Here is a 57,671-nt window from a genome sequence, read left to right as displayed (position 1 = left end):
TTGCTTTCGTTTGCAGTGCCGTACCGATCCCCAACATTGTTGGAAACGATGCTGATGTCGTCCGACGGCACGCCGCGATCTTCAAGGGCTGACACAGCGGCGCGGGCGTCCGAATAGTCGTCAAAAAGTCCACTAACGGTTTTCATGGGGATTTCCTCGTTCTGGAGTTAGTTGGCAACAATGTTGCCCTGGTAGTCGAGCGCGACCTGCATGGATTTGCCGTCCTTCGAGGCAGTTGCACGCCAGACGCCCTTGTCGTCGAGCTTTAGACCGGTCACATCGGTGTAGCCGGCATCAGTAAGGCGATCCTTGGCCTGTTCTTCAGTGAAACTGTTGGCACCGGCGACGGGCGCTGTTGGATTGGTGGTGTCTGGTGTTGCCACGGCAGGCGTATCACCATCTGCCGTAGCGGGAGGTGTGGCGGTCTGCGCGAGCGCGCCCAAACTCGATACGCCGAGGAAGACCGCGGCTAGCAGGATATTTTTCATGATTTTGTTCCTCGTTTCGATCCTCGAGATGCGGGCATCCGGAGGAAAAATTTGAGATCATAAGAGCCACATCTCCGTTCGTTTCGACCCGGTGAGCAGCATGATGGATTATATGCAGCAGACTGAGGGAACACTGCGCTTCAGCATCAATGCTCCCTTCGGACGGACTCTACATGGCGTCCATGCCCTTGATGGCATTGTCGAGATGCGACGTGCATTTCTCCATGTCGTTCGCCATCATGGCATCTCTCGCCATGGTGAGTTCCTTGGTGGACTCGATCTTTTTTGCGCCGTCGGAGATTTGCGCGACTTGCTGTTCGGCCTTAGCGATTGAAGCTTCATCGCAAACGACCTTTTGCTGTGCCAGAGCGGGGCTGGCAAATGCCGCGATGAGGGCGAAAGTAGCAATCCGTTTCAGCATTTGTATGTTCTCCATTGGGCCGATACGACACCGGCGTTCACCGCGATTGAACGGCAAAACGGGTCGTTCTGTTCCGTTGATAGCGGGCCGAAAAGCGAAGTTTTTTCAAGGAACATCCAAGCGTTTGGTGCGTTAGGAGCGCGTGCAACTGTGGGTCTAGATGTGCGCTTTTTATGGGCTTTTGGCCGCCTTGAGAGTGAACAGCGAGCGCGGGTGCCGGTGCATAGGACGGAGGGCTTTGCGCGCTAGTCTTGTGGGTGGTCGTCAGGGGCGAAGATGCTCCCCGTCTCATCGCCATCCCAGTAGGTGACTTTCGACGCGTGAACCTTGATCATTAAAAGACCGGGTGTGTCCACGCCTTGGGGAAACCATCTTTCAAGCTCGCTCATCCAATGCTCGGCAAACGTCTGCTTGTCACCCACGAGCGAAGCATTCCCTTGGATTGCAATGAAAATACCGGGTTTGCCGAGAAGGCTCGGACGAGCGGTGTAAGTCAGGGCTACCTTCGGATCTGCCTTGATCTCGGTGATTTTTTGTGACTGCTCAAAGCAAAAGAACCAGGTGTCCCCCCTATAGTCCACGTCGCCATTGTTGCTCATTGGTCGACTGGAGATGGTTCCGTCTGCCTTCTTTGTCGAAAGCATGCCGAAGTCGATATTCTTCAGTTCGTTGGAGATGTCGTTGAGCGTCAAAGTCATCGTGCACTCCCGTTGGCGTTCAGGTCCTAACCGCGAGAGCACAAACAGGTTCCTTGACACCGCCCTGGCGCACGTCGTCGGTCACGGTTCGCTGAAACCGGTCGCGGAAACACGGGAGCGACCTGCAGGATCGTTGCGAAAGATCAGTCCACCCCGCGCCTTCGATCGCGCAGGCACGTAGTCAAGCGTGATCTCCGCGGTCTCTATGACATTATCGTTGTCGGTGATTTCGCCACGTACGACGACGGCGGCCGCCGTTCGGTCGGCTGCATTGTTAACATCGAACATGACCAGATATCCGCCAGCACTCCCCGCGCTGCTGACGATCGTCACCGAGAGGTCCGGAGGCCCATCGGCCTGGGTTGCAGCCTGATAGCTGATCCAGCCAATAAGCGCCGTGATCAGGATGGTGGAAACCGCACCGGTCGTCCATTCGATCCAATGCGCTCGACGATTTTCAACGGAGCCTGGTTTCGGGGTCTTTGCCATCACGTTACCTACAGAATGAGGCGCGCTGCGGCTGCGCCGATTGCGCTCGGGAAGGCGAGGACAGCCGTGGCGACAATCGCTTGTGTTGGATCGAGGCCGTCCAGCCGATGAAACGTCCATAGGCAATAGAGGCTGATCGCGAATGCGATGACGTAACCCGGCGTTGTGAAGCGGATAAGGGCATGCCAGCCAGGTGTGTTCTCATCGAGTTCATGGCCGCCTATGAAAGACAGGGCGTAGACGAAGCCATGCATCAGCAGGATCGACGCCAAGATTGCGGCAATGGCGTGCCACAGCGACATCTTAAAGGATATCAGGATCATTTCTTCGGTTGGGGCGACGTTGAGACCGAGAAACAGAGCCCCAACGACCATCATAAAAAGTTCGCCACCGTAACCATCGCCCCGCGTCTCGCCGATCGGATCCTTCTCGTCCTCGCCGCTTTCGGTTCGTGTCCCCAGTTCGCTGCGGCCGAGCAAGGCGCCAATGCTGGCTGGGACCGCCTGAATGGCGATCATTCCAAGCACTTCCGGCAGGGCCTGGCCAATCTTTAGGACGCCAATCATGAAAAGAACAAAGACACTCGCCGCGATACCCAGGCAGTATGCAATGCTTGCGTCTCGCAGCGCTTCGCGCCACGTCGATACATTTTCAAAGCCGATCCGACGCGCAAGGAGGACAAGCAGCGGAATGTTGACCACAAACAAAATAAGCAGCCGGTCGCGGTCGATGTAGAGGCCGAGTTCCCACATTTCCATCGTGAGGAACATAGGCAGCGCAAAAAGCAACGCGCCGGCGAAGCCGCGTGCGAGGCCCTTCGCGAAGCGGCCATGGTCAAAATCGGCCCGCGTCCCGCCCTTGGTCATCTTTCCCTCTCAAGGTTGCTGTCGGCCTCGCAAGGACGCGGCAGCATTTCTCTGACAGAGGTAACGTCGAGAGACAGCGCAAGTTCCTGATGTCCAGCCGGCCGGTCCAGCCCCTCAATGTCGGCGTTTCCTTGCTTGCATCGATCAAGTGCACATCGAACCCGTTCAGCCGTCCGCACTCCGGTGATCGCGACCGGCGCGTAGCGCTCATGCTTTCGTTGCTCAGGGCATTGGAACAATAACAACGTCCACGTCTTTCCACGGGGTTGGTAGCCCTTGGGAAAGGGAATGTTCGTGAAGTTGGAGCAGTAAGCTATGCCCTTGGGTTCTTTCGACAAGGCGGGGAGTGAAGATATCTTGCGAGCGAGGCTTGCGGCCATTGTGGAGTCGTCCTTCGACGCCATCGTCAGCAAGGATCTCGATGGTACCGTGCGAACCTGGAACGGCGCAGCCGAACGCATGTTCGGCTACTCAGCCGAGGAGATGGTCGGGCGATCAATCCTGACGATCATACCCACTCATCTTCACGACGAAGAGCGAGATCTGCTGCAGCGCCTGCGCAAAGGTGAAAGGATTGAACCGTTCGAAACCGTCAGGCAGCGCAAGGACGGCAGCTTTGTAACCGTTTCGCTGACGATCTCCCCGATCCGCAACTCCAAGGGCCGCATCATCGGAGCATCCAAGGTTGCGCGCGACATCACATCCGCAAAGGACCGTGAAAGGCGAATTCGCCTGCTGCTGCGGGAGGTCAACCACCGGGTCAAGAACCACTATGCCATCATTCTTTCGATGATCCGGCAGAGCAGGAGCGAAGAAACGGAACCTGCGGTTTTCCAGAAGGACCTTGAAAACCGCATATGGGCCCTTTCGGCATCCCACGACCTGATTGCGTCGGCAGATTGGCAAGCAACAGATCTAAGAGGCCTGGTCGAAAAGCAGATCGCAGCGTTTCATGCTGAAGCGTTCTGTCAGATTTCTGGCCCGGGCATCGCGCTTGCCCCAGCTGCAATCGAAAATCTTGGGATGGCGATCCACGAGTTAGCCCTTCATTCGTCAAAGGGCGGCGTATTGCGGTCGCGTGCCGGCACGATTTCAATTACCTGGGCGCTGGCCACTTCCCCGGCAGGCCTTGCCTTTTCGATGTCTTGGGATGAGCACCCTGGCCCTGAAGGTCGCGACTATCAGTTGCCGCGCTCGGGTTTTGGCGCGGTCGTTCTAAAGAGGACAGTGCCGCAGGCCCTAAACGCCAAGGTGGAATCCGCCCACGGAGACGGATTTGCCCGGTGGCGGTTGGTCGGGCCCGCGGACCGCTTCCTGGAGTGGCCGCGCTTCTCTCTGTGAAATCACTGCAGTGACCACTGTGCACTGTCACCAAAATGTGACAGGCGGTGCCTGGCGAGAATGAGGTGGCGGCAGGGAGATGGAAAAAGAACGAGGGAGCCATAGTTAGAGCTCGCAAATTCAGCATTCCGCGGTTTAGCGGGAAAGGTTTTGGGGGCAGACGGGTGAACAAACGGCCTGTTATTTCAAAAGTTTGTACGCTTCGGCGGGCAGGTTTGATAATGCAACATAGAATCAGCGCGAATCCGTCAGGGCTGGTCGAATTCCGACTTCGGCAGGAACCGCCGCTGAACCAGAACGTCTTCGCAATCCAGCCACGCACCGTCAGCACACGGTCGCTGTTTCCACTCAATGCTTGCTCTTTCCTCGGAGTCTGAATGTCCGCCACCGCAACCAGAAGATCGAGCTTGAGTTCGCGCTCGTTCCGCGCGCTTTTGGGCCTAGAAGCGGGCGTGGCCCTCGGCCTGGCAGGCACCCTCTTCTTTTTTGTCGCAAGCAGCGTCGTTGCCTATCTCAACCTGGAGGCCCTGCAACGGGGCAATGAGAGGATTGTACAAACCCACGTTGCCATTGTTTCTCTCGACGAACTGCTGTCGCTTGTTCAGGATGCCGAGACCGGTCAGCGTGGGTTTTTGTTGACCAATAGTGGGGGCTACCTTGCCCCCTACAACGCGGCAGTTCGCGCCATTCGGCCAAAACTCGATCAGATCGGTCAACTGACTGCGAGCAATCCGGGCCAAAGTCAGCGGCTGGTGGCTCTCAGGCAACATGTGGACGCCAAGCTCGCGGAACTCGGGGCGACCATCGATCGGAGACGGGCCGACGGTCTTGAGGCGGCGATTGCGATGGTAAACTCCGATCGCGGCAAGATCGAAATGGATGCCGTCCGCGCGCAGATTGCGGCCATGTCGGGCGCTGAGCTGGAAGTGCGCCTTGATCGATTGGCCGAAATGGAGAATGCGCAGAAGACTGCGCGGCTCAGCACTCTCCTTTCTGGTCTTCTCGGAATTGCTTTGACCGCAGCAATCGCCCTCCTCATTCGCAAGGCCACGATCGTCCGCCGAAGGGATGAATGGCTTCAGGCTGGTCAGGTCGGGTTGGCGTCGGCGATGATGGGCGATCAGTCGATCGAGCAGCTGAGCAAAAGTATTCTCGACTTCCTGGCGCCTTACGCAGGCGCCATTGCCGGTGCGATCTTCATTCGCGGTGATGGTTCGTTCCAGCGGGCTTGTAGTCGTGGCGTTCCGCCCGAGGCGAACTTGCCAATGACGGTTCGACCCCGCGAAGGCCTCTTGGGTCAAGCGGTTGCGGAAGGGGGTTCAATCGTCGTCGACGATGTCCCGGATGGTTACCTGGCCTTCGGTTCCGGGCTTGGGATGGACAAACCACGCCATCTCGCGATCCAGACCGGAAAGGTCGATGGTTCAGTGAATTCGGTGATCGAGCTCGGCTTTCTTGGGCCAATCGACGAGACCATCGTCACCTTTCTTGACCGCGCATCGGAGGCTATCGCGATTGCCGTGAAGGCAGCGACCTATCGCGGCCAGCTTCACGACCTGCTGGAGGAAACGCAACGGCAGTCCGAAGAGTTGCAAACGCAAAGCGAGGAGCTGCGCGTTTCAAACGAAGAGCTTGAAGAGCAGGGGCGGGCGCTGAAGGAATCTCAGGCGCACCTCGAGCAGCAGCAAATTGAACTTGAGCAGACCAATGCTCAGCTGGAAACACAAGCCCAGCGGCTTGAGGCTCAGCGCGACGAGCTGGAGCGCGCGAACGTATCGATATCGGCCAAGGCGAAGGAACTAGAGCAGGCAAGCCAATACAAATCCGACTTCCTTGCCAATATGTCCCACGAGTTGCGCACGCCGCTGAACTCTTCCTTGATTTTGGCCAAGCTGCTTGCGGACAATCCCGACGAAAACCTGACTGAGGAGCAGGTGAAGTTTGCCAAGACGATCCAATCCTCGGGCAATGATCTCTTGAACCTGATCAACGATATTCTCGATCTCTCCAAGATCGAGGCCGGGCATGTCGAAATCCGGCCGGAAACCGTTTCGCTCGAGCGACTGGCCGGCAACCTTCGTCAGGTGTTTCTGCCGCTGGCGACCGAGAAGAAACTCGGGTTTTCCGTTGAACTTGCTGAGGAATGTCCGCTCACTATCGAGACCGATCCGTTGCGGCTTGAACAAATTCTCAAGAACTTGCTTTCAAATGCGATCAAGTTCACCGAGACCGGCAAGGTCACCTTGGTGATTGGTTCGGTTGGCGAGGGCAAGGTTAGCTTCTCCGTCAGCGACACCGGAATCGGAATTGCACAGGAACATCAGCGGGCGATCTTCGATGCCTTCCACCAGGCCGATGGCACAATCAGCCGTAAGTATGGCGGCACCGGGCTCGGCCTTTCCATCTCTCGGCAACTGGCGCGGCTTTTGGGCGGAACGATCGTGCTTCAAAGCCAGGCGGGACGGGGTAGTACGTTTACCGTTACCATCGGGGAACGGTTCGATGTGGCCAAGCCGACAGCTCTTGCGCCAAGTCCAGGAACGCTCGCAACGACGGTCACGGCGCAAAAGGCAGGTACGGTTACGCCCAGGCCGATCCGCCGGATCGACGACGACCGAGATGTTCTGACAAATACAAAACGCGTGCTGCTGGTAATCGAAGATGATGACACTTTTGCCGGCATCGTGCGTGATCTGTCGCGGGAAATGGGCTTCCAGGCAATTGTCGCGGCAACCGCCGAAGAGGCGCTTTTGCTTGCGAAGGAATTCATGCCAAGCGCCGTCGTGCTCGATATAGGGTTGCCGGACCAATCGGGCCTCGCCGTCCTCGACCGGCTGAAGCATGATGTCTTGACCCGTCATATCCCGATCCATGTCGTGTCGGGGAGCGATCACGCCGAGAGTGCCTACTCTCTCGGGGCTGCCGGTTATGCCATCAAGCCCGTCAATCGAGAAGAACTGTTGAAGGTTCTGCAAAAGCTCGAGGCGCGGTTTACGAAACAAATGCATCGCGTCCTGGTCGTCGAGGACGATCCGGTGCAGCGCGAAGCGGTGGCAAAACTGATCGGCACCCAGGACGTCGAGACGGTGACCGCCAGCACCGCCGCCGAATGCCTTGACCTCCTGAAGCACCAGACTTTCGACTGCATGGTGCTTGACCTGTCGTTGCCTGACGCGTCGGGATATTCGTTGCTGGAGACGTTGAGCTCACAGAGCGCTTATGCCTTCCCGCCTGTCATCGTCTATACTGGACGCGAACTCTCGGCGGATGACGAGCAGAAGTTGAGGCGCTTCTCGAAGTCGATCATCATCAAGGGGGCAAAATCCCCCGAGCGACTGCTCGATGAAGTGAGCCTGTTCCTGCATCAGGTGATATCGGAACTGCCGGACGAACAGCAAAAGATGATCCGCAAGGCGCGCAACCGCGATGCGCTGTTGGAGGGGCGTCGCATTCTCGTGGTGGAAGATGATATCCGAAACGTCTACGCGCTAACCAACATTCTTGAACCGCGCGGTGCGATCGTCGAGATCGCGCGCAACGGCCGCGAGGCACTGGAGGTTCTCGAAAAAGCTTCATCTGGCCCCGGGCGCCCGATTGAGCTCGTGCTGATGGACGTCATGATGCCTGTGATGGATGGTTTGGTCGCGACCGCTGAAATCCGAAGGAACCCGACTTGGAAGAAGTTGCCGATCATTGCGCTGACCGCCAAGGCAATGCCGGACGATCAGGAGCGCTGCATTGAGGCTGGGGCGAATGATTACATGGCCAAGCCGCTGGACGTCGACAGGCTGCTGTCGCTGGTGCGTGTATGGATGCCCAAATGAGCGAAGCCACCGCCGTTGAAAAGGTAGAAGACATCGAAATCCGGTTGCTGCTGGAAGCACTGTTTCTCAAATACCACTATGACTTTCGCAACTATGCGATGGCCTCGATCAAGCGCCGCCTGAAAAAGGCGCGCGAACAACTGGGGTTCGATACTTTCTCGGCGATGCAGGAGGGACTTCTGCACGATCAGGCAATGCTGCCGCAATTGCTGCGTTTTCTGACCGTCCAAGTGAGCGAGATGTTTCGCGATCCGAGTTACTTCCAGGCGATCCGGGAAAAGGTCGTTCCCCACTTGAGGACCTACCCTTCCTTGAAGGTGTGGATTGCTGGCTGCAGCAGCGGCGAGGAGCTTTATTCGCTGGTTATCCTGTTTCGCGAAGAAGGCCTCGAAGATCGAACGATCTTCTATGCCACTGACATCAGTCATGAAGCGCTGGAGGCGGCCGAGGCCGGCGTCTATGCACTCGACAGGATACAGCTTTTCACCGAGAACCATCGCAAATCGGGTGGAAAATCATCGTTGTCGGACTACTATCAGGCGGCATACGGCAAGGCGCTGTTCGATAAGACCTTGCGCCGCCATGTCGTGTTTTCGGATCACAGCCTGGTGACCGACGCCGTTTTTGCAGAAATGCACCTCATATCGTGCCGAAACGTCATGATTTACTTCGACCGCGCGCTTCAGGACCGCGCGGTGGGTCTTTTCAAGGACTCGCTCGCTCGCAAAGGTTTCCTCGGGCTCGGCGCCAAGGAGAATTTGCGCTTTTCCCTTCATGCCGATGCGTTCACGGATTTCGTGCGTGAGGAGAAGATCTACCAAAGGCGTGTCGAATGACGCCAGCAAAAGCTCAAGCGGTGATCATTGGCGCTTCGGCGGGGGCTGTCGAAGCACTTTCGGCAATCCTGCCGGCGTTGCCGCGAAGCTTCCCGTTGCCCGTGATCGTGGTCGTTCACGTTCCATCCGACAGGCCGAGCCTTATGGTCGACCTGTTTCGTGCAAAGTGCCGGTTGCCTGTCGAGGAGGCCGAGGACAAACAGTCGCTCGAGGCCGGCACGATCTATTTTGCACCGCCGGACTATCATCTGCTCGTTGAAACGGACAGGAACCTGTCCCTTTCCTCTGATGAGCCTGTCCTCTTCTCACGCCCGTCAATCGACATACTTTTCGAAAGTGCTGCCGATGCCTTCGGGCCGGATCTTATCGCGATTGTCCTGACCGGCGCCAACCGAGATGGGGCAGACGGCCTGGCGGCTGTCCACAATGCAGGCGGAACGGTGATCGTGCAAAACCCCGAAGGCGCTCACGCTCGCGCCATGCCGGAAGCTGCAATCCAATCATGCCCGAGCGCCCTCGTCCTGTCGCTCGATGCCATTGCCGAATACTTGAAAGAGGTCTGAGAACAACTATGGAGCCCGTCCCGTTTCTACTGGTCGATGACCTCGAGGAAAATCTCATATCGCTGGAGGCACTGCTCCGCCGAGACGATCGCCTTCTCATGAAGGCGCGGTCCGGCGATCAGGCGCTTGAGATCCTGCTTCGACAAGACGTGGCGCTCGCGCTTGTCGACGTTCAGATGCCGGGTCTGGACGGTTTCGAACTTGCCGAGTTGATGCGCGGCAACGAACGCACGCGACACATTCCCATCATCTTTGTGACGGCGGGTATTGCAGACGGCCGACGCCGTTTTCGCGGCTACGAGGCTGGCGCGGTGGACTTCATCCAAAAGCCGATTGAACCGGACGTTCTGTCAAGCAAAGTCGACGTGTTCTTCGAACTGTACCGGCAAAGGCAGCAACTCGCCGCTCAACGAGATGAACTCGCTGCCCAGGCGCAGGCGCTTAAGCAGGCAGCAGAGCACAAGGATATTCTGCTGCGGGAAATCAATCACCGCATCAAGAACCTGTTCAGCCTCACCGCCGGGTTGATCTCGGTGAGCGCCAGGCAAGCCACAACCGTTTCCGATCTAGAGGCTGATCTACGGTCGCGGCTACACGCACTGTCTCGCGCCCACGAACTTACGCTGCCCGACCTTGTCGGGGAGGACGATCGCGGAGATATTGCGACGACGGTTGTGGCTCTGTTGAAGGCGATCGTTGCGCCACACGACCACGCTCACGGCTCTCGAATCCTGATCTCCGGAACGGACGCTCCCCTCGGCGACAAGGCACTGACGTCAATGGCGCTCCTTCTGCACGAACTGACCACCAACGCTGTCAAGTATGGTGCCCTTTCCGGCCCTGCGGGGCAATTGAGCATCGACCTTTCGACTTTCGACGAAGAACTTCACGTCAAGTGGAGTGAACACGGATCACATCCGTTGTCCCAGAGCTCCGAAAGGACGGGATTTGGAACAACGTTGGAGAAAGCGGCAATCTTGGGATTGAACGGATCGCTGGCGCGAAATTGGCGGACAGATGGGCTTTGTCTGGCGCTCCGCATCCCGCTAGCTAGTTTAAAAAACTGATCGGTCCCCGCAAGGACGCTTGACGCACTTTTGTTTGTGGTGTGCTGGCATAAAGCTGCTAATCGAGCAGTTTACCGGGGTTAGTGCCCATTCCCGGTTGCTCCTAAAATCGGTACTCGCCGACGTCCCATTTAATAGGTTAATCGCTCATTCTATAAGGGCGCGCGACCAGAGATATTCATTCGCCCTGCGGACAGGACTCGACGCTGCTCGGGCTTGAATTCCGGTCTGCCTGCCACACCTAAACTTTACCCGGGCCTGCGGAAATATAAACGCTCATTGTCGCAGTCCCTATCGAAACCGAGCCCGTACGGGCTCGTCCCAGCGGGGCGCATATGAGCCAACGTGAACCTGCCGACGACACGCCCTGGATTAAGAAGGCCGACGAGTTGGAGGCGCTGTTCCAATTGACGGACGGACTATACGGGGCTCCGTGGGAATCTCTGCAATAGCACCCGTTAAGGGAATTGGAAGTTCTTTGGATTGAAGCGGTTGGTTCGAATTGGCCTGAAGCGTTCAAGGGGTCTGTCAATTTCGTTCCAGAGATAGTCGCCGGTGAGCGCGATATGCGCCCATGGAAGCGGTGCGACCTGGGAGAGAAGATCGTCTGGAATGGCGATGCCTTGGCCGCGCACGTAATCGACGGCTCGGCTGAGATAAACCGTGTTCCACAGGATGATCGCGTTGACGACGAGGTTGAGGCCGGAAGCCCGGTAGGCCATGGTTTCAGCGACGCGATTGCGCAGCTCACCAAGCTGGTGGAGAAAGACGGCGCGGGCAAGGGCATGACGGCTTTCCCCTTTGTTGAGGATGGCGTGCGATCTGCGTCGCAGCTTCGTGTCGAGCAACCAGTCGCAGATGAAGATCGAGCGCTCGATGCGGCCCATTTCGCGCAGCGCCTGATTGAGCCGGTTTTGCCGGGGCGACGCGGCAAGTTTCTTGAGGATCACCGACGGCGGCACCAGACCTGCGCCGATCGAAGCCTTCAGGCGCAATACCTCATCCCAGTGCTGCTCGATGACATCCATATTGACAGTTCCCGCGATCAGCGCGTCAAGCGGGGCGTAAGCCGGATCTGGATCGATGACGAACAGCCTGCGATTGCCGAGATTGCGGATCCGCGGAATGAGCCTGTAGCCGTAGGCATGGAACATCGAAAACGTCGTTTCGGTCGCGCCGGCGGTGTCTGTGGCGTGCTCATGGATTTCGATGGAGCTTTCGTTGTGAAGGAGCCCATCGAGCACGTAGGGCGCCTCGCTCTCGGATGCCTGGATCATGCGGGAGAAGAAGGAGGCGAAGCGGTTGGACAGGAAGCCATAGAGCGAGGCGCCGGGCCGCTTGCCATATTTTGCATTGTAATCGAGGCTGGCTTCGCCGCGGCCGCCGGCCGGAAAGAACTGACCGTCCGAGGAGGAGATATGGCCATCGCCCCAGATCGCGGCAAAGGGATGGACTTGCTGCGCATCGACCAGAACGGCGGTCGCCGTGGCATACGTTTCCGAGCGCAGATGCCGGTCCACCATCAGCATCATCTGATGGATGGTGACACCACGCGAGCTTTCGGCCATGCGCTCAGCGCCTGCATTGGTCGCGTCGGCAAGGATCGCGGCCATCAGCGCCGCCTCATCGCTCGCCGTCTCACCGGTGCGATAATGGGTGAAGCTGTCGAGAAATCTGGTCCAGCTGTGAACTTCGGCGAGCAGGCTGGTGATCCTGATCCGTGGAACAAGGATATAAAGACGCCGGCTGAGCGCCACGACCCTATCGCGCTCCTCCTCGCGAATAGCCGAGATCGACAGACCCTTGTCGGAAATCACCGCATCCGGAATGGCGTTGGACGCAGCCGCTTGAGCCAGGGCTTTCAGTTTGGCGTCAAGCGTGGCAGTGCGTTCGGCCCGCCAGGCCGCGAAGCTGTCCGGGATGGCAAGCCCCAGCCTTTTTTCCGCGCGCATCAGGGCGAAGGTCGCGCGTGGCAACAGATAATCTTCGAAACTTCGCCATGCCCGGCTGCCATCGACCCAGATGTCGCCGGCCCGCAGACGATCCCGCAGGTGGACCAGCACCGCCACTTCCCAGGCGCGGAAGTCGATCTCGCCGCCGCCGGACCGGACACGTCGTCGCCATTTGCGGGTCAGGAAGGCAAGCGGCACGTGGGCGGGCAGCTTTCGTCCGCGGTAGAGCGCGCGCAGATAATCCACTGCGGCCAGAAGCGGTTCGTCGGGACGGAAGGACCGGAAACAAAACGTGTCGAACAGGAGCCGCGCCAGCTTGCGCATCGACTTGTGCCGCTCCACCAGTTCGTCGAATTCGTCACTGCGATCAGGACGAACAACAGATGTGGCTGCCGCCATACTGGCCAACAGTCCTTCCCAGCCGATGCTGGATGCGATTGCGGAGGCAAAATCAGCGTTGCTCCCGCGTGCCGTCACAAGCGCCTCACCGAGCTGAAGATGATTGAGCGCCACACCGGCAAGGATCTCCGCTTCTTTCAGCCGGCGTTCTTTGCGGCTGACCTCGGCTTTGCGGCGGGCGCTGCCAATCAGTTTGCAGAACATGTCGACCGCAAGATCGGTGATCGACGCCTGCTTCTCGATGACGAAGGCGGTCAACGTGGCATAGCGACGCTCGACTGTCAGTCGCCGTATCTCACGCGCATGCAGGATGCGGGCTTCCCGGGCGATGATGCCATAGCGGTTGGCATGGATCGTCTTGCGCCTTTCATCCGGAATGGCGGCGGGACGCAAAACCTCAAGGCGGGCGATCAAACCCTTGAGGTTCTTCAGCTTCGCCCCTTCGGGCGCTTCCGCGATCCAGCCGAGGTGGCTTCGGTCTCCAATCCGGTTAGCGACAAGCTGGTCAAGGACCTCAACGGAGGGCTGGCCCAAACCCCGGATCAACTCTCGATAAGCATGCCTGCGCGCCGCTGCCCGACCGGCCATCGCCAGGCGTATCAGCAGTTCGGGACCAGGAACGAGGAGCTTCCCGTCCTTCAGCGCCTCGATAACCGCCTGTGCGATCGGCATACCCTTCTCGGTAGCGGCCGCCTCGCGTGCGGCCGCGGTGATCAGACTACGGTAATCGCTCGCCCGGACAGCACGCAGCCCAAGAGCGGCAACGATCTCGCGCGCATGTTCCCGGCGTGTTTCCTCACGTTGTGCATAGAGGCCAAAAACGGCAGGCTCGATGCCGAGCTGATCGGCGACAACCGAGATAATTGCCTGAGGCGGAGCGTCGCCCGCCCGCAGAGGCCGCCCCAGATCCCGGACCAACGCAAGCTGGATCGCAAAGCCCAATCGGTTGTGCGAACGGCGATGCCCCTTGGCGAAGGCAATATCCTCAACCGAGAGCGCATAGCGCGCCAACGCTTCTTCATAAGCTTCGGGTGGCTCGAACAGAATGGCACGCGACTGCGCGTCGAGGAAGGACATCGATCGTGCCTGCCCTCAAAGTGAGGTGTCGGGCGCGACTTTCTTCCCGGGCCCGGTCCATCCAATCCGCCTCAGTGTGTCGATCAGCGTGGAGCGCGGCACCTTGAAAGTCCGGCAAACGGACGCCTTGCTGGCGCCGCCTTCCAGAGCCGCAAGAATCTGTTCGACCTTTTCGGCGTCGATTGCCGGTGGCCTGCCGCCCTTGCGACCGCGTCGGCGCGCCGCGGCCAGGCCCGCATTGACCCGCTCCGTGATCAGCGCTCTTTCGTATTCGGCAAGCGAGCCAAACAGGTTGAACAAAAATGAGCCATGCGAGTTCGTCGTATCCATTGCCTCGGTGAGAGACCGGAAGGCGATACCGCGCGCCTTCAGTTCCTCGACAATCCGGATCAGATGCGAAAGCGAGCGCCCCAGCCGGTCGAGTTTTCATACGACCAGAACATCGCCCCTGCGCAGTTCCTCCAGACAGGCCTTCAGGCCGGGTCGATCGTCGCGCGCACCAGACGCGCGATCCTGATGCAGATGGCGTTCATCCACGCCAGCCGCAAGCAGCGCGTCACGCTGCAGAGCGACCGACTGGCGCTCGTCACAACTGGATACCCGCATGTAACCGATAAGCATGTACGACAAACCCCAAATCTGAATTTGCCGTACAATGTCACATACCGACAGGGTTTGTCGCGCAGAAAACCGCCGTCTTTTTGAGATCACCTTGAGCCTTGAGGGCGCTACGCGGAAATCACCTGTTTCCCGTCACCATCAAATCCCCTTAGCGAGTATTGTTGCAGAGTTCCACGGGCTCCAGATAGTCGCGGTTCAAGCGGCCGCTCGCCGTCACTTCGGGAACAAGAACGTTACAGCCGCTCTGAAACCCCATCCTTCTGGACCGTGCTCGGGTGCTTGTGCCCAGTACCGCGCACCCGCTGTGAAGCTCACGGGCTGCTCACCGAATTTCACCAGCTTTGACACCTGAAAATTGACCGGAACCGACCACTCGTCCTGCATCCAGTCGTATGAGCTTTCAGTGTTCAGCGAAAAAGTCCATGCATCGGGTGTCGTATAGGAAACGAATGGCTGCAGAAACGTCGAACTGACATCCTGCCGGTCGCTTTGGCCGGCGAAAGACCAGATATGGTTGGCCAGTATCCCGTATGTCCAGGGTCCGTCCTGTTTCAAGGCGACAGCCGTGGGGCCAGCTCCCCATTTTCCACTCCCAAGCAGTTCATCGGTCGCTGTTGGGATCAGGAAGACCGGCCCAGCGCCCCAGATGATCCCGCCTGGTCCAGGTTGCTTGGGGGAAACGAAAAGGCTCTGGGTGATATCGCCGAGACCGAACTGGTGCCCGGATTGCCCAGCTATGTCATTTTGCGAGATCACGGGCATGATTGTGCGCGAGATGATGTTCCAGTCTTCGTTTAGCGAGATTGGGATGACTGGTTGGATGTTGAGGACTTCGCGGTTGCCGTCCTCCGGGCCGTAACCGCGGTCATAGTTGAACTGAAAGGGCACGCTGATGAGCGAAGCAATCGGATTGCTGAGCTTCTTGGCGAGGTCCGCGCCGGACTCTTGAGCAACGGCTGACCCAACGCTGGCCATGAAAGATACTGCCAAACAAATCATTCTGTGGTGCGGCTTCATTTTGTGACCTCGGCCCCTGGATTCGAAGTTTTTCTGTGCTGCTTTGCCTCAAGACGGCAGTGGTGCAGCTCGCGTAACGGCACAGTCAGCGGACCACGATCGGTCCGCTCGTTGTCTATAAACATCCGCGGAACGTCGCGAACAGCCCATGAGCATCCTAAAACCGTACCACCAGGCCGAGGATGGGCCCCTGCTGAACGGTGTCGAACACGAACCCGTCGTCGCTGTAGTCCACACCGAGGGCGCGGTAACCGGCAACCGCCGAAATCGTGTCGCTGAACCGGTAGCCGATCGTCGCCGCGACATCCCAGTCGAGATCGGCGCCACCTGCCCCAATGAACCCCCACCCCGTCAGATAGATTTCGGGAGTGAGCGAATAGGTGCCGCGAAGGCCGGCCAAACCGTCCACCCAGGTTTCACCATCGCTTCTGGAGCGCCCATCGAGAATGCCACCGCTGAAGGAAAGCTCGCTTTCGACGGACCACACGCGCAGGCCGCCGACGATTTCGAGCCGCGCGGTGCTGGTTTCGAAAACGGAGTACCCTGCACCGAGCATCCCGGCAAAAGTCTCGGATCTGAGCTCGACGTCTGTGGCAAGAATGCCTCTTGGCGTGCCAGCCTGCCCCGAAATCTTGGTGTACATGACATCGCCGAAGATGCTGTAAGGTCCATTACGGGCCTCGCCCATCGCCATGGCGCCGAAATCGAGGTGATCGAAGATGTCGCTGAAACTGGCGTCGACGTCCACCGCAGGCAATCCGAATTGCCCAAGTTCGCCCGACAATCCAGCTGCCCAGAAATAGGGTGCAAAAGAAAAGGTCCAGCCGCCCTCTGTAGTCGTCTGCTGAACCTCCGTCGTCATCGGCGAATAGACGTCCGCAGCCATCGCCCCGCTGCTAGCGAGACAAGCTCCGATCGCCGCCAGAGCACGAACCAAGTATAATTTCATGCTATCCCCCATTGGTGGTCGCTGATGCGACCGAGATCGATCCGCGTCCCGAGCAGACATCGATGAAGATCGCAGTTTGGCCAAATGCTATTTGCGTTAAGGTCTTGCGCGCTACTGGCTACAATTCTCGCTCCTAACCCGATTATTCTTCCCGCAAACGCTGTTGGTCGTGGTCGTTCCACTGGATGGCCCGACAAGCATCTCGACATGCTGAGCGTAGTTTTGCCTTGTGTTCTGATCGACGATCGCGGCCGGAGCGGAAACAACCAGGCCCGCGGCGGTTCCAACCGTTTGCGCGGCTCCCGCGGTCGCTGCCACGATGTGGTCGCCAAGTCCCAGGCGACTGTCGGTTAAGGTCTGTCCGCTCGACAGACGAGTACCGATCAGTTGTACGATCTCCGGCGACTCCGCAAACTTGGTGTGGTGCAGATTGTCGCCCGCTTTGATCTTGGTGAGATCGATGACCGAGATTTCGTTCACTGCCAGTTCCTCCTTGTAGGGAGACTGCTCCGGATCAATGGCGCCCAATCGGGAAACATTGCCCCAGACACGTCGAGAAACTGCGAGGGCGCGATCATCACGGGACACGAAAAGTGTAAAGCGCGGACGTTGTTTGCCCATATCGGCGATCTGCGAGCTGAAAACGTTGACGTCGACGTCCGGCGCCGCCAACATGACATTCTTGAACTTGCCCGGAAGTCCGTCATTGCGGATGGCCATCTGGCGCAGGGATTCGAGTGCAAGCCAGTTACCCATCGAATGCGCGAGGATCGAGACCTCCTTCACCTCCGGATCGCGCGCCAGATACTGGAACAAGTTTTCCACGGCATTGCGCGTATAGTTCGTGCTTTCGCGATCGTAGCCATAGGCCAGAAGGCTGCCGCGAGACGGCCACGTTGCGAGCACCGGCACACTCCGGGCACCTGAATCGTGGACGATCTGCGCGAAGCGGAAGACTGCATCCTCAAAATGATTGTTGAACCCGTGGATGAAGACAAGGACGCTACCATCCGGGCTCTTTCGCACTTTCGTGTTCAACCAATTTTCGGCCGTCGCTCGGTCGATTTCCTCAGCTTTCAGCGTTGCGAAGTCCGTCTTCGGGTTGGGCGGAAGTTTGCGTGGCCAGGCGACTTCGCCCGCCTTACGGGCAGCGTCAGGCGGGATCGACACCGTAATGTCCGCAAAGGTCGGACTAGGCGCGCGCTCGCCGCTAAACATTTCGCCTCGCTTTGTGGCTCGACCCCGCGTCGTCGCGATCAACATCTCAACCTGGCTGGCCGACGAGACGGCTGCGACTGGCTCGAGGACGCCTGTCGGCCTGCTTGCACAAGCAGAGAGCAGAGTGACGCTTAGGCCAACGACCAAGGATAAATACGGTCTTGATTTCGCGCCACCGTTGGCGTCCAGGGGTAGGTAGCGCGTCAACTATTCACTCCTGTTCGACAAGAACTGCACTTCAGCCGTTGGAACAACGACAGGGCTTTCAACTGGAGGGCTAAAAGATCTAATCGTGGTTGTTTATACTTCGCGATCGAACAAGGGGGGGGAAGCGTCTATCTACATTTCGTTCGTTATTCGACTACAGCGTTACAATAGGCCTCAGATCGCCGCTTGCCATTTCATGCCAAAACTACTTCAGAAGCCGCCAATTTCCAACTTGGTGGACAGCCGACCGGGTTCGTCAAATCCAGTCGCCGTGTTGCGCCGCCGGTGCAAATGCCGGCCGGCGGCAACCGTCCTCGGTCATGATGACCACAAGAAGCAGAGGCGCCAACCAAGCATCAGCACAGTCGGGGGAGAACTATTCGGCCACAATGATGCCGGGCGGCTGCCACGTCCCTTCGCCGACCGGCAATATAGAAGGCGCTTCCGTCTTCGGCCAGTACAGGCGCATCACGAGATAGATTGTGCCATTCGGCGCAGGCAGCCAATTGGATTCCTTGTCCGCGCCAGGGCTGTCTTTCTGAATATAGAGGGTGAGCGAACCATCCTCGTTCTTCTTCATGCCTGGCAACATCGGTGAGTTGATGAGGTAGCGATTGATCGGATTCTCGATCAGGAGCTGGCTCTTGCCGTCGTACATCGTCACCGACCAGAAAGAGTTCACCGGCGGGAGTTGTCCGGCGGGAAAAGTGATCTTGTAGTTATGCTTGCTGGCGTCGAGTGTTTCACCTTTCGCATCTGTGCGGGTGAAGGGATACATGGCTTCCACGGCGTCGTTCCCATAGAGCCCTGCCTTGGCCGCGGCGGCACGCTTCAGCCAATCTCCCTTGTAAAAGTTGCGATCGCCAAAGAACGAACCGACGCTCCAGCCGTTGATCACCTTGTTTCCGCTGGCCGCGAACTTCGTGACTTTGTCATCACCACGTTTCATACCAAGGCCGATTTCTAGTTTGTGAGCGATCGGAAGCTCCTTGAAATCGAATGATTTACCCGGGCCCACACCGATACGTGCGAGCTTGGCGCGAATGGCCTTGTCCTCTTCCGTGGGCGGCACGAATTCGAGGGCGGCATCGAGATAGTCGAAGAAGTTGTCTTTGATGCCCTGCGTTGTGGCTGGCAAGAAGTCGATCTTCTGGGCGGCGGGCGGTGTGGGTTGCTTTAAGAAGGCCGAGAGCGGCTGCACGTTGTAGCGGGCCTGCACCTTTTCCACGTTCGGCAGATCTTCAACGTTGATCAGCTGGGTTCGAAAGTTGGCGAACACGAACGGCGTGGTTGACGAGAAGACTTGTTTGATGCCGGCAGGCTCCTCGCCTTTCCAGTCAGGTCCAACAACCAGATAGGAACCCGGAACGTTTCCCGTAGCGCGGCTACCGATATAGCCGAAGTTATAGGTGTTACCGTCTATCAACTGCACCGAATAATAGCGCTCCTTCTCCACCGCCGGCACGGTGATCACCATCGGCTCGGCACGCAAATCCAGCCACAGAATGGAGTACGGCGTGTCGCTGTTCGGCGTAATGATTGCCGTGTCCGCCGGGGTGGCGACGTGGTGCATGTTGTCGATCTTATTGAATGGCGCCTTGAACTGGCTGGACTTCGGATCGACGGCGAACTCGTGCATGACCGCGTAATTCATCACGAGCGGCAGGCCGTAGATGAAGCCTTCCTCGGCGATGTCCTTGGCCTCGACAAGGCCGGGGTAGCTCTGTGCCATCAGCAGGCTTGGCCTCGCAAGCGCGGCGCCAGCGGCGATTACCGCGGTGGATCGAAGTAGATCTCGCTTCGTCAACATTTGCCGTATCCTATATTGTTCGATAAGTTATCGAAACGACGCGAACTGCAGGACAGTTCTGGAACCCTGGACGCAATTGTCCGGTTTTGCGGCGACACTCATAACCCGCCTGTACCAAACTGCGGCCAACAAAAAGGGGCGGCTTCGCGTATCCCGGTAGGCGGCGGGCCTTTAGGTTCCCCCCTGCGCCGTTGGCTCGCCGTCCCACCAGTGACGTCAAAGTCTCTTGAAGATTTCGTCCTTACAGACCAGACCGCCCATCACGCAGCCGCTCACCTTGATGTCGCTGCCTGCGATCTCGGCCTTGCCGGTATACTCCTTGCCGCCGTTGGTGAAGTCGATCAGCTTGCCGGAATACTTTCCGTTGCCAGTGGACGCGAAAGCGGCGAACTGCTTGCCGTTGAACGCGCCGCTCGTGTAGGTCATGCAGAAGCCAGCTCCGCAAGCTGCCACCTTTGCCGTTGCGCCCGTCTTCGGGGTTCTAAAATCGCCTTCGATCGGGTCGGCATGGGCCGCTCCGGTCGTCAGCAGCATGACGGCGGTCGCCATCATCATTCTGCGAATAACAATCTTCATGACAAACTCCAATGTCTTCGGCCAGCAGTGGCCATTGGTTCATTCACAGGTAGCCTCATCCTGCACATGTAAACATTGACTGCGTATCGACACTCTGTGGAAGAGCTTATCCGGTGGAAGCCCGTGGGATCGTCGGCGCGTCATGCGAGCTATCGGTCCACAGTGCCTGCGTTTTCTTCGGCGAAAGCGCAGCCCGGTCGTTTGTCACTCGGTAGGGTGGCCAGCCGTCCCTGATTACTCGTTCTAGTCGCCGGACATTAAACTAGTCGTCTCCCGGCCGGAGGGTAGCGTTACGGCGCTGTAAAGACACCCAGATTGACAAGCTGGACGCGTCTGTTGCTGGCCGCATCGCCTTTCGAGCCGTCGATTGGGAAATACTCGCCGACACCAACTGCGTAGAGTCGATCAGGGTCGACCGCGAATGTCGTTGAGAGAATCTCCCCTATGGCTGCGGCCCGTTTCTCGCTGAGGTCCAAATTATGTTTGTCGCTGCCTGTTGAACTCGAGTGGCCGACAATGAGGAACTTGTAGGCCCAGAGATTCGGATGATGAAGCGCATCGGCAATCAAGCCGAGCGTCCTGTAGGACTCTGGCTTGATCATGACCGAGTCGTTCTCGAAGTCGATCTCGACAACCATTTGCGGAAGCTTGGCGATCTTGCCCCAGTTCGGAAGTGATGCCATCGCCACTCCGCCCCCGTCTATAGCTTCCTGGCGGAGAATGGCGATGTCGATGAACGGAGCCGCGCGAACGATCTTGCCAAGCCCTGAGACGATCCGTTGTTCGGAGACCTCCTGAGCGGCCGCGAAATCCGGTGCCATCGATGCAGCGAGTGAAAGTGTGAGGAGTAGGGAACGAATCCTGGTCATATGACTACCTCCAGCCGGCATCGGTGATCGCCTGATTACACGCGTTACCCACGCGCTTTTCGGCCTTGATAAGGCATGCCAGGCGGTAACCGTCGCCCTTCACGCTCGAGCAGAGCTGCGCGATATCGTGTTTGCAGACATTCGCGTATGCGGCCTGGGCCTGCTCCCGTTGGCTGATCGAGGTGAGCACAGTCGATATCGATCCGATGCAGAGCGGTGAGATTTTGGCTGCGTTTTTCTGGAGGCAATCGGCAATCCGCCCGTTGCCGAGATTGAGGCCGTGGCAGAACTTCTTGATGTCGGCACCGCAGTCCTGCGCCAGTTTCGTGACGGCGTCGGCGTAGCTAAGTGTTTCTGCGCGCGTCGCCCCCGCTAACGCGAGACCGATTAACAGTGTGGCTATTATGGCACTTTTTGTCTTCAAGGCTTCGTCTCCTTCAGTTCTGAGGTGGCTCGATTTCTTTGGACAGGAGCCCGCAGAATCTTATTCCCGCGATCTGATACCCGGTCTAAGTGCTCACGAAGCCAGCCGTGCCGGCAATGAGAAAGAGGGGGAGGTTTGGATGATGGGTACAAGATCTGAAACGACGGGTGGCGGCTTCATCTGTGGTCCTTCGGCATTTTGGCTGAGAGTACCTGGATAAGAGCATATTGTCGGCCTTGGGGAAAAGTTATCGACGCTTGCGCGATCCACCGGCCCCTCTTCGGGATAGTGTCCATTGGACCCCATCGAGAAGGTTCCGCCTTCGATGAGGATCATGCCGGCGCGCGCGCGCCCTGCAACGGTGGTTCCGTGAGTCGATTTCAAAGTCACGCTCGCCCCTTGACCCCCATGACGACAACGCGTTCACAACGCTTGGTTACAGCGTTACAGTAAGCGCAAGTGCGTCGCTTGCCATTTAATGCCAAGGGCACTTGACCGCCCACAAAATTCAGAGTTTCCAGCGGGGGCAGCGGCCTCTATTCAAGTTAACCGAGATGTCGGTTATGCTGGTGCCCAGTCGCTTGATCAGTCTTGCACCGTGGTTACCTGCTCGGATCGAATCTGCCGCAGCATGTTTCGTCCCGCGATAACCATTTCAAACAGGAATGCAACGAGGGATCCAATGAGACAGACTATGGCGCCTCCAAAGAACCAGAAGAGATTTTCATGGCGTATGCCTATGGCCAGAGACCCAGCAAGTAGATTTAGGATTGCGCCTCCCGTGCAAATGCCGGCCACTACTCCAAGCACTACCGCAACCTCCAGTGCAAGTGCCCTTCGCCGCAGATAGGCGAGCTGCATGCGAAACAACTTGCCCTGCTTACCCTTATCCGCGACCTCGTTCAGCCGGTCCGATACTCTCCCGAGGCGAATGGTGTAGATACTGACAAAGCCTGCGGTACCAGCCAACAAAAAGACCGGCGCAAGGGATGTTTGTATGACAGAGGCAAGGTCGTTGACGATCGGCGGTGTGTCCATAATTCCTCTCAGGAAGCTAGCCCATCTGGCCCCGGTGGAGCAGTGATGCCTTGAAGTTGCCGCGTGGCGTGAGCCGCAGCAGCTGAACCTTTGTCATCACCGCTCACCTGGACCACAGGCTGAGCGAAATCGATCCCGTTGTCGCCGAAGGCCTGCATTAGCATCGCATATGCCTTGCGGCGGATCATGGTTTGATCGCCTGGCTTGCAGGTGAAGCCAACGCCGAGTTCGATGCCGTACTCGCCAATTTGCTCAACGCCCTTGAGCTTGAGCGGCTCGATGAATGACGAGCCGAGCTCCGGATCGGCGAGCAATTGCCCGCCGATCGTCTTGATCAGCTTGCGAACCTTATCAAGATCAGTTTTGAAGGGGACACGGACGCGGAACTTATCAACCGTCCAGTCACGGCTCAAATTCTTGATGGCGCCAAGCGAACCGAAGGGCACCGTGAATATCGGTCCGCGATGGTGCCGCAACCGCACCGATCGTAAGCTAAAAGACTCGACTGTGCCGGTGTAACTTCCCGCCTCAATATATTCCCCGACGCGGAATGCATCGTCCAAAAGGTAAAAAATACCGCTGACGACGTCCTTGACGAGCGTCTGTGAACCGAACCCGATCGCCACGCCGACCACGCCCGCACCGGCGATGAGCGGGCCGATCTGAACCCCCATCTGCGAGAGAACGGTAAGGGCGGCCACACCAAGAAGCCCCGCGGCCAAGGCGTTGCGAAAGACCGGCAACAGGGTGCGAAGCCGGCCTTGGCGGGCGTTCTCATTCGGTGTGAGTGCTCCTCCATCGCCAACGCGGCCGAGTTGACGGGCAATGTAAGCTTTCCCCAACTGCCAAACGAGGTCGATGACCAGCAAAATGACGACGCTGTTGAATGCGCCGGCTATGATTGTCTTGGCGAGCGCCAGCTGACCGGTAATGGGCTGGAAATGGTGATGCCAAACGAATACGATCCAATCCACTGCGATGATGATGATGATAGCTCGGGCGCCCCGAACAAGCAGCACTGTCTTCGGATCTGTCGCACCATCGTCATTCCAGCGGGAAGCCGCAAACGCGTGGCTCAGCTCGTCAGCGATTGACAGGACACGGGGCACAACGACAAACATAATGCCGAGCCAAAACAGCGCCAGGAAACCACCGCACCAGAGCAGCCAGAGTGTTACGACGCCGGCAATGCCGGTGGTCCGAGGCACGCGTCGTCCCAAAAGCTGTGCATCATCGCTGGAGCGGTTGCGGCCGATAGCTTCGATCGCGATCAGAAGAAGCAGGCCAGAAAATGCAATGGCAATCAAGGAACAGACATCCTGGGCAACGGCGAGCCGCTCGCATATGGCAGAGAATGCCATCGCCGCTGTTAACACCGCGACGAACAGCCGGACACGGGGGTAGGCTTTCGCCATCGGCACGGAAACGGTCATCGCGAGCCGGCAGAGCGCCAGCACGCTTCGGTAGGCGACCGTCGCGACGAGCGAATAAAGCACGACCACACGCATGAGCGGCGGCCAGGCGAAGATAAGAAAGACGAAGGCAATCGTCGCCGTGAATATCAAGAGGGGCGCAAACTCCGTCTGTATCTGCGACAAGAGTTGATTGGGCAAGGTCACGGCTGGCACTGAACGACGAAGGAACCATTCCGTGCCAAAGCCAATGCCCACGATAATGCCGATCAGCAGGATCGCGGGGGCAAAGCCACTATCATGCGCCTCTTGCCGGACCGAGGAGGCTACGTGATAGAGTTCGCTGCCCACACGTGGCACGGCAGACAGTAGGGCGTTGAAACGGGTGCGCCAGCGGACCTCCAAGTCGTCGATGACCCGCGTTGCCTCGGTAGCCTCTGTTTCGGGAACTGCCGCTTGCCTTTGCGCCAACCATGCCTTCACGTCCGCAGCTTCGAGAAGGCGCAGCAGTTCGGTGACGTTTGACGGTTCTGCCGTGCTCGTCGCCGGCGCCTGCGCGTGTAATGGAGAAACGGTCGAAAGACCGAAGAGCAGGCTCAATAACAGAAAGCGAATGATGAACATGTAACTCCGACGCGGCCAACGAGCGCTGGCCGCTCTCAAATACGGCGGCAAATAACCGCAGCTGATGCCGATCCGACAAAACCAGTCGGATCGGCGCTGCAGATGAAAACCCGCATGGGGGCGAGCACCTGTGTCGCGATCAATTCATCGCAGATATTCAGGTGTCACTCGGCCAATTCGATTTCACCCGGCTTCCAGGTCTTATCGAACCACGGCTCTAGCGGCCCATAGAGGCGCAGGAGGACGTTCCACCCCTTGCCGGGAACGGTCTGCACCCAGTTGGCCTCGTGACCTGCCGGTGCTGTCGGGCCGAACCAGACATCCACCGAGGAGTCTGCGTTGACGACAAGGTCCTTCTTGTCGCTGCCTATGCTCGGGAACTGCTTGTCGGTCTGCAGCATGGATCGGGTCTGGTTGTCATAGACGACGAATGACCAGAAGTTCTTGGCAGGGATGTTCGGCGGCAGGTGAACCTTGTAGGTCTTGCTACCGTCGAGAGGTTTTTTCTCGCTGTCAGTTGTTGCCCCAGCGTATTGCGAACCGACGCCGACACGCTTTATCGCCATCGCCGGTGAGATTCCCGTCGCATAGTAGTGAAACAGCACCCGGGCATCCAGATAGCGAACGCCGGGCTGCCGAAGGAATTCGTAGCTACCGCCGACAAAGCCGGTGAACCAGGCGCTGTCCGGATAATAATAGGCCTCCTTCATCCGCGTATCGAAGGTGATTGTGCGCGCCGTTGCGTTGCCGACCGCCACGGCTTCGGTGAGGATCTTCTTCATTCGCTCGTCAGGCGCGAAGGGCTTGCCCTTCTCAATGCCGATGGCGGCAAGTTGCCCCAGCACTTCCGGGTGGTAGGCCTCGTTCGGCTCGTACTGAACGATGTCGTTTACTTCCTCGTAGAAGTGGAAGTTGTTCGCGTGGATGGTGTTGAATTTCTTGCCGGTGCCATTGATGAACTTCATCGGCGGCGGATTGCCGGCCTCCGACAGAGGATAAACCTTGGCGAACTTCTTGGTGTTCTCGACTGCGGTCTTCGTGCTGCCATCTTCGAGAAAGCCCCGCCAGAAAAACAGGTTGCCGTAGGTTGAGCTGCGAAGCACGAAATAGCCGTCTGGGATCTCGCCCTTGTAGCCGGGTGGCAGCAGAAGGTACTTGCCACCCTTGCCCTGGTCCGGACCGGCATTTCCGACGTCTCCGACATATTCGAACCAGTGGGTATCGATCATGCCCAGGATATTGGGTGGTGTTTCGATCACCAGTGGCCCGGCTTTGGTGTCGAGCCACATCAAATTGTAGATGCTCTCGGTATTACCGGTCAGGAACAGCGAGTGCGAGTCCATCAGGTCTTCGAAAATGAGGATGGTCTGGTTGTTGTCCACTCCCTGGCTGGCAAGGCCAACCCTCAGCGCTTCGACCGACGCACCCGGCATGGCATTGAGAAAGGCGTCGACGCCGCGCATGAAGTCGAGGTTGTCGTAGAGTTTCTCGGAGGTGGCTTTGTCTGGGAAACCATCGACGAAATTCAACGTTCCAAGCCGGGTTTCAACTTTGTCCGGGGTGATGATGGAATCCGGTATCGGCGTCGTCATCTCCATTTTCGGCGCCGTCTGCCCGTGGGCGAGCCCGGCAAGAAGTACCAGTACAGAGGCCCCTCCGAGCAGGGCTTTCATCGAGTAACTCATCATGTGGTTCCTTAATCAGGGGCAAATTCTACAGACGGACGATCGTTCGACTACGGTAGCGCCCAACATCGAGGGCGATGCACGAACAGTGGGAAAATGGTCCGAAGAAAAAAATTGAACTGCGATGCAATATGGGTTCAGTCGATGTAGACGACGACGTAACGCCCATCATAGGGCTGGTAGTAGACCCCGCCGCAGCGCCAGATCACAACGCCGTTGACGCTGGTCCTCACACAGCCGGTGGGCAGCGCGGCGACGTAGACCGCGGAGCGGCGGATTACACGGCGGGTGGTGCGGCGCGCAACACCGGCAACGCTGCCCGGGGTCGCGGGCCGCCCAACGACCGCCTGCGCCTCCGACACGAACGAGCCGAACGGCATCGGTACAAGATAGTCGCCGGCGAGCAGGGCGAGGCCGGCGACTGTGGCGCAAAGGATCTTTCCGTACATCTTGCGGATCGTCATTCCCCTACCTCCAGCGAGATGTCGCCGGTGACGTCGGCATGTACGTGTTCGAGTTTCTTGGCGTTTGCTGGCGGTGTGAACTTAAATTGAGCGGCACCGATGCCAGCTGACTTCCAGTTGCTCAACCGCAGCGAGTATTCTGGCGCTCCGGTTACCCATTTGGTCGTGATGACATATTTGAGTGGCAACGGATTGCTGCCCTTGCTGACCCAGATCTGCCAGTCGACAATATCTGTTCTGAAGGCGAGGTGATCGCACTCGACCCCACCAACGAACGCGGATCCGACGACGGTTCCCTTGGTCACACCGTCAGTAAGAACGGCATAGGGGTCGCTTGCCAACAGGTCGGCCCCCGGCGCATCCAGTCCAGTAGCGGCGCGAAGTTCGCCTGCTGCCGCTTCAACACTTGGCCCCGGGCTTTGCAGCTGCGCGTAGACGTTTACGCGTTTGCTGTGGAGCGATATCGTGCTGCCGTCGAACACTACCTCCGCGTCGGCGAATGGGCCTTGGCGCGTCAACAGAAAACCCTTGGCGCGATCGAGCGCAATAGTACCCGATGCGCTGTACTGGATCTTCTGCCCCTCCAGGTCGACGATTTCCTGGTCTGCGTCATAGGTGACGCTAAGAGACGGCATCGATTTGAGATTGTCGCTCATCGCAGCGAGAATCTTGGCAGCCTCGGGCTCTATCGCATCCTGGGCCGAAGCGGACCACGCCGCCGCGCAGACGGTGGCCGCTATCATCAATATGTACGGGCGCCGAGCTACCCCAGGCCATTTCAGTTTGAATTTGCTCATCCGCTCACCTTCATACCTAGCTCCTCCGACGCGGCTCGCAGACGATCGGCCGTTCCGGCCTCGCCGCTTGCACAACTTCTTCGCGAAAGTCTTCCCAATCGACCGCATACTGCTATAGTGCACATGTTCCGTCTTGCCTTTTCATGCCAATTTAGCGTTGTGAGTGTTGAATACCGCACCTTCGATCAGGATCCGGACGTTCTTGGCCATCGCGCCCTATCTGGCGAAGCACGGTGTCTCGGCGATTGAGTTCTGCAAACGCCTCGGCATTTCGCCAAACGTGTTCCAGAATGCCGATGGCTGGCTTCCACGCGCCCAGTGCTTTCGCTTGGGCAACGAGCTGGCGGCTGTCGCGGGGGACCCGTTCGCTGGCGCGCATATCGGCTCCTCCACCGACCTCCGTGAGTTCGGCGGGTGGGGACAATCCGTTCTGGCAGCAAGGGACGTGGCACAGGCCTGCGCGCTCGCGTCCGACAATGTGTCCTCGATCCACCGCGGTTCAGAGGTCCGCTTCCTGGTGGAGGGCAAAACCGCTCGCATCGTCTTCCGCTTCACAGACCGCTGCGAATTCGATCCCAGGCAGTTCATCTTCGGCAGTCTCGCGGTTCTGCGAAAAGTGCCGCTTTTGGCGGGGGAGCCGTCCGGTATAAAGGTTCGACTGACCGCGACGAAAACACGGGGGGCCGAGGCACTCGAAGAGTGCTGGGGGCCCAATATCGAATTGGGGTGCGAGCACGACATGATCGAAATCGATCGCGAGTTGCTTGATCTGCCTCTCAAAACGCAGGAAACCGGACCCTCAAAGGCGACGACCGCCCTGACCTCGACGGTGGAGGTGGCACGGTTGCTCAGCGACAGGCTCTCGGACGAGCACGAGCATAGCTTGAAAGTCACGGCAGGAAGAGTTGGCGTGTCAGTCCGCACCCTGCAAAGGCGCCTGAAATACTGCGGCGTCGAGTTCGAGGAACTGCTTGATGAGACTCGGCGAAGCGAGGCTATCCGGCTGATCCGCGAAGGCGGCTACAGCATGACCGAGATCGCCTATCGGGTGGGTTACAGCGATCCCGCGCATTTCACGCGCGCGTTTAGACGCTGGACAGGAATGGCGCCATCTCACTTCCCAAGCGACGATGGTGGATGACCTTTTTCTTGCGCGTGCGCAGACGCTGGAAAAGGGCTCTCCCGGCAACTTACCGTTCGGAAATCGACGATGCATGCCTCCGCCACCACTTTTCAACGGTGCCCTACCGCCGCCAAGCGGAAGCGATTGCTTCAGCGCCGCGGTTGCATACGGTATTTCCGCGACACTCGCCAGATCTCAATCAAGCAGCGGGATTTCATCAACAAAGGCGAAAGCTGCCATGCCTTGCCCGTGCCGTCTTTGTCCAACAACTCGGCGAGCTGCGCGATAGCATCGCTGAAACCATCCTGCCGGGCTTCCGGGTTTAACCTCGTCGTCAACGCCGTCATCCTGTGGAACACAGTCTAGCCGCGCCGTCGATTATATCCGCAGCCAGGGCATCCTCATCCCCGACGAAGTGCTTGCCCCAAGTCGCACCGCTGCCATGGGCCCACATCGCGCTCACGGGCGACTATCTCTGGAACGAAATTGACCGACCCATCGAACGCTTCAGTCCACTTCGTGCCAACCGCTTCAACCCAAAGAACTTCCAATCCCATTAGCGGGTATTATTGCAGAATTGCCCACGGAGGCCCTATACCGCGCAGAGTCCGAGACCGATGCTTTCGATGCGACATTCGATGCGATCGAGCGGGCGCTGGGGTGTTCGCGGGCTTCGATCCTGCTTTTTGACCGCCACGGAGTGATGCGATTCGTCGCTTCCCGCGGGCTCTCGGAGGACTATCGTCGGGCAGTTGATGGACACTCGCCGTGGAAGCCGGGAGATCGAGATCCTATTCCCATTTTCGTAAGCGACATAGAGCTTTCTGACGAGCCTCAGGCGCTCAAGAACGCCATACGAGGGGAGGGTATCCGCTCCCTCGCATTCATTCCTGTGACCGTCGATGGCATCGTCGTTGGCAAATTCATGACCTACCGCGACGTCGCTCACGTCTATACCGCTGACGAAGCCACCCTGTGCCTCACTATCGCCCGGCAACTCGGGTTCAGCATCGAGCGGAAGCAATCGGAAGAGGCGCATCAACGTGCCGAAGAGGGACTTCGCCGCACCAATGAACGGTTGCGTGTCATCCTCGACAGCGCGAGCGAATATGCCATCATAACGCTCGACGCCGACGGACGGATCGCAAGCTGGAACAGTGGCGCTGAACGCCTTTTGGGCTATCTCGACAGCGAGGTCCTTGGTCTCTCCGGCAGTATTTTCTTCAGTCCTGAGGATCGAGCCTTGGAAATCCCACAACAGGAAATGCGAACCGCGGCCGAAACGGGACGTGCCGCGAACGAGCGTTGGCATTATCGCAAGGATGGGTCACGGTTTTGGGGCTCAGGTGTCATGCTTCGTGTCGAGGAGAGCGGGCCTGATCGCTACCTCAAGATCTTCCGGGATCGAACAGAGGAAAGAAGGGCGGAGAAGAGGCAGAAGCTCTTGGTGGGAGAGCTCAATCATCGGGTGAAGAACACCCTGGCTACCGTGAATTCCCTCGCGGAGCAAACATTGAAAAGCTCCGAAACGCCCGAGGCGTTCGCCCAGGCTTTTAACACTCGTCTGCTCGTTCTTGCCAAGGCGCACGACTTGCTTACGCGGGAGGCTTGGCAGGCCGTAAACCTGAGCGATATCGCTCAAACGGTTCTTACCGCTTGGATTGAGGACGGGCGCGTCTCGATCCAAGGCGCTGCGATCCGCATCGATCCGAAAAAAGCTCTGGCGCTTTCCATGGCGTTCAACGAGTTGCTGACCAATGCGATCAAACACGGTTCACTTTCGAACCAGGTTGGTCGGGTCGCATTATCATGGCAATGCCAGGAGGTATGCAGCATTCTTTGCGAGGAGCGCGGCGGACCTCCGACGTCTGAACCGGACCGCCAAGGGTTCGGTCTACGGGTTCTAAACCGAGGTCTAGGGTCAGGACTCGTTAATTACAGCCAGAAGATGACGGAAGCTGCGATGCAGATTGCTGAAAAGAAGGTGTGGGCGCATCGGTCGTAGCGAGTTGCGATGCGTCTCCAATCCTTGAGTTTGGCGAATAGGTTCTCGACCTTGTGTCTGCGGCGATAGAGAGCTTTGTCGTAGGCGTACGGTTTCGTCCGGCTTTTAGAGGACGGAATGCAGGGCTCGATGCCCCTGGCGAGGAGCTCTTCGCGGAACCAGGTGCTGTCGTAGCCCTTATCGGCGATGAGGCAATCGGCCTTGGGTAACGCGTCGAGCACCATCCGGGCGCCCCTGTGGTCGCTCATCTGACCCTCGGAGAGCAGCATGATGATCGGTCGGCCGTCATCATCGCAAACGGCATGGAGCTTCGAGTTCAGTCCGCCCTTGGTTCGCCCGATACGGCGGGGAACATCCCCTTTTTTAGAAGGCTTGCCGCGGTGCGGTGGGCCTTCAGATGTGTCGCGTCGATCATGATGCGCTCAGGCTGAGGACCTTCGCCGGCCAAAGCGGCGAAAATCCTGTCGAACACGCCGAGCCGGCTCCAGCGAATGAAGCGGTTGTAGAGCGTCTTATGTGGCCCGTACTGCGAAGGTGCATCCTTCCACTGCAGACCATTGCGGATCACATAGACGATACCACTGACAACGCGCTGGTCATCGACACGCGCAACCCCGTGTGAAAGAGGAAAATGTGGAGAGATGCGAGCCATTTGGCGCTCGCTTAGCAGAAACAAATCACCCATCAGAACCTCCTTCAACGGAGACTCTGAATCACATCTCAAACGAAATTAATAGGTCCTGACCCTAGCCCACGAACTCGGATATCCGGTCGAACTGCGGTTCGAACCGGATGGCCTCAGATGCACAATGAGCATGGATTTCAGTAGCAAACAGCCCTCGGGAGCGCAGTAAAGTTGACAATTTCAACAACATTAGCGGGACGTCGAGTGCTCGTCGTTGAAGACGAAATGCTGGTGGCAATGTCAATCGAGGACACTCTGCTTGCGGCTGGAATGCAGATTGTGGGCCTTGCTCCGACTGTGGATCGGGCGCTGCAATTACTTAACGACGCGACGAAAATCGACGTCGTCGTGCTCGACATGAACCTCCAGGGACACAGCGGGCTTCCCGTGGCTGACGCGTGTTATCAGCAATCGATTCCGTTTCTTGTCCTAAGCGGATATGGGACGTCGGCCTTGCTTGGGACCAGCCACACAGCTCCAGTTCTCTCCAAGCCGTTTTCGAACTCTGTCCTGGTGGAAGCGCTGGACGCGGTACTTGAGCAGAAGAACGGGGAGGCATCTTCATCCGTGTGATCAGAATGAATGCCCTGCCCCGAGGTAGCCTGCCCGTCCTTTCGGCCTCCTCTGGTGCGATTTGCCTAACGTCATTTGGCGCGATGGTGGCTCTTGGCCTGCACCGGCTTACAGATCGGCAATGTCGCCCTGCTCGCTGACGGGGGGGCGTCTGTTTCCATGACCGTCGCAGGCCACTCCAAAAGAAGGCCAGCGCAGCTCCGAGCTCCGTCGACGTCATCGAGGAAGGATCTACAATCTGTGTGCCATCGACACGAATGATCGTCACTTGGACGCGGGCCGTCGCGGAACTCAGCGTCAACGAAGGAGCGGAAACTAAAACCGTTCCAGCATCTTCTTGAGAGTTACGTTCTGCGCACGGAGTTGTTCCCCCAGCAGTTTTCGGAGGCGGCTGTTTTCCGCATCAAGTGAAACCAACTCTTCCAAGACCATCGTTGGCGCCAATCTCGACTCCAGATCCGACTGTTGCTCTGTAGGTTCCGAAGCGGTCCTCGGGGAGGGGCGGGGAGGATGCTTCCCGCTGGCGCGTTTCGGTAAACCGCGGGTCCTGGCGACAGTGAGCGGGCCGATTGCGGTCTCGCGAGCTTCATCAGCGACATTGGAAATTAAATGCGCCGCAGCGACCTGGTCAGCCACCTCATTCGCCGGCTCGGGCGCCGTGATCACGGCCGGTTCGTCAACAAAACTCGGGACATGAGCATCAGAGGCGGGATCAATGCCGCCGTCGGCATTCAATTCTTGACGGCCGAACAGATGAGCCGCTTCGTTTTCAACCTCGCGCGCAAGGGTCTTGAGATCTGTGTTGCCCCAGATCGAACCCGCTTGCACTTTTGGCTGACGGCGGCCGGACTTGAACTCAAGAACGAACCTGCGTTGTGGCGTTTTCATATAGTTTGAACCCAATGTAGATCGACGTGCTGCGGCATGATCGGCTGCACAACGTCGGGTGCAACCTCGCATCTCAGCCGCCCGCCAAAGGAGCGGTGGAGCCACAGCGCTCAGCGCGTGGCTTCTCCGGGCCTCAATCTATGCCAAGCCTCTTGCGCAGGTCGGCATTCTCAGTGCGCAGTTTTTCCGCCAGGAGTTTTCGCAGCTTCTGGTTCTCGTCGTCTAGCTTCACCAGTTCGGCGAACTCGTCGCTGGCCGACGCGGGCTTTTTGCTCGTCTTATCATCCGCCTTTAAGCTACCCTTCCAGTTATAGTAGGTCTGCTCGGATATTCCTGCGCTTTTAATCGCATCTTTGATCGTGCTCGTGCCGTCTGCGACCTGGGCCCCGATCTGCCTCAGCTTCTCGAGTTTATCTTGTTCGCTGAACTTACGGGACTTGGTGGGTTGCGTTGATGCTGTTGCCTTCGAAGTCGCCCGTGTGGTTTCCCCAGCCGCTTTCTGACGCTTCGTCGCGCTTCGCTTTGCTCGCTCGGGTGTGTGCACAGTCGTTGCGTCCTCCGCAACCAGGGTGGTTGGCGTCGTGTTTTCGTCAGGCATGAGTGATCCCTTTTTTATGGTCGCCCTTTTTTCAACCGAGTGAAGACCAGAGTCAACATTACTTGCCGGTCGATTTTTGGTGCCGATCCAATAGGGTATACGGATTGGCTAGATGTTTTCCATGCCGGAACAGCTCGACGTTAGACCCGAGGGTCGAGATCGGCGTTCGCCAATAGGGCTTCCATTGCACTGCTGGCTCAACGGTTGTCGATGGGGCGGCGTAGCACTTCCCCATCGACAACAAGGTTCAAATTGCGTGTATTGGCATCTGCACTCATCTTGCCTTTGCTTTGCCAAGGACAGATGTGACGGCCTCGACCGCCGCTTTCACCACAACATTGGCCTCATCCTTTGTGAGGCAAAGCGGTGGCGCAAAGCCGAGGATATCACCTTGCGGCATGGCCCGCCCGATGACGCCGCGCTCAAGCAGGGCAGCCGCAACTTGCGGGCCGATCTTCTTTGCCGGATCGAAAAATACCCGGTCGTCCTTATCCTCGACGAACTCAATTGCGGCCATCAGGCCATCGCCACGTATTTCGCCCACATGTCTGTGGTCAGCGAGTGCCTTCGTCAATTCGGAGCGGAAATAAGCGCCCGTGCTGTCGGCATTTTCAACCAGGCCCAACTCGTCGATCAGTTCGAGGTTGGCGACCCCCGCGGCCGCACAGATCGGATGGGCGGAATAGGTCCAGCCATGGCCGATCGCGCCCAGTTCGTCAGATCCTTGCACCAGCACCTGCCACATCTTATCCGATACGATCGTGCCGGAAAGCGGCGCGTAGGCCGAGGTCAGACCCTTGGCAATGGTGATGAGGTCGGGCTTCATGCCGTAGTGGTCCGATCCGAACATGGTGCCGAGGCGGCCGAAGCCGGTCACCACCTCGTCTGCGACGAGCAGGATGTCGTATTTTTCGAGCACAGCCTGGACCTTCTGCCAGTAGCCCTTCGGCGGCGGCACGATGCCGCCAGTACCGAGGATCGGCTCGCCGATGAGGGCGGCGATCGTCTCCGGTCCTTCCGCAAGGATCATCTCCTCGAGCTTGTCGGCGCAATATTGCGAGAACTGCTCTTCATCCATCGAGCGATCGGGGCGTCGGAAGAAGTAGGGTGCTTCGGTGTGCAGGATCGGCGCGCGCGGCAGGTCAAAGGCGTTGTGGAATAGATGCAAGCCGGTCAGGGAGCCCGTCATGACGCCGGAGCCGTGATAGCCGCGCCAGCGGGAGATGATCTTCTTCTTTTCCGGCCGGCCAAGGATGTTGTTGTAGTACCAGATCAGCTTGATGTTGGTCTCGTTGGCATCGGAGCCTGAAAGACCGAAATAGACGCGGCTCATGCCCGCCGGCGCACGATCGATGATCATCTTGGAAAGCGTGATCGACGCTTCCGTACCGTGGCCGACATAGGCGTGATAATAAGCAAGGTTCTTCGCCTGCTCGGCGATCGCGTCTGCGATCTTCTGCCGGCCGTAGCCCACATTGACGCAATAAAGGCCAGCAAAGGCATCAAGGCTCGTCCTGCCGCTGGTGTCGGTAATATACACACCTTCGCCGCCGCCGATCACCCGGGTCGGTGTTTCACCACGCGCATGCATGCCCATATGCGTGGAGGGGTGGAAGAAGTGATCACGGTCCCAGGCGCTGAGTTCGTTGCTTTTTTCGAGCATGGTCTTTCCTTTCGCGTATGAAATGTGGCGCCTGCGGTCAGGCGGCCGTATCGATGCAGAGATATTTGAGTTCGGTGAAGGCCTCGATGCCGTGGCGGGAGCCTTCGCGGCCAAGGCCCGACTGTTTCCAGCCGCCGAAGGGGATCGGTCCACCGGTGATTTTCACCCGATTGATCGCGACCATCCCGTACTCCAAAGCCCGTGCAAGACGCATCTGGCGCGCTCCGTTTTCGGTGACGACATAGGCGACGAGGCCGTACTCGGTGTCGTTTGCCCGGGCGACTACTTCGGTCTCGCTGTCGAAGGCGGTGACCGCGGCAACCGGGCCGAAGGTCTCCTCACGCATGATCAGCGCATCGTCCGGTACATCCGTCAAAAGGGTCGGCTCGAAGAACAGAGCGCCTGTCTTGTGGCGCTTGCCGCCCGCCAGCAGCTTTGCGCCGCGCTTCAGCGCATCGGCGACCTGTTCTTCCACCTTGGCGATGGCACGCTCGTGCATCAGGGGGCCGATCTCGGCGTCTGGTTCGAGGCCCGAGGCAACCTTCAGCGCTTCGATGCGAGCCTTGAACGCCCGCGTGAAGTCCGCAAGTGCAGGGCGCTCGACATAAATGCGGTTGGCGGCGAGGCAATCCTGCCCGGATGTGGCGAACTTCGCCGCCATTGCGATGTCGGCAGCCTTCTCGATGTCGGCATCGGCAAAGACGATCAATGGTGCATGGCCACCGAGCTCCATCACCATCCGCTTCATGGTGTCAGCGCACTGGCCCGCAATCAGCTTGCCGATCTGCGTCGAGCCGGTGAAGCTCATGGCGCGAATACGCGGATCGGCATTCATGCGGCCGACGATCGTGGCGGCATCGCCGGTCACCACATTGAAGACACCCGCGGGAAGCCCAGCCCGCTCGCCAAGTTCGGCAAGGGCGAGCGCTGAAAGCGGCGTTTCGCTGGAGGGATGCGCAACGACCGTGCAGCCGGCGGCAAGGGCAGCTGCGGCCTTCCGGGTGATCATGGCTGAGGGGAAGTTCCACGGCGTCACGATCCCGACGACACCCAGCGCCTCGCGCCGCACGATCATTTCGGCTCCGGGCAGATGGCTGGTGACGCTTTCCGCATTCAGCCGCTTTCCTTCCTCCGCGTACCATTCGACGAAGGAGGCCGCGTAGTCGATTTCACCGCGCGATTCGGCGAGTGGTTTGCCCTGTTCCAGCGTCATCAAGAGCGCAAGGTCCTCGCGCGCCTCCAGTATCAGGTCGTGCCACTTGCGAAGAATAGCGGAACGCTGCTGCGGCAGCATGCTGCGCCAGGCGGGCAGTGCGTCACTCGCCGCCGAGATGGCTTCTGCGGCCTCATCGGCACCAAGGGCTGCGACCCAGGCAAGCGTCGCCGACGAGGCAGGGTCCGTCACCTTGAAGCCTGCGCCGTCGCGGCTAGCAATCCAGCGCCCACCGACATAGGAGAGCTCCCTTAAGAGGTGCGGATCGGCAAGGCGGGCAAGCGCGTCGTGAAAGGTCGTGCGGGCAAATACGGCGGTCATGGCAGCCTCCTCTTGGTGTCTGGAGGGAGTCTGCCAGAGGGCGAGGGACAGATTGTCCATTGCCGGGGTGGGCGTCAGAGACTTTGGCTAAAGATTGGCCCGGCCGTAGACAATCTCTCTATTCGGAAGGGGGAAGCAACGTCTCGAGTGGAAGCACGGTCTCCTCCTTCACCGTCTTGGTGACGATGTAGGTGAAGTAGCGGTCGATGCCGAGCTCACGGTCAAGCAGGCTGTCGACAAGGCGCTGGTACGCATCGATATCGCGCGCCACGATCTTCAGGATGTAATCGACGCCACCGCCGACCGACCAGCAGGCCACGATCTCGGGCGTTGTCGCGACAGCCCGTTCGAAGCGTTCGAAATCCACCTGCCGATGATTGGCGAGCGTCACCTCCATCATCACGCTGGCAACAGGCGCAACGCGTCGCACCGCAACACGCGCGTGATATCCCGTGACGATGCCGGCCCTTTCCAGCTTGCGCAGGCGCAGCCAGCAGGGCGTTGGTGATAGACCCGCCCGTTCCGCCAGCGCCAGCTTGGTGATGCGTCCGTTCTGCTGGATCGCCTCCAGGATACGCAGGTCGATGGCGTCGAGTTTCATTCGGGGCGCCCTCCGGGCGGGGATCGTGTCAAAGCGGAGGAAAAGACAATGGGAAACCATTTTGGCATTGTCAATTGAACTGATTTTGAGCACTGTCGAAATCATGACAAATTGGCGACCCGACATATCCCAGTTGCGCCGGCCGGCCTATCTCTCCCTCGCCGAGCAGATCGCCCGCGCCATCCAGGAAGGGCATCTGCCGAACGGGACGCGCCTGCTGCCGCATCGCAAGCTCGCCGACGACCTGAAACTTTCCGTGCAAACCGTCAGCCGCGCCTATGACGAACTGATCCGACGAGGGCTCATTTCCGGAGAGATTGGTCGCGGTTCCTTCGTGCAGACAAGGCCGAAGGAACCTGAGCCACCCTACCTGCCGGAGCGTCTTGGCGAACTGGTGGATCTCTCGATCCTGAAGCCCGTGTGCGAGCAACTCCATCTGGAGCGCATGCGCGCAGCCTTCGGGTGGCTGGCGGAGAACCTGCCGTCAAGTTCGGCGCTTTCCTTCCGGCCGAATATGGTTTTCCCGCGCCATCGCACCGTCGCGGCCGAGTGGCTGTCGCAGTGCGGTCTCGATGTATCACCCCTCAATATCAGTCTGACGAATGGCGCAACCTCAGGCATGACAGTGGCGCTGATGAGCGTCGCTCCGCCGGGCTCGACCGTTGCGACCGAGGCGATCAGCCACCACACGCTCGTGCCGCTTTCCAGCTACCTTGGCCTTCATCTCGAGGGCTTGCCGATCGATCGCGAAGGCATGATCCCCGAGGCGTTGGATGAAGCTTGCCGCACCGGCGTGATCCGCGCCGTCTTTCTCCAGCCCTCGGTGATCAATCCGACCGCGGCGTTGATGGGGCCCGAGCGCCGGCAGGCGCTTGCCGAGGTTGCACGACGCCACGATATCGCGATCATCGAGAACGACATCCTGGGGCCGCTTGTGGAAGGTCGGGCACCGCCGATTGCGGCCTATGCGCCGGAGCGTACCCTCTACGTCACCAGCTTCACAAAGATCACGGTACCGGGCCTGCGCATCGGCTATCTTGCCGCTCCGGATCGCTATGTCGCAGCGGTTGCCAACCGCCATCTCGTCTCCAACTGGATGGCGACGCCTTCAATCGCCGAGATCGCAACACTTTGGGTCAGCGACGGCACGGCGATGGAACTCGTCAATTGGCAGCGCCGGGCACTTGGCGTACGTCACGCGATCGCCGAGGATGCGCTTGCGGGCTTGCCCTATTATAGCCATCCGCAGAGCCTGCATGTGTGGCTACCCTTACCGGAAGGGCATGCGGAGGAAGGGTTCGTATCCCAGGCGCGTCTGCGCGGTGTCGCTATTGCGCCCGGCTCTTCGTTCCGCACGGCCGACCAGGGTTGGCAGCCGGCGGTGCGCATTTCGCTCGGCTCGACCACCGAGCAGGAATTGCGCACCGGACTTGGCATTCTCGCCTCACTCGCCAGCGGAAATCCAGAAGCGCTGTTGCTCGCGATTTGAGTGAACTGCCTTGCAAATGGGCGATGTCAGAATAATTGTACTGATATTATTATTGACATTGACATGATTTTGTTTGCCGCGCATCGTTGCTCCATCACTTGTCTCAATAGGGAGAGACATGCATGGCAGCGCCGATCATCCGCATCGACAACATCACCAAACGCTACGGTCCCTTGACCGTACTCGACGGTTTGTCGATGGACGTGCTGCCGGGTGAAAAGCTGGCGCTTATCGGTCCCTCCGGATCGGGCAAGACAACGATCCTGCGCATTCTCATGACATTGGAGGCGATCAGCGGCGGCCATATCGAGGTCGACGGCGACCAGCTATATCATATGCCGAAGAACGGCAGCCTCGCGCCGGCCGACGACCGCCATCTGCACAAGATGCGCGAGAAGATCGGCATGGTCTTCCAGCACTTCAATCTCTTCCCGCACAAATGCGTGCTCGACAATGTCACGCTCGCGCCGATGCTGACGAAAGGCATGGCGAAGGCCGCGGCGGAGAAGCGGGCGATGGAGCTTCTCGACATGGTGGGCATGGCCGACAAGGCAAAGAGCATGCCCGCGCAATTGTCCGGCGGACAGAAGCAGCGCGTTGCGATCGCCCGGGCGCTGGCTCTTTCGCCAAAGATCATGCTGTTTGACGAGGTGACCTCGGCACTCGACCCGGAACTGGTCGAAGAAGTGCTGAATGTCATGCGCAAGCTTGCGGTCGAAACAGACATGACCATGCTGCTCGTCACGCATGAGATGGGTTTCGCCCATGATTTTGCCGATCGCATTCTCTTTTTCGACCGCGGCAAGATCGTCGAGGAGGGCAAGCCGGACGAGATTTTCCGCACGCCCAAGCAGGAACGCACGCAGACCTTCCTGCGCAAGATCATCGCGGCAGGGCACCGCGTCTGAGCGGCTTTGCCGCCCGGAAACAAGGCTCCAAACAAAAACCCGGGACAGCCAGAGGAGTTCGCAACTATGAGCATGAGAACCTATTTGACCATAACCGCCAGCGCGGGCGCCCTCACGGCAATGGTTGCCGCAGCGCCAGCCTGGGCCGACGGCAAGCTTGAGGAACTGAAGGAACAGGGTTTCGCCCGTGTCGCCATCGCCAACGAACCGCCCTTCACGGCAGTTGCCGCCGACGGCAAAGTTTCTGGCGCAGCTCCGGACGTCGCGCGTGAGGTCTTCAAGCGCCTCGGTGTCGAAGACATCGTCGCCTCGATCTCGGAATATGGCGCGATGATCCCGGGTCTTCAGGCCGGCCGTCATGATGTCATCACTGCCGGCCTCTTCATGAAGCCGGAACGTTGCAACGCGGTTGCCTATTCAGAACCGATCCTTTGTGACGCCGAAGCCTTCGCGCTGAAAAAGGGCAACCCGCTGAAGCTCAAGAGCTACAAGGATATCGCCGACAACCCGGACGCCAAGATCGGCGCGCCAGGTGGCGGTACGGAAGAAAAGCTCGCGCTCGAAGCCGGCGTCCCGCGCGATCGTGTCATTGTCGTTCCGGATGGCCAGAGCGGCCTGAAGATGCTGCAGGACGGCCGTATCGACGTCTATTCGCTGCCGGTGCTTTCCATCAACGCTCTTGTCGCCAAGGCGAACGACCCCAGTGTCGAAGTCGTGGCGCCGGTTGAAGGCGCGCCGGTCTATTGCGACGGCGCGGCCTTCAAGAAGGGCGAGGAAGCCTTGCGCGATGCCTTCGACGTGGAACTCGCAAAGCTCAAGCAGTCGGGCGAGTTTGCCAAGATCATCGAACCCTATGGCTTCTCTGCCGCGGCCGCGATGTCGACGACCCGCGAAAAGCTCTGCGCCGCAAAGTAAGGCCGCAGCAATCGGGCCTCTTCCCAAACCGGGGAGAGGCAGTACGCTCCCTCGTATATGGAAGAACGATGACCGACTGGTCCGGCTACATAGGGCTGATCCTTGAAGGCGCGCTCGTGACGCTTGAGCTTACCGTGCTCGGCTCATTGCTCGCGCTCGTCATGGCATTCGTCGCGGGTCTTGGGCGCGTCAGCCGCATTTTCGTGGTTCGCGCGCTTGCCACCACCTATATCGAGTTTTTCCGCGGCACGTCGATCTTCGTCCAGCTGTTCTGGGTCTACTTCGTGCTGCCATTCGCCGGCGTCACCTTGTCGCCGCTTCAGGCCGGCGTACTGGCGCTGGGACTGAACGTGGGAGCTTATGGGGCGGAGGTCGTGCGCGGCGCGGTCAAAGCGATCGGCCGCGAGCAACGCGAGGCCTGCATAGCGCTCAATCTCTCGCGCTATCAGTCGATGCGTTACGTTGTCCTTCCGCAGGCCCTGCCGCTGATGCTTCCGACCTTCTGCAACAACGCGATCGAGCTCTTGAAGGGTACGGCCGTCGTGTCGCTGATCTCGCTCACCGACATGACCTTTCAGGCCCAGGTGGTCCGCGCCCAGACCGGCAGCACGCTCGTTCCTTTCGCAACGATACTCGTGCTCTACTTCCTGATGGCACTCGCCATCTCCAACGGCATGCGCTGGCTGGAACGCCGGGTAACACGCGGCCTTGATGGCGTGAGGACCTGACGATGGAATGGGACTGGAATTTCGTTTGGGAAATCATGCCGACCCTGCTTGAGGGTCTGAAGATCACCATATTGGCAACCGTTTTCGGCGCGGCACTCGCTGCCATCATCGGCCTCGTCTTTGCCATCCTGCGCATGACCGCGCCTAAGCCGATTGCGAAGGTCACGGGCTTCATCGTGGAGTTCATTCGCGGCACGCCGCTCCTGGTCCAGCTCTACTTCATCTTCTTCGTGTTGCCGGATATTGGCGTTCGCCTGCCGGCAATGCTCGCCGGCATCATCGGCCTTGGGCTCCACTATGGCACCTATGCGGCGGAGGTCTACCGCGCCGGTATCGAGAACGTGCCGCGCGGCCAATGGGAGGCGGCCAAGGCGACGAACCTCACCGGCCGCCAGACCTGGGTCCACGTCATCCTGCCACAGGCGATCCCGCCGATGATCCCGGCGCTGGCCAACTATCTGATCGCCATGTTCAAGGAGACACCGCTCCTTTCCGCCATCACAGTGCTCGAACTGATGAACCAGGCGAAAAGCGTGGCCAACAGCAGCTATCGCTACATCGAGCCGATGACGCTGGTCGGGGTCTTCTTCCTGATCATGAGCCTGATCTCCGTCGTCTTCCTGCGCTGGCTGGAAGAACGATACGCCCAAGTGGAGGAGCGCTGATGCGAGCGGTCGATCTTACACTTTCCTCGCGCATGCCGAAGCTGGATGAGCGTCCGCTCGACAAGCGCATCGGCCTGATCATCCTTGCGACCGACCACACCACGGAAGTGGACTTCCATCGCATGGTTGCAAGCGAGCAGATTGGCGTCTATGCGACGCGCATTCCCTACGCGAACCCGGTGACGCCGGAGAACTTGCGCGCCATGCAGCCCTCGCTGACATCAGCGGCCGCACTGATCCTGCCGGACGAACCTCTAGACATCGTCATGTATTCCTGCACCTCCGCGTCCGTCGTCATCGGCGACGCGCAAGTCAAGGCGGCGGTCCATGCGGCCAAGCCAAGTGCTTCCGTCGTCACGCCGACTGCGGCGGCGGCGTCTGGCCTCAAGGCGTTCGGTGCCAAGCGGATTTCCGTACTGACGCCCTACACGATCGAGACCAGCGAGCCGATGGCTAACTATTTCGTGTCGCTTGGCTTCGACATCGCCCGTTTCACTTGCCTCGGTCTTGATGACGACCGGGAGATGGCGCGCATTTCTCCGGACGAAATCGTCGCCTTTGCGAAGCAAGCGACGGCGCCAGACAGCGACGCGCTTTTCATATCGTGTACGGCGGTGCGCGCGGCAGGCGTCGCGGCCGAGATCGAGGCCGTCATCGGCAAGCCGGTCGTTACCAGCAATCTCGCCACCGCCTGGGCCTGCCTGCGCCTCTGCGGCAATGAGACGGCACGGCCGGATCTCGGGCAACTCATGACACTTGCCTATTTGGACCGCTAGCGATGTCGAACCTTCCCGTAACAGTGGCGGATATCGAACAGGCGGCGCGGCGCATAAAGGGCCGGGTCTTGAATACGCCATTCGTGCTTTCCGCTTCGCTTTGCGAACGCTTCGGTGTGCCCGTCGGCCTGAAGCTTGAGCACCACCAGGCGACAGGCAGCTTCAAGCTCCGCGGCGCCACGAATGCCGTGCTCTCGCTGACGTCGGAAGAGCGGGCGAGGGGTGTCGTCGCCGCCTCGACCGGCAATCACGGCCGGGCGCTCGCCCATGCCGCCAAGGCCGAAGGATCAGTCGCGACAATCTGCGTGTCCAAACTCGTGCCCAACAACAAGGTGTCGGACATCCGAAGGCTTGGGGCCAATGTCCTGATCGTCGGCAAATCGCAGGACGAAGCCCAGCTTGAGGTGGATCGGCTGGTGGCTGAAGAGGGTCTCGTCATGGTGCCACCCTTCGATAATCGAACGGTCGTTGCCGGGCAGGGCACGCTCGGTCTGGAGATCGTCGAGGCAATGCCGGATGTGGCGACGGTTTTTGTGCCGCTTTCCGGCGGTGGGCTTGCGGCCGGTGTCGCCGCGGCCGTGAAAGGGCGGTCACCGAAGACCCGCGTCATCGGCCTTACGATGGAACGTGGCGCGGCAATGAAGGCGAGCCTTAACGCAGGGCGGCCGGTGCAAGTCGAGGAGGTGGCAAGCCTTGCCGATTCCCTCGGTGGCGGCATCGGCCTTGATAACGCCGTGACCTTCGAAATGTGCCGCGCGCTGCTCGACGACGTGATCTTGCTGTCTGAAGCCGAGATCGCGGCCGGTATCCGGCATGCGTATTCCCAGGAGCGCGAGGTGATCGAGGGGGCAGGGGCCGTCGGCATCGCGGCCTTGCTTTCCCGCCGGTTTGGCCGGCTGGAGGGGCCGGTGGCGGTCATCCTCTCCGGCCGCAATGTCGACATGGACCTGCATCGACGGGTCATCAATGGCGGTGTCGATCCGCTAGCGGAGACCGCGGCATGACGGCGATGAGAATTCTTACCGAGGCGGAACTCAGGCGTATCGTTCCGCTCGATCTCGATGCCATTGCCTGCGTCGAAGGAGCGTTTCACGCGCTTGCCACCAAAGCGGTGGCGATGCCGCCGATCCTGAGGCTCGACATCCCTGAAGAGCGCGGTGAGGTCGATGTTAAGACGGCTTACGTGCCCGGTCTCGACGGTTTCGCCATCAAGATCAGCCCCGGCTTCTTCAATAATCCGAAGATCGGCCTGCAGAGCACCAACGGCCTGATGGTGCTGCTTTCGGCGAAGACCGGCCTGGTAGAGGCCGTCCTCCTCGACAACGGTTACCTGACGGATGTGCGCACAGCGGCGGCCGGCGCGGTCGCGGCTCGACAACTTTCGCGCTCGGATGCCGCGGTTGCCGCCATCTTCGGCGCCGGCATGCAGGCAAGGTTGCAGCTTGAGGCCTTAAGTCTGGTGCGGCCGATCCGCGAAGCGCGCATCTGGGCGAGAGATGCTGCTAAAGCCGAGGCCGTCGCTGCGGACTTGACGGTGAAGCTCGGCTTTCCGGTTCGGGCGGAGGCCGACGGCCGGGCGGCTGTCGATGGTGCGGAGATCATCGTCACCACCACGCCTTCCGAAACACCGGTGCTTCGGGCCGAATGGCTCCAGCCTGGCCAGCATGTCACGGCCATGGGGTCGGACGCCGAGCACAAAAACGAGATCGAACCCGCCATTGTCGCCACCGCCGGCCTCTATGTCGCCGATAGCCTGAAGCAGACGCGCAGGCTCGGCGAATTGCATCATGCCATCGAAGCGGGCCTCGTGACGGAGGATACGATCTTCCCCGAACTCGGCGAGATCGTCGCCGGGCGCAAACCGGGCCGCAGCGGCCCCGAGCAGATCACCGTGGCGGACCTTACCGGCACGGGCATTCAGGACACGGCCATAGCTACGCTTGCTGGCGCCCGCGCGGCAATGGCGGGCGCCGGCACGATCTTCGAGAGTTGAGACCGGCTTTTCGCCGGGTATAGAGGAAAAACCGATGAAACAAGCGAACCTGAAGTTCTCACTTCCGGAGTATGAAACGCGTCTTCAAAAAACGCGAAAAGCGATGGAAGCAAAGGGCATCGACGTGCTGATCGTCAGCGATCCGTCGAACATGAACTGGCTGACCGGCTATGACGGCTGGTCTTTCTACGTGCACCAATGCGTCGTCGTGCCGCCGACGGGCGAGCCCATCTGGTACGGACGCGGCCAGGATGCCAACGGCGCCAAATTCACCGCCTACCTCAAACACGAGAACATTGTCGGCTATCCGGACCACTATGTGCAGTCCACCGAGCGCCACCCGATGGATTACCTCTCGGCCAAGCTCGCCGAACGGGGCCTCGACAAGCTGACGATCGGCGTGGAGATGGACAATTACTGGTTCTCCGCCGCCGCCTTCGCTTCACTAGTGAAGCATCTGCCGAATGCGCGTTTCATCGATGCGACCGCACTCGTCAACTGGCAGCGCGCGGTCAAGAGCGAGGCCGAAATCCGCTACATGCGCAACGCCGCAAGGATCGTCGAAAAGATGCATGAACGCATCTTCGACAAGATCGCGGTCGGCATGCGCAAATGCGATCTGGTCGCGGAGATTTACGATGCCGGTACCCGAGGGGTCGATGGCATCGGCGGCGATTATCCAGCAATCGTGCCGCTGTTGCCTTCGGGCGTGGAGGCTTCCGCGCCGCACCTGACCTGGGACGACCGGCCGATGAAGAGAGGCGAAGGTACGTTCTTCGAGATTGCCGGCTGCTACCACCGTTATCACGTGCCGCTGTCGCGCACCGTCTTTCTCGGCAAGCCGACACAGGCGTTCCTCGATGCCGAGAAGGCGACGCTGGAAGGCATGGAGGCAGGCCTCGAAAAGGCACGGCCCGGCAATACCTGCGAGGATATCGCAAACGCTTTCTTCGCCGTGCTGAAGAAGTACGGCATCGTGAAGGACAATCGCACAGGCTACGGCATCGGCGTTTCCTATCCGCCGGACTGGGGCGAGCGCACGATGAGCCTGCGTCCAGGTGACCGCAGCGAACTCAAACCCGGCATGACTTTCCACTTCATGACGGGCCTCTGGCTCGAGGACATGGGTTTTGAGACCACGGAAAGCATCCTGATCACCGAGAGCGGTGTCGAGTGCCTCGCCAACGTGCCGCGCAAACTGCTCGTGAAGGATTGAGCCATGCGGGAAATCAACCTTCGTCCTTCGCCGATCAGTTCTACGGTCGATTTTTCGGCCGAGGGCGTTCAGCATGGTTTCCTGCGTCTGCCTCACAGCCGCGACGATTCCGCCTGGGGCTCGGTGATGATCCCGGTGACAGTCGTGAAGAACGGGGAGGGCCCGACGGCCCTTCTCACCGGCGGCAACCACGGCGATGAGTATGAGGGCCCGATTGCGCTCTTCGATCTCGCCCGCACGCTGAAGGCCGATGACGTCACGGGCCGCGTCATCATCGTGCCGGCGATGAACTATCCGGCCTTTTTGGCCGGCACCCGCACCTCGCCGATCGACAAGGGCAACATGAACCGAAGCTTTCCAGGCGCGCCGGACGGCACGGTCACCCAGAAGATCGCGGACTATTTCCAGCGCACGCTGTTACCGCTTGCCGAGATCGTGCTCGACTTTCATTCAGGCGGAAAGACGCTCGACTTTCTGCCTTTCTGCGCCGCCCATGTGCTGCCAGACAAGGCACAGGAGGAAAAATCCTTCGAACTCGTCAGGGCCTTCGGCGCCCCATGGTCGATGAAGATGCTGGAGATCGATGCCGTCGGCATGTACGACACGGCGGCGGAGGAGATGGGCAAGGTCTTCATCACCACCGAGCTCGGCGGTGGCGGCACGGCGACGGCCAGGAGCGCGCGTATCGCCAAGGCGGGCGTTTCCAACGTGCTGAAGGCGGCAGGTATCTTGAAAGGGGCAGTCGAAAGCGGCGAAACCACGTGGCTCGACATGCCCGACGGCAACTGCTTTTGCTTTGCCGAGAACGGCGGCCTTGTTGAACCGTTCGTCGATCTCGGCGACCAGGTGAGGAGCGGGGAAATCGTCGCCCGCATCTATCCGATCGGCCGTACAGGCGACGAACCGCTGAACATACGGGCAAAGATGGACGGCATCCTCGTCGCTCGCCATTTCCCCGGCCTCGTCAAATCCGGTGATTGCGTCAGCGTGCTCGCAACTATTGTCGCGGCATAGGGCTTATGGACCACCGGCGACCGTCGCGTGCGAGCCATCCCCTAACCGAAAGGGGACGCCTCGCTGACGTCAATAAAACAGGGCCAGGATTTCTAACGCGCCCTGCGGAATTGGCTAACGTCAAGGTCGGACAGTTCTCTCCAAGCGTGTTCGAATTTCGAACTCGCAGATTGCCAGGGTGGCATTGCTCTCCTGGCAGTCACGCGGGCCAGAACGACGCCGCCGGCTCGTTCGACAGTCACGATGACGCTACGGTGCCTGTCGTCTTCAGCGATCTTGTCGGCGATCGACCTGCCATTGGTCACCGCCTGACTGTCATTGGCGTGAAACGCTCCATGGTCATCGCGACTGATCCTGCCGGACAGGTGAATATGAAAGAGGTATCGGGGCATGTTGCCACTCGAGCAATGATAACTTTTCTACTTCTTAGCAGTCTCGTTGATCTATTGCGCGTGACAGTTGCGTGACATGGCTTGTGGGGCGTGACGCAGCCATCCATCGATGGCAGGTGAGGTGCGGCCACGCTTGAGAGTGGCCGTGTGGTTGACCTCATCATTTTACGGCTCCGCGCTCCCGACACACGGGTCTCGTCCGTCGAACGTGGTGCGCGCCAGGCAGAGGCGCTTTCGTATCCTGCTACCTCTTACGCTCTTTTCGCGTGAGGGCTGCTCCTTGGTACGGCGACTGTGGAGCGTTCAACCAAGCGGACGCCGAGATTGACCCGGCGCACATTGATTTCGGGGTCGTTGATCCGTTCCAGCAGGAGTTGGATGCCGGCACGGCCAAGCTCACCCCGGTCGATCCGCATCGTCGTCAGCGGCGGGCGGCTGTGCCGGGCGATCGCGATATCGTCGACCCCGATGATCGAGAAGTCTTCCGGAACCGAGTGACTACTCGCTTCGAGAGCTTGCATGACGTTGATCGCGATTAGATCGGTGCTGCAGAAGAACGCGGTTGTGTCGGTGAAACGCCCCTGCTTTATGGCCTGCCGTATCGCCGGCGTGGTGTCGGGCTCTTGCAGGCCCATGCGACCGAGATCAAAGATGTGTCTATTTTCGTCGAAGGCAATTCCGGCCTCCTCCAGCGCGATCCGGAAGCCTTCAAGGCGCCGGCGTAGCGACAGGCGGTGGGGAATTGTCACGTGCACGATCTCGCGGTGGCCGGCCGCAAGTAATCTTTGTGCAGCGAGCCAGCCGGCAGACCAGTTGTCGGGCAGCACGCATGAGAGCCGCATCGTCCGGTCCATGCCGTTGATGATGACGGCCGGGATGCCGCTATCGACGATCCTGTCGATCATGACGGGATGGTCCATGCCGAGCACGACAAGGGCGCCCGGGCGGATGTCGCGCAGAATGTCAGAGATTTCGCTGATCGCGATCTCCGCATCCAGCGAGACAAGCCTGACGTCGATCCTGAGCGAGCTTGTGCTGGCCTCTGCAAGCACGCCCTGGATCACGTCCTCGTAGAAAGCCGAACTGGCATAAAACTGTGCCGGCATCACCAGCACAGTGCTCTCGACGCCGGCGCGGATCAGCGAGCGGGCCGCCCGGACCTGGTAGCCCAGGCGCTCCGCATGATCGAGGATCTTGCGCCGGCTTTCGTCGCCGACGCCACCGCGATTGTTGAGCACCTTCGATACGGACGCGACCGAAACGCCCGCGGCGTCGGCGATGTCCTTGAGTGTCGGGGCGTTCGATTCGTCATCCATTTCGACGAAGGTTCCTATCTGGCCGGAGTGGGCGAGATTGATCGCGGCTGCATGGTCATGATCGTCCACTACCAGAAGAAGCGCGTGTGCCCAAGCGAACGCATCAGCGCCTCCATGAAATAATAGTCGCCGTAGGGCAGCATCGCATCGGAATAGCCGGCGCTGGCATGGGCTGCGCCATGGGCGAGCAGCCCTTCGGCCTTGGGATCGCCCGTCAGATCGCAAGTGTCGAGCAGGCCGCCGATCAGGCGATCGCCAAATGCGTACCAGCGTTGTGCCTCCTCCGGTTCACAAAGCCCCGCGAGGATGAAGATGCCGGCCGCCATGATCGCGCCGGCGGAACTGTCGCGGGGCGCTGACTTGGCATCGGGAACCGAATAGTCCCAGACGGGGACGCCGTCGTCGCCCATCAGAGCTTCGGCCTTGGCAGCCAGACGTCTCGCGGCGTCGGCGAAGTGAGGGTTGCCGGTGGTTGCCGCGCACTGCGCATAGCCATGGATCAGCCAGGCCTGGCCGCGTGACCAGCAGGAATCGTCCGCATATCCTTGATGGGTCTCCCCGCGCAGGGGCTTACCGCTTGAAGGGTCGAACAGGAAGGTGTGGAAGCTTGTGTCGTCAGCGCGAACCAGGTGCTTCAGGGTTGTTTCGGCGTGGCCATCGGCGGCTTCGGCAAAATCGCCGCGGCCGGTCTCGCGGTGGGCCCAGTGTAGCAGCGCGAGGTTTTGCATCGTATCGACGATGACGCGCCCATTGACGAATTCGGAGCGAATGCCACCGTGGATCGAGCGAGCATTCCAGGCCTGGATATATCGTGCATCCGGGCGATAGCGCTCAAGCAGCCTCGCCGCAGCTTCAAGAGCGAGATCGCGAGCCTCCCGGTCGCCTGTCAGCAGCCACTCCGCAACGCAGCTCAAAGAAAACTGGAAGCCGAGATCGTGGTCTTGCGCATCGCGATGGCGCAAGATGTCGCGAAAAATGGCGCGGCGGGCCCGGGCGGCGTTCAGGAAGCTGGGATCGCCCGTGAGTTCCAGCGCAAGCCAGAGCTGGCCGGCGTGAAAGCTCACGACCCAGTCAAAGGGCCCGCAATAGCTCCACGTCTGATCCGGCAGGCCAATCTTCGGATTGCGCAGACCGATTGTCGGCATGGTCTGGCGCAATTTGGCAATGCAGCGTTCCAAAGCCTGCTGGTGACGTTCGCGATTGGGGCGATTGCCAACCATTTCGACCGCGTTGAAGTAGCTGTTTCGTTCGATGCGCATGATAAGCCTCACGTTGGTTTCGTGAAGTTTTCGCACAAATACGATAATTTCGTCAACTACGAAACTTTCTGTTGACGGGAAAATTTCTAACCGCTAGGAGTCGGATGCTCGGGAGGAGCCGGGCATCGCTGGAGAGAGATACAATGTCCACATTAGGGACAACTGAAAGGCCGGCTGCCGGCAGCGGGTTCAGGCTCGCAGAGAGCCTGGCCGGGTACGGCTTTATCACGCCGTGGCTTATCGGCTTTTTTCTGCTGACGCTCGGGCCTGCTGTCGCCTCGTTCTATTTGTCTCTGACCGACTACAGCGGCCTTGGCGCAGCAAACTGGGTTGGCGCGGAGAACTACGTGCGCATCGCGACCGATGATCCGCGCTTCTGGACGGCGATGAACGTGACCTTCACCTTCGTGCTGCTGTCGGTTCCCTTGAAGTTGCTATTTGCGCTTGCCGTGGCAGTGGCGCTGAACCGGGGGCTTGAAGGCCTGTCGCTCTTTCGTGCGATCTTCTATCTGCCGTCACTGGTCGGCGGCAGCGTCGCCGTGGCGGTCCTGTGGCGACAGGTGTTTGCCGGCGACGGATTACTCAATCAGGCGCTTAACGCGTTGTTCGGTTTCGAAGGGCCAAGCTGGATCTCGAACCCTTCGACGTCGCTTTATACGCTCGTTCTCCTGGCGGTTTGGCAGTTTGGATCCTCGATGATCATCTTTCTTGCCGGTCTGCGTCAGATCCCGCAGGACATGTACGAGGCGGCAAGCATAGATGGCGCCAGCAAGGCCCGGCAGTTCTTCAAGATCACCTTGCCGCTTTTGACGCCGGTGATCTTCTTTAATGCCGTGATCCTGACGATCGATGCCTTCAAGGCCTTCACCTCGGCCTTTGTCATCAGCGACGGAACCGGCGGTCCGATCGACTCCACGCTGTTTTACACGCTCTACCTCTACCAGGAGGCCTTCACCAATTTCCGCTTCGGCTATGCCTCGGCGCTGGCCTGGGTCCTGGTGCTCATCATCGCCTTCTTCACCGCCATGTCATTCCTGACAGCCAGGTACTGGGTTCACTACGATGACTGATGCCGCTCTTTCGACGACCACCATCGCTTCGCGCGCCGACGCCGGCGTATCTGGCACATCCCCGTGGAAACGTGCTCTGCTTTATGCGCTGCTCGTCGCGGTCAGCTTTCTCATGCTCTATCCGCTGCTCTGGATGGTCGCGAGCTCGTTCAAGCCGGACAGCGAGATCTTCACCTCGACGGGGCTGATCCCGACTGACCCGACAGTCGATGCCTATCGCCGCGGCTGGACCGGCTTGAGTATCGGCTTTGGCTGGATGTTCTTCAATTCGCTGGTGATTTCGCTGCTCGTCGTCATCGGCAACCTCATTTCCTGCTCGATGGCGGCCTATGCCTTCACGCGCCTACGTTTCAAGGGGCGCGGTTTCTGGTTCACACTGATGCTCGGCACCTTGATGATGCCGCAGCATGCGGTGCTGATCCCGCAATATGTGATGTTCCTGAAGCTTGGCTGGGTGAACTCCATCCTGCCACTGGTGGTGCCGAAATTCCTGGCGATCGACGCCTTCTTCATCTTCCTGATGGTGCAGTTTTTCCGGGGCATCCCGCGCGAGCTTGACGAGGCGGCCATCATGGATGGTTGCGGCCCGCTGCGCATCTTCCTGAAGGTGATCCTGCCGCTCTCAACGCCGGTGTTGGCGACGGCAGCGGTCTTCTCGTTCATCTGGACCTGGGACGATTTCTTTGCGCCGCTCATCTACCTGAATGACATCGAAAAATACACCGCCCAGCTCGGTCTGCGCACCTTCGTCGACTCCACCGGGACGTCGGACTGGGGTTCGCTCTTTGCCATGTCGACGCTGACGGTGCTGCCAATCTTCATCCTCTTCATGCTGTTCCAGCGACTGCTGATCGAAGGCATCGCGACAACCGGCATGAAGCGCTGACACCAACTGGAATTGAGAGATAGGGACGGAAACGATGACGACGCTGGCTTTGAGCAAGATCAAGAAGAGCTTTGGCAATCTCGACATCATCCGCGGCGTCGATCTGGCGATCGGCTCCGGAGAGTTCGTGGTTTTCGTCGGCCCATCGGGGTGCGGCAAGTCGACCCTTTTGCGCATGATTGCGGGGCTCGAGCCGATCAGCGGCGGCGAACTTTCCATCGGCGGCGAGCGCATGAACGAGAAGGAGGCGAGCCAGCGCGGCATCGCCATGGTCTTCCAGTCCTATGCGCTCTACCCGCATATGAGCGTCTACAAGAACATGTCCTTCGGTCTCGAAACGGCAAAGATGCCGAAGCCGGAGATCGACAAGCGGGTCCGCAAGGCCGCCGACATCCTGCAGATTACCCATCTGCTCGACCGCAAGCCGAAGCAACTCTCTGGCGGCCAGCGGCAGCGCGTAGCGATCGGCAGGGCAATCGTGCGCGACCCGAAGATCTTCCTGTTCGACGAGCCGCTGTCCAATCTCGATGCGGAGCTTCGCGTCCAGACGCGCGTCGAGATAGCCAAGCTGCACAAGGATATCGGCGCGACGATGATCTACGTCACCCATGACCAGGTGGAGGCAATGACGCTTGCAGACCGCATCGTCGTCTTGCGCGCCGGGGTCATCGAACAGCACGGCACGCCGCTCGAGATCTATAACCGGCCCGCCAACCGCTTCGTCGCCGGCTTCATCGGCTCGCCCAAGATGAATTTCCTCGATGCCGTCGCACGCGACATCCGCGACGGCGGTATCTCGATCGATGTTGCCGGCAGAATTGCGCGGCTCCCGATCGAGGAGCGCATCGCGGTTGGCACAAAGGTCAGCCTCGGCCTGCGGCCCGAACATATCGGTATCGACGCGACCGGCGGGCTCGAACTTGGCGCGCTGACGGTCGTCCATGTCGAGCATCTCGGCGGTCAGACCATCGTTTACGGGCGGCTCACCGACGGGCAGTCGCTGACGGTTGCTCTCGATGGCCAACGCCCGATCACTGCCGGCTCAACGCTGGACGTCCGGATTGCCGCGGAAAACTGCCACCTGTTCGACGGGGCCGGCGACCGCATCGGCCATTGATCGCAAAGAGAGATCTCAAGGAACAAATCATGGAGGAGGAGAACATGATCAACAGACGCCATTTTCTGCGTAACGCCGCGCTTTTCGGGGCCGGCGCCACGCTCGCGACGATGCCCGCGATCCGCGCCTTTGCGGAGGATTCCATGCGCCTTTATTGGTGGGGTACACCCAGCCGCGCCGAGCGCACGCTTGGCGTTGCCAAGCTCTTCGAGGCGGCGCATTCCGGCGCCAAGATCGTCGGCGAAGTGGGCGGGAGCGATTACTGGGCCAAACTGACGACGATGATCGCCGGTGGGAACGCCCCGGACATTTTCCAGCTCGAGCCCAGCCGCTTTGCCGATTATAGCCGCCGGTCCACCAACCTGCCGCTCAACGACTATCTCGGCAAGGTCATCCGCACGGACAAGCTGGTGCCAGGTGTGCTCGATCTTGGAACGGTCGACGGCAAGGTGACCGGTATGCCGTTGTCGCTGAACGCCTTTGCCATGATCTACGACGCTGATGCGGTCACGAAAGCCGGGCTTATCCCGCCTTCGGCCAAAACCACCTGGGACGACTTCGCCAAGTTCTCGATCGACCTTACCAAGGCAATAGGCAAGAAGAACGTCTGGGCGGTTGGAAACGCGTCGCGCTACACATACGCCTTCGAGGCGTTTTTGCATCAGCGCGGCAAGAAGCTCTACACGGAAGCCGGAAAGCTCGGCTATGAGGCCAGCGATGCGGCCGATTGGTTCGGCTATTGGGAGAGCCTCACCAAGAACGGCGGCTGCGTCTCCGCCGAGATACAAGCGCTCGACAAGGTGCTGGTCGACAGCAACCCGCTGGCGACCGGCAACGCGGCCATCGCGATTGCCTTCTCAAACCAGCTCCCTGCCTTCCAGAAGATCTCCAAGAGCACGCTCGATATCACGTCGCTGCCGGTCAGCAGTGCGGATGGTCCCTCCGGGCTTTTCTATCGCCCCGGCTTGCACTGGTCGATCGCAAGCACCGCGAAGAACCCGGAACTCGCAGCGCAATTCATCGACTTTTTCGTCAACGACCTGGAGGCCGGCAAGATCCTTCAGGTCGAGCGCGGCGTGCCTGTAAACACCGACGTGCAGACCGCCGTTCTTCCCTCGATCGACGCCACGGCGAAAAAGACGGTCGACTATGTCAACGGCATTGCGGATCGCGTCGGCACCTACCCGCCGGCCGTGCCGCTCGGTGCTGGTGAACTTGACGAGCGCGTCTTCCGGCCGCTCGCCGACAAGGTCGCCTTCGGCCAGCTGACGCCGGCGGAAGCAGGCAACGAACTCGTCTCATCGGCCGACCGCATTCTCAGGGCCTGAGCATCCGCTCCACTTTGCCGGGCCGCGCGGGAAGTCATCCCCCCGCGCGGCAATGTTCGAACGGAAACCTTTGGCATGACCGACATGATCTTCCCCGAAACCCTGTTTAAACCGTGGGCGGGCAATCCGCTCAAAAGCCGCGCCGATGTCGAGGCCGCGCTCAAGGCGCTGGTGGAGCCGGTTGAACAATATCGGTCTGCCGGCGGCGCTCGCATCCGGCTGGATGCGCATGCGGCACATTTCGACCAGGCGTCCGCCGACTTGGAGGGCTATTCCCGTCTGCTCTGGGGCCTGGCACCGGCCGAGGTCGGCGGCGCAACGTGGATCGATTGGACGCCGATCGCGCGCGGTCTTGCCAATGGCTGTGATCCGGCCCATCCGGAATACTGGGGCGACCCGTTCGACCGCAGCCAGCGCCTCGTGGAACTCGCAGCGATCGGATTTGCACTGAGGCTCGTTCCAGACAAGCTCTGGGCGCCCCTGTCTACGGCCGAACGGCGAAACGTTGTTGCCTATCTGCTCAAAGGCCATGCCTGCGAATATAGCGACAACAATTGGAAGTTCTTCCGGTTGCTCGTCAGCATGGGTTTGAGACATGTCGGGGTCGATTGTGATCGAGAACTCGACGACCAGTACCGGCAGGAACTCGACGCGTTCTACCTCGGCGATGGCTGGTATCACGATGGGGATACGCGCCGCGCCGACCACTACATTCCCTTCGCCTTTCACTTCTATGGCCTGATCCTGGCGGCCCTCGATGGCGGCGACTGGACGAAAAGGTATCGGGAGCGGGCCCGACTGATCGCCGGAGACATGGCGAGATGGTTTGCCGATGACGGACCGGCGCTCTGCTTCGGTCGCTCGATGACCTATCGTTTTGCCATTGCCGGCCTCTTCGGCGCCATGGCGCTCGCAGGCGAAGAGGAGATCCCCTTCGGACAACAGAAGGGTTACTTCCTGCGTCATCTGCGCTGGTGGGCGAAGCGCCCCTTCGCCGCGCGCGATGGCGTGATGCCCGTCGGCTACGCCTATCCCAACCTCATCATGTCGGAACCGTACAATTCCGCGCAATCGCCCTATTGGGCGCTGAAGGCCTTCCTTCCGCTGATGCTGCCGGCGGACCATCCGTTCTGGGCGAGCGATGAGGACGCCTGCCCACAGCGATCCGCCGTCTCCACGCAGCGCCATATCGGTTTCCTGATCGCCAATCCGGCAGGGGATGCCATTGCGCTCTCCTGTGGCCAGCACACGAGCGCCGAGAACACCTTCATCCGCTTCGCGCCTGAGAAATACGCGAAGTTCGCCTATTCGGGGCGATACGGCTTCAGCATCGAGAACGATCTCTGGCGGTTCGACAATTCCGTGCTCGAATCCATGATCGGCTTCAGCGATGACGGCGTGCATTTCCGCGTGCGCGAAACCAACGAAGAGGCGCTCGTCGCCAACAACCTTCTCTATGCGCGTTGGCGGCCCTTCGCCGATGTCTTGGTCGAGACCTGGCTTTACTGGGACGGCGATTTCCAGGTTCGGCTTCACCGCATCGACACGCCGCGGACGCTCGCCACGATCGAAGGCGGCTTTGCAGTCGGGCGAGACGCCGGCGAAGTTTGCAAACAGGGTGCCGGCCGCGCTGTCGTTGCCACGGCGACGGACCTGTCAGCCATCCTCGACATCGGTTCGACGAACCCTCGGGAGGGCCGCTGCCATATCGCTGCCCCAAACACCAACCTGGTTTCCGCAAAAACCTTGGTTCCGCAATTGCGCGGTACTGTTCCAGTCGGCGTCAGCACGCTCGCCGTCGCCGTGCTTGCGCAGGCCGATGCGACAGAGGGGACAAGGAAACTATCCCGCTTGCCTGCAGCACCCGACGTCGGAGCGCTGCGACGGCGCGTGTCCGAGACGGGGACAACCGTAACGCTGATGCGCGGCGTACCGCTCTGACATCCTCGATCCTGCCACAACGACCGAAAGACTTGATATGACGATCCCCGATTTTACATCCCGCCACGCCATCGATCCGCTTGCTGCCGCAGCGATGGGAACCGACGAGCTGCGTCACAATTTCCACATTGGCGGTTTGTTTGCGAGCGATCGCGTCAACCTCACCTATACCCATTACGACCGCATGGTGATCGCTGGGGCGATGCCGGTCGAGGCGGAGCTGACGCTCGAAGCCATCAAGCCGATGGGAACGAAGACGTTTCTCGAGCGCCGCGAGCTGATTGCCGTCAACATCGGCGGGCCGGGGCGGGCCGTCGTTTCCGGAAAGAGCCATGTGCTCGGTCCCCGTGACATGATCTATGTCGGCATGGGGTCGGACGTGGTGTTCTCGTCGGACGACCGGTCGAAGCCGGCAAAGTTCTATCTGTTGTCAGCCCCCGCGCACCGTACTTACCCGACAGCGCTTTTGACGATCGCGGGCGCGAAACGTCTCGATCTCGGCAGCCTGGAAACATCGAACGAACGATCGATCTTTCAGTTCACCAATGGGATCGAGACCTGCCAGCTGGTCGTCGGAATGACGGAACTGAAGGAAGGGTCGGTGTGGAACACGATGCCGGCGCACATCCATGATCGACGCATGGAGGTCTATCTTTATTTCGACCTTCCGGAGCCGGCGCGGGTTTTCCATTTTCTCGGAGAGCCTTCCGAAACCCGCCATATCGTGATGGCGAACGAAGAGGCGGTGCTGTCGCCGGTGTGGTCTATACATTCCGGTTGCGGCACCTCCAGCTATGCCTTCATCTGGGCGATGGCGGGGGACAATGTCGACTACACCGACGCCGACCCGGTCCCGATGGAGACGTTGCGATGAGCGATCTCTCGGCCTTCAGCCTCGACGGCAAGCGCGTGCTGGTTACGGGTGCCAACACCGGGATCGGCCAAGGCATCGCGGTATCGGTCGCCCGGGCTGGCGGCGAAGTGGTCGCGGTCGGACGCTCGTCCATGGCCGAAACAGTCGAAAAGGTCGAAGCGGCGGGCGGCCGGATCCAGCCGTTTGCCTGCGATCTTAGCGATGGAGAGGCGGTCAAAACGTTGCTTGACCGCGTCTGGGGACAGTGCGGCCCATTGGATGGACTGGTCAACAATGCCGGCATCATTCGTCGGTCGGCCTCCACCGAGCTCTCGGAGGCCGACTGGGATGACGTGATCGACCTCAATCTCAAGGCGGCCTTTCTTCTTTGCCAGGCCTATGG

General features: G+C 59.6%; 55 protein-coding genes and 1 pseudogene (2 of these 56 only partly in view). 25 read left to right on the top strand and 31 right to left on the bottom strand.

The window, feature by feature from the left end; translation table 11 throughout:
- The 6 genes from ASD01_RS06670 to ASD01_RS06645 form a co-directional block, all read right to left on the bottom strand.
- Positions 1-146: the 5' portion of a general stress protein gene (locus ASD01_RS06670; RefSeq protein ID WP_060530547.1), read on the bottom strand. Its footprint begins 454 nt before the window's first position; only the first 146 of its 600 coding nucleotides appear in the window; its start codon is at positions 144-146; its stop codon lies beyond the left edge, outside the window.
- Between the two features lie 21 nt (positions 147-167).
- Positions 168-488, bottom strand: coding sequence for a PepSY domain-containing protein (locus ASD01_RS06665; protein ID WP_060530546.1), 321 nt, complete (start codon positions 486-488; stop codon positions 168-170).
- A gap of 169 nt (positions 489-657) precedes the next feature.
- Entirely contained in the window at positions 658-909 is a 252-nt protein-coding gene (locus ASD01_RS06660) for a hypothetical protein (protein WP_034794901.1), read from the bottom strand.
- A gap of 245 nt (positions 910-1,154) precedes the next feature.
- A complete protein-coding gene (locus ASD01_RS06655) occupies positions 1,155-1,607 on the bottom strand; it encodes a pyridoxamine 5'-phosphate oxidase family protein (RefSeq protein WP_034794899.1) in 453 nt (150 codons plus the stop codon).
- 81 nt (positions 1,608-1,688) lie between these two features.
- Positions 1,689-2,096 carry a TIGR02588 family protein gene (locus tag ASD01_RS06650; protein WP_034794896.1) on the bottom strand — a complete coding sequence of 136 codons (408 nt, stop codon included), beginning with the start codon at positions 2,094-2,096 and terminating at the stop codon, positions 1,689-1,691.
- Between the two features lie 8 nt (positions 2,097-2,104).
- Positions 2,105-2,962, bottom strand: a complete 858-nt coding sequence (locus ASD01_RS06645) for a TIGR02587 family membrane protein (RefSeq protein ID WP_034794893.1) — start codon at positions 2,960-2,962, stop codon at positions 2,105-2,107.
- A 315-nt stretch (positions 2,963-3,277) separates the two neighbouring features.
- Here ASD01_RS06645 and ASD01_RS06635 point away from each other — a divergent pair, with 315 nt between their 5' ends.
- The 5 genes from ASD01_RS06635 (at position 3,278) to ASD01_RS06615 (ending at position 10,593) form a co-directional block, all read left to right on the top strand.
- The gene (locus ASD01_RS06635) at positions 3,278-4,303 is read left to right on the top strand and encodes a PAS domain S-box protein (protein ID WP_082573053.1); all 1,026 of its coding nucleotides are present in this window, start codon (positions 3,278-3,280) and stop codon (positions 4,301-4,303) included.
- Between the two features lie 377 nt (positions 4,304-4,680).
- Complete coding sequence (locus ASD01_RS06630; RefSeq protein WP_051659320.1) at positions 4,681-8,127, top strand: response regulator; 3,447 nt, start codon at positions 4,681-4,683, stop codon at positions 8,125-8,127.
- Positions 8,124-8,963, top strand: coding sequence for a CheR family methyltransferase (locus ASD01_RS06625; RefSeq protein WP_034794888.1), 840 nt, complete (start codon positions 8,124-8,126; stop codon positions 8,961-8,963). Before ASD01_RS06630 ends, ASD01_RS06625 begins: the two co-directional genes overlap by 4 nt.
- Positions 8,960-9,526, top strand: coding sequence for a chemotaxis protein CheB (locus ASD01_RS06620; protein WP_034794885.1), 567 nt, complete (start codon positions 8,960-8,962; stop codon positions 9,524-9,526). Before ASD01_RS06625 ends, ASD01_RS06620 begins: the two co-directional genes overlap by 4 nt.
- Before the next feature lie 8 nt (positions 9,527-9,534).
- A complete protein-coding gene (locus tag ASD01_RS06615) occupies positions 9,535-10,593 on the top strand; it encodes a response regulator (protein WP_034794882.1) in 1,059 nt (352 codons plus the stop codon).
- Between the two features lie 458 nt (positions 10,594-11,051).
- Here the strand turns inward: ASD01_RS06615 and ASD01_RS34280 are convergent, their stop codons facing one another.
- The 15 genes and pseudogenes from ASD01_RS34280 to ASD01_RS06545 form a co-directional block, all read right to left on the bottom strand.
- Positions 11,052-14,021: a Tn3 family transposase gene (locus tag ASD01_RS34280; protein ID WP_063979491.1), complete on the bottom strand. Its 2,970-nt coding sequence runs from the start codon at positions 14,019-14,021 to the stop codon at positions 11,052-11,054.
- Positions 14,022-14,036: 15 nt separating this feature from the next.
- Entirely contained in the window at positions 14,037-14,252 is a 216-nt protein-coding gene (locus ASD01_RS37510; protein ID WP_458574490.1) for a helix-turn-helix domain-containing protein, read from the bottom strand.
- Positions 14,235-14,627 (bottom strand): annotated as a pseudogene (locus tag ASD01_RS37505) (recombinase family protein); the annotation flags it as partial. The pseudogene ASD01_RS37505 and the gene ASD01_RS37510, both read right to left, overlap by 18 nt.
- A 228-nt stretch (positions 14,628-14,855) precedes the next feature.
- Positions 14,856-15,617, bottom strand: a complete 762-nt coding sequence (locus ASD01_RS06600) for a transporter (RefSeq protein WP_234852765.1) — start codon at positions 15,615-15,617, stop codon at positions 14,856-14,858.
- Between the two features lie 199 nt (positions 15,618-15,816).
- Entirely contained in the window at positions 15,817-16,608 is a 792-nt protein-coding gene (locus ASD01_RS06595; RefSeq protein WP_034794865.1) for a hypothetical protein, read from the bottom strand.
- Between the two features lie 111 nt (positions 16,609-16,719).
- Complete coding sequence (locus tag ASD01_RS06590) at positions 16,720-17,973, bottom strand: alpha/beta hydrolase (RefSeq protein WP_234798905.1); 1,254 nt, start codon at positions 17,971-17,973, stop codon at positions 16,720-16,722.
- 436 nt (positions 17,974-18,409) lie between these two features.
- Positions 18,410-19,843, bottom strand: a complete 1,434-nt coding sequence (locus ASD01_RS06585; RefSeq protein WP_060643683.1) for a DUF1254 domain-containing protein — start codon at positions 19,841-19,843, stop codon at positions 18,410-18,412.
- Positions 19,844-20,059: 216 nt separating this feature from the next.
- A complete protein-coding gene (locus ASD01_RS06580; RefSeq protein ID WP_034794846.1) occupies positions 20,060-20,419 on the bottom strand; it encodes a DUF2147 domain-containing protein in 360 nt (119 codons plus the stop codon).
- A gap of 290 nt (positions 20,420-20,709) precedes the next feature.
- Entirely contained in the window at positions 20,710-21,288 is a 579-nt protein-coding gene (locus ASD01_RS06575; protein WP_034794843.1) for an OmpA family protein, read from the bottom strand.
- A 4-nt stretch (positions 21,289-21,292) separates the two neighbouring features.
- Positions 21,293-21,712 (bottom strand): cysteine rich repeat-containing protein, encoded by a 420-nt coding sequence (locus ASD01_RS06570; RefSeq protein WP_127890125.1) that lies wholly within the window; start codon positions 21,710-21,712, stop codon positions 21,293-21,295.
- A 585-nt stretch (positions 21,713-22,297) separates the two neighbouring features.
- Entirely contained in the window at positions 22,298-22,750 is a 453-nt protein-coding gene (locus tag ASD01_RS06565; protein WP_034794841.1) for a DUF2721 domain-containing protein, read from the bottom strand.
- 8 nt (positions 22,751-22,758) lie between these two features.
- Positions 22,759-24,786, bottom strand: a complete 2,028-nt coding sequence (locus tag ASD01_RS06560) for a mechanosensitive ion channel family protein (protein WP_060643682.1) — start codon at positions 24,784-24,786, stop codon at positions 22,759-22,761.
- A 164-nt stretch (positions 24,787-24,950) separates the two neighbouring features.
- A complete protein-coding gene (locus ASD01_RS06555) occupies positions 24,951-26,459 on the bottom strand; it encodes a DUF1254 domain-containing protein (RefSeq protein WP_200953570.1) in 1,509 nt (502 codons plus the stop codon).
- Between the two features lie 149 nt (positions 26,460-26,608).
- Positions 26,609-26,935, bottom strand: coding sequence for a hypothetical protein (locus tag ASD01_RS06550; protein WP_034794838.1), 327 nt, complete (start codon positions 26,933-26,935; stop codon positions 26,609-26,611).
- Entirely contained in the window at positions 26,932-27,732 is an 801-nt protein-coding gene (locus tag ASD01_RS06545; protein ID WP_082573051.1) for a DUF2092 domain-containing protein, read from the bottom strand. Before ASD01_RS06545 ends, ASD01_RS06550 begins: the two co-directional genes overlap by 4 nt.
- Positions 27,733-27,934: 202 nt before the next feature.
- Between ASD01_RS06545 and ASD01_RS06540 the strand changes: the two genes are divergently transcribed.
- Positions 27,935-28,873: an AraC family transcriptional regulator gene (locus tag ASD01_RS06540; RefSeq protein ID WP_210339085.1), complete on the top strand. Its 939-nt coding sequence runs from the start codon at positions 27,935-27,937 to the stop codon at positions 28,871-28,873.
- 131 nt (positions 28,874-29,004) lie between these two features.
- Here ASD01_RS06540 and ASD01_RS35390 read toward each other — a convergent pair whose 3' ends face one another.
- Positions 29,005-29,193 (bottom strand): hypothetical protein, encoded by a 189-nt coding sequence (locus ASD01_RS35390; protein WP_156553124.1) that lies wholly within the window; start codon positions 29,191-29,193, stop codon positions 29,005-29,007.
- 239 nt (positions 29,194-29,432) lie between these two features.
- Here ASD01_RS35390 and ASD01_RS06530 point away from each other — a divergent pair, with 239 nt between their 5' ends.
- Positions 29,433-30,860 (top strand): sensor histidine kinase, encoded by a 1,428-nt coding sequence (locus ASD01_RS06530; protein WP_060643681.1) that lies wholly within the window; start codon positions 29,433-29,435, stop codon positions 30,858-30,860.
- Here ASD01_RS06530 and ASD01_RS34435 read toward each other — a convergent pair.
- Positions 30,791-31,545, bottom strand: a protein-coding gene (locus ASD01_RS34435; protein ID WP_090429178.1) for an IS5 family transposase whose coding sequence is annotated in 2 segments (ribosomal slippage) — positions 30,791-31,212 and positions 31,212-31,545 — 756 coding nt in all. Because the reading frame shifts where the segments join, the coding sequence is not laid out codon by codon here. The two genes, ASD01_RS06530 and ASD01_RS34435, sit on opposite strands and share 70 nt — an antisense overlap.
- Before the next feature lie 171 nt (positions 31,546-31,716).
- Here ASD01_RS34435 and ASD01_RS06520 point away from each other — a divergent pair.
- Complete coding sequence (locus tag ASD01_RS06520) at positions 31,717-32,118, top strand: response regulator (RefSeq protein ID WP_200954142.1); 402 nt, start codon at positions 31,717-31,719, stop codon at positions 32,116-32,118.
- Positions 32,119-32,433: 315 nt separating this feature from the next.
- Here the strand turns inward: ASD01_RS06520 and ASD01_RS06515 are convergent, their stop codons facing one another.
- From ASD01_RS06515 to ASD01_RS06495, 5 genes are all read right to left on the bottom strand, one after another.
- Positions 32,434-33,006: a hypothetical protein gene (locus ASD01_RS06515; RefSeq protein WP_060643680.1), complete on the bottom strand. Its 573-nt coding sequence runs from the start codon at positions 33,004-33,006 to the stop codon at positions 32,434-32,436.
- A gap of 133 nt (positions 33,007-33,139) precedes the next feature.
- On the bottom strand, positions 33,140-33,604 hold the full coding sequence (locus ASD01_RS06510; RefSeq protein ID WP_034794817.1) for a transposase: 465 nt from the start codon (positions 33,602-33,604) through the stop codon (positions 33,140-33,142).
- A gap of 274 nt (positions 33,605-33,878) precedes the next feature.
- On the bottom strand, positions 33,879-35,267 hold the full coding sequence (locus tag ASD01_RS06505; RefSeq protein ID WP_034794814.1) for an aspartate aminotransferase family protein: 1,389 nt from the start codon (positions 35,265-35,267) through the stop codon (positions 33,879-33,881).
- A gap of 37 nt (positions 35,268-35,304) precedes the next feature.
- A complete protein-coding gene (locus ASD01_RS06500; protein ID WP_034794812.1) occupies positions 35,305-36,801 on the bottom strand; it encodes an NAD-dependent succinate-semialdehyde dehydrogenase in 1,497 nt (498 codons plus the stop codon).
- A 118-nt stretch (positions 36,802-36,919) separates the two neighbouring features.
- The gene (locus ASD01_RS06495; protein ID WP_034794810.1) at positions 36,920-37,402 is read right to left on the bottom strand and encodes an Lrp/AsnC family transcriptional regulator; all 483 of its coding nucleotides are present in this window, start codon (positions 37,400-37,402) and stop codon (positions 36,920-36,922) included.
- A 103-nt stretch (positions 37,403-37,505) separates the two neighbouring features.
- On the opposite strand from ASD01_RS06495, the gene ehuR reads away from it, so the two are divergent.
- From ehuR to doeB, 10 genes are all read left to right on the top strand, one after another.
- A complete protein-coding gene (gene ehuR, locus ASD01_RS06490) occupies positions 37,506-38,891 on the top strand; it encodes a MocR-like ectoine utilization transcription factor EhuR (protein WP_082573064.1) in 1,386 nt (461 codons plus the stop codon).
- A gap of 122 nt (positions 38,892-39,013) precedes the next feature.
- Complete coding sequence (gene ehuA, locus ASD01_RS06485; RefSeq protein WP_034794806.1) at positions 39,014-39,799, top strand: ectoine/hydroxyectoine ABC transporter ATP-binding protein EhuA; 786 nt, start codon at positions 39,014-39,016, stop codon at positions 39,797-39,799.
- Positions 39,800-39,871: 72 nt separating this feature from the next.
- A complete protein-coding gene (gene ehuB / locus ASD01_RS06480) occupies positions 39,872-40,714 on the top strand; it encodes an ectoine/hydroxyectoine ABC transporter substrate-binding protein EhuB (RefSeq protein WP_034794936.1) in 843 nt (280 codons plus the stop codon).
- 68 nt (positions 40,715-40,782) lie between these two features.
- Positions 40,783-41,442 carry an ectoine/hydroxyectoine ABC transporter permease subunit EhuC gene (ehuC, locus tag ASD01_RS06475; RefSeq protein ID WP_034794803.1) on the top strand — a complete coding sequence of 220 codons (660 nt, stop codon included), beginning with the start codon at positions 40,783-40,785 and terminating at the stop codon, positions 41,440-41,442.
- Positions 41,443-41,444: 2 nt separating this feature from the next.
- Positions 41,445-42,107, top strand: a complete 663-nt coding sequence (gene ehuD / locus ASD01_RS06470; protein WP_034794801.1) for an ectoine/hydroxyectoine ABC transporter permease subunit EhuD — start codon at positions 41,445-41,447, stop codon at positions 42,105-42,107.
- Positions 42,107-42,883 (top strand): ectoine utilization protein EutA, encoded by a 777-nt coding sequence (gene eutA, locus ASD01_RS06465; protein WP_034794799.1) that lies wholly within the window; start codon positions 42,107-42,109, stop codon positions 42,881-42,883. Before ehuD ends, eutA begins: the two co-directional genes overlap by 1 nt.
- 2 nt (positions 42,884-42,885) lie before the next feature.
- The gene (eutB, locus tag ASD01_RS06460) at positions 42,886-43,887 is read left to right on the top strand and encodes a hydroxyectoine utilization dehydratase EutB (protein WP_034794796.1); all 1,002 of its coding nucleotides are present in this window, start codon (positions 42,886-42,888) and stop codon (positions 43,885-43,887) included.
- On the top strand, positions 43,884-44,876 hold the full coding sequence (eutC, locus tag ASD01_RS06455) for an ectoine utilization protein EutC (RefSeq protein ID WP_034794794.1): 993 nt from the start codon (positions 43,884-43,886) through the stop codon (positions 44,874-44,876). Before eutB ends, eutC begins: the two co-directional genes overlap by 4 nt.
- A gap of 34 nt (positions 44,877-44,910) precedes the next feature.
- Positions 44,911-46,092 carry an ectoine hydrolase DoeA gene (doeA, locus tag ASD01_RS06450; protein ID WP_034794791.1) on the top strand — a complete coding sequence of 394 codons (1,182 nt, stop codon included), beginning with the start codon at positions 44,911-44,913 and terminating at the stop codon, positions 46,090-46,092.
- 3 nt (positions 46,093-46,095) lie between these two features.
- On the top strand, positions 46,096-47,106 hold the full coding sequence (doeB, locus tag ASD01_RS06445; RefSeq protein ID WP_034794788.1) for a N(2)-acetyl-L-2,4-diaminobutanoate deacetylase DoeB: 1,011 nt from the start codon (positions 46,096-46,098) through the stop codon (positions 47,104-47,106).
- 92 nt (positions 47,107-47,198) lie between these two features.
- Here doeB and ASD01_RS37500 read toward each other — a convergent pair whose 3' ends face one another.
- The 3 genes from ASD01_RS37500 to ASD01_RS06430 form a co-directional block, all read right to left on the bottom strand.
- Positions 47,199-47,498, bottom strand: a complete 300-nt coding sequence (locus ASD01_RS37500) for a DUF6894 family protein (protein WP_034794785.1) — start codon at positions 47,496-47,498, stop codon at positions 47,199-47,201.
- Positions 47,499-47,749: 251 nt separating this feature from the next.
- Positions 47,750-48,814 carry a LacI family DNA-binding transcriptional regulator gene (locus ASD01_RS06435; protein ID WP_127890390.1) on the bottom strand — a complete coding sequence of 355 codons (1,065 nt, stop codon included), beginning with the start codon at positions 48,812-48,814 and terminating at the stop codon, positions 47,750-47,752.
- Positions 48,815-48,882: 68 nt separating this feature from the next.
- The gene (locus ASD01_RS06430; protein WP_060643679.1) at positions 48,883-50,073 is read right to left on the bottom strand and encodes a YyaL domain-containing protein; all 1,191 of its coding nucleotides are present in this window, start codon (positions 50,071-50,073) and stop codon (positions 48,883-48,885) included.
- Positions 50,074-50,216: 143 nt separating this feature from the next.
- On the opposite strand from ASD01_RS06430, the gene ASD01_RS06425 reads away from it, so the two are divergent.
- The 7 genes from ASD01_RS06425 to kduD all read left to right on the top strand — a co-directional run.
- On the top strand, positions 50,217-51,143 hold the full coding sequence (locus tag ASD01_RS06425; RefSeq protein WP_034794779.1) for a carbohydrate ABC transporter permease: 927 nt from the start codon (positions 50,217-50,219) through the stop codon (positions 51,141-51,143).
- Positions 51,136-52,029 carry a carbohydrate ABC transporter permease gene (locus ASD01_RS06420; RefSeq protein ID WP_034794776.1) on the top strand — a complete coding sequence of 298 codons (894 nt, stop codon included), beginning with the start codon at positions 51,136-51,138 and terminating at the stop codon, positions 52,027-52,029. The genes ASD01_RS06425 and ASD01_RS06420 overlap by 8 nt, the downstream gene beginning before the upstream one ends.
- 34 nt (positions 52,030-52,063) lie before the next feature.
- Complete coding sequence (locus ASD01_RS06415; protein ID WP_034794772.1) at positions 52,064-53,146, top strand: ABC transporter ATP-binding protein; 1,083 nt, start codon at positions 52,064-52,066, stop codon at positions 53,144-53,146.
- 44 nt (positions 53,147-53,190) lie between these two features.
- Complete coding sequence (locus ASD01_RS06410) at positions 53,191-54,474, top strand: ABC transporter substrate-binding protein (protein WP_063979493.1); 1,284 nt, start codon at positions 53,191-53,193, stop codon at positions 54,472-54,474.
- A gap of 84 nt (positions 54,475-54,558) precedes the next feature.
- Positions 54,559-56,415: a DUF2264 domain-containing protein gene (locus ASD01_RS06405; protein WP_060530566.1), complete on the top strand. Its 1,857-nt coding sequence runs from the start codon at positions 54,559-54,561 to the stop codon at positions 56,413-56,415.
- A gap of 37 nt (positions 56,416-56,452) precedes the next feature.
- Positions 56,453-57,289, top strand: a complete 837-nt coding sequence (gene kduI, locus ASD01_RS06400; RefSeq protein WP_034794769.1) for a 5-dehydro-4-deoxy-D-glucuronate isomerase — start codon at positions 56,453-56,455, stop codon at positions 57,287-57,289.
- A protein-coding gene (gene kduD / locus ASD01_RS06395; RefSeq protein WP_034794766.1) for a 2-dehydro-3-deoxy-D-gluconate 5-dehydrogenase KduD crosses the window boundary here: on the top strand, positions 57,286-57,671 show its 5' portion. The gene runs 379 nt beyond the window's last position; 386 of the gene's 765 nt are visible here — the first part of the coding sequence; it begins with the start codon at positions 57,286-57,288; the stop codon falls past the right edge of the window. Before kduI ends, kduD begins: the two co-directional genes overlap by 4 nt.

The organism is Ensifer sp. Root423, assembly GCF_001426275.1.
Lineage (GTDB): Bacteria > Pseudomonadota > Alphaproteobacteria > Rhizobiales > Rhizobiaceae > Ensifer > Ensifer adhaerens.
The sequence above is the reverse complement of the archived record's forward strand: the minus strand, read 5'-3'. Positions and strand labels throughout refer to the sequence as shown.

Coding starts and splice junctions, on each gene's coding strand:
- ASD01_RS06585 (WP_060643683.1), bottom strand. CDS start 19,843: ATGTTGACGAAGCGAGATCTACTTCGATCCACCGCGGTAATCGCCGCT.
- ehuC (WP_034794803.1), top strand. CDS start 40,783: ATGACCGACTGGTCCGGCTACATAGGGCTGATCCTTGAAGGCGCGCTC.
- ASD01_RS34280 (WP_063979491.1), bottom strand. CDS start 14,021: ATGTCCTTCCTCGACGCGCAGTCGCGTGCCATTCTGTTCGAGCCACCC.
- doeA (WP_034794791.1), top strand. CDS start 44,911: ATGAAACAAGCGAACCTGAAGTTCTCACTTCCGGAGTATGAAACGCGT.
- ASD01_RS06645 (WP_034794893.1), bottom strand. CDS start 2,962: ATGACCAAGGGCGGGACGCGGGCCGATTTTGACCATGGCCGCTTCGCG.
- ASD01_RS06600 (WP_234852765.1), bottom strand. CDS start 15,617: ATGGCCAGCGTTGGGTCAGCCGTTGCTCAAGAGTCCGGCGCGGACCTC.
- ASD01_RS06550 (WP_034794838.1), bottom strand. CDS start 26,935: ATGACGATCCGCAAGATGTACGGAAAGATCCTTTGCGCCACAGTCGCC.
- ASD01_RS06545 (WP_082573051.1), bottom strand. CDS start 27,732: ATGAGCAAATTCAAACTGAAATGGCCTGGGGTAGCTCGGCGCCCGTAC.
- ASD01_RS06665 (WP_060530546.1), bottom strand. CDS start 488: ATGAAAAATATCCTGCTAGCCGCGGTCTTCCTCGGCGTATCGAGTTTG.
- ASD01_RS06620 (WP_034794885.1), top strand. CDS start 8,960: ATGACGCCAGCAAAAGCTCAAGCGGTGATCATTGGCGCTTCGGCGGGG.
- eutA (WP_034794799.1), top strand. CDS start 42,107: ATGCGAGCGGTCGATCTTACACTTTCCTCGCGCATGCCGAAGCTGGAT.
- ASD01_RS06655 (WP_034794899.1), bottom strand. CDS start 1,607: ATGACTTTGACGCTCAACGACATCTCCAACGAACTGAAGAATATCGAC.
- kduI (WP_034794769.1), top strand. CDS start 56,453: ATGACGATCCCCGATTTTACATCCCGCCACGCCATCGATCCGCTTGCT.
- ehuA (WP_034794806.1), top strand. CDS start 39,014: ATGGCAGCGCCGATCATCCGCATCGACAACATCACCAAACGCTACGGT.
- ehuD (WP_034794801.1), top strand. CDS start 41,445: ATGGAATGGGACTGGAATTTCGTTTGGGAAATCATGCCGACCCTGCTT.
- ASD01_RS06630 (WP_051659320.1), top strand. CDS start 4,681: ATGTCCGCCACCGCAACCAGAAGATCGAGCTTGAGTTCGCGCTCGTTC.
- ASD01_RS06420 (WP_034794776.1), top strand. CDS start 51,136: ATGACTGATGCCGCTCTTTCGACGACCACCATCGCTTCGCGCGCCGAC.
- ASD01_RS06560 (WP_060643682.1), bottom strand. CDS start 24,786: ATGTTCATCATTCGCTTTCTGTTATTGAGCCTGCTCTTCGGTCTTTCG.
- eutB (WP_034794796.1), top strand. CDS start 42,886: ATGTCGAACCTTCCCGTAACAGTGGCGGATATCGAACAGGCGGCGCGG.
- ASD01_RS06435 (WP_127890390.1), bottom strand. CDS start 48,814: ATGGATGACGAATCGAACGCCCCGACACTCAAGGACATCGCCGACGCC.
- ASD01_RS06425 (WP_034794779.1), top strand. CDS start 50,217: ATGTCCACATTAGGGACAACTGAAAGGCCGGCTGCCGGCAGCGGGTTC.
- ASD01_RS06615 (WP_034794882.1), top strand. CDS start 9,535: ATGGAGCCCGTCCCGTTTCTACTGGTCGATGACCTCGAGGAAAATCTC.
- ASD01_RS06495 (WP_034794810.1), bottom strand. CDS start 37,402: ATGAAACTCGACGCCATCGACCTGCGTATCCTGGAGGCGATCCAGCAG.
- ASD01_RS06505 (WP_034794814.1), bottom strand. CDS start 35,267: ATGCTCGAAAAAAGCAACGAACTCAGCGCCTGGGACCGTGATCACTTC.
- eutC (WP_034794794.1), top strand. CDS start 43,884: ATGACGGCGATGAGAATTCTTACCGAGGCGGAACTCAGGCGTATCGTT.
- ASD01_RS06405 (WP_060530566.1), top strand. CDS start 54,559: ATGATCTTCCCCGAAACCCTGTTTAAACCGTGGGCGGGCAATCCGCTC.
- ASD01_RS06575 (WP_034794843.1), bottom strand. CDS start 21,288: ATGACCAGGATTCGTTCCCTACTCCTCACACTTTCACTCGCTGCATCG.
- ASD01_RS37500 (WP_034794785.1), bottom strand. CDS start 47,498: ATGCCCCGATACCTCTTTCATATTCACCTGTCCGGCAGGATCAGTCGC.
- ehuR (WP_082573064.1), top strand. CDS start 37,506: ATGACAAATTGGCGACCCGACATATCCCAGTTGCGCCGGCCGGCCTAT.
- ASD01_RS06635 (WP_082573053.1), top strand. CDS start 3,278: ATGCCCTTGGGTTCTTTCGACAAGGCGGGGAGTGAAGATATCTTGCGA.
- ASD01_RS06580 (WP_034794846.1), bottom strand. CDS start 20,419: ATGAAGATTGTTATTCGCAGAATGATGATGGCGACCGCCGTCATGCTG.
- ASD01_RS06515 (WP_060643680.1), bottom strand. CDS start 33,006: ATGAAAACGCCACAACGCAGGTTCGTTCTTGAGTTCAAGTCCGGCCGC.
- ehuB (WP_034794936.1), top strand. CDS start 39,872: ATGAGAACCTATTTGACCATAACCGCCAGCGCGGGCGCCCTCACGGCA.
- ASD01_RS06500 (WP_034794812.1), bottom strand. CDS start 36,801: ATGACCGCCGTATTTGCCCGCACGACCTTTCACGACGCGCTTGCCCGC.
- ASD01_RS06410 (WP_063979493.1), top strand. CDS start 53,191: ATGATCAACAGACGCCATTTTCTGCGTAACGCCGCGCTTTTCGGGGCC.
- doeB (WP_034794788.1), top strand. CDS start 46,096: ATGCGGGAAATCAACCTTCGTCCTTCGCCGATCAGTTCTACGGTCGAT.
- ASD01_RS06595 (WP_034794865.1), bottom strand. CDS start 16,608: ATGAAATTATACTTGGTTCGTGCTCTGGCGGCGATCGGAGCTTGTCTC.
- ASD01_RS06510 (WP_034794817.1), bottom strand. CDS start 33,604: ATGCCTGACGAAAACACGACGCCAACCACCCTGGTTGCGGAGGACGCA.
- ASD01_RS06555 (WP_200953570.1), bottom strand. CDS start 26,459: ATGAAAGCCCTGCTCGGAGGGGCCTCTGTACTGGTACTTCTTGCCGGG.
- ASD01_RS06415 (WP_034794772.1), top strand. CDS start 52,064: ATGACGACGCTGGCTTTGAGCAAGATCAAGAAGAGCTTTGGCAATCTC.
- ASD01_RS06650 (WP_034794896.1), bottom strand. CDS start 2,096: ATGGCAAAGACCCCGAAACCAGGCTCCGTTGAAAATCGTCGAGCGCAT.
- ASD01_RS06565 (WP_034794841.1), bottom strand. CDS start 22,750: ATGGACACACCGCCGATCGTCAACGACCTTGCCTCTGTCATACAAACA.
- ASD01_RS06625 (WP_034794888.1), top strand. CDS start 8,124: ATGAGCGAAGCCACCGCCGTTGAAAAGGTAGAAGACATCGAAATCCGG.
- ASD01_RS06660 (WP_034794901.1), bottom strand. CDS start 909: ATGCTGAAACGGATTGCTACTTTCGCCCTCATCGCGGCATTTGCCAGC.
- ASD01_RS06430 (WP_060643679.1), bottom strand. CDS start 50,073: ATGCGCATCGAACGAAACAGCTACTTCAACGCGGTCGAAATGGTTGGC.